The sequence below is a fragment of the Pseudoalteromonas sp. SG43-6 genome, from assembly GCF_014164365.1.
Classification (GTDB): Bacteria; Pseudomonadota; Gammaproteobacteria; order Enterobacterales; family Alteromonadaceae; genus Pseudoalteromonas; species Pseudoalteromonas rhizosphaerae.
Window position 1 is genome coordinate 1 of the sequence record NZ_JACJEZ010000016.1, and the last position, 57,671, is coordinate 57,671.

A 57,671-nucleotide genomic window follows, 5' to 3' on the forward strand; every position below is an offset into this window, starting at 1 on the left:
CTATCAGCTATCAGCTATCAGCCAAAAATAACTTATAGCTTAAATTTTTCAATTAGTTTTAATTCAAATTTTTTATAGCTATACTTTTATCAAACGCGTCAGCTAAAGCAAATTTAAATAATTTATCTAGGCTATTTTCTCCTACTCGCCCATGGGCAGATTATAGAATTTGATATCACGACAACAAAATGACTACGCCTTGGGGTATAGTAAAACCATCTCATTTACAGTTAGTACACCGATATAAATGTTCTGCTAAGAAATCAGAGCAAATGTACCAAAACCTCAAAAGACAGACATCTACACAAGATAAGTATTTATTTGAATTACAGAACCAATTACTAGATATTGTTGGTGATATTTCAGAAAAGACAGGAAGTTAATTTTGCTAGAATCTAAAAAATTAGTACCCAAAAAAAATCATCATTTTGTTTGGCGGCGTTATCTAGAAAATTGGCAGGTTGATAATAAATTAGCTTACTTTGCTACTAAAAAACATATTGCAGCAACTGAAACCGCGCTTGGAGTAGCTAAGCAAGATTTTTTTTATAAATTGGAACATATTGAAAATTATGAAGATCTATATATTAAGATCATTCTTAAGTTTATATCTGATTCTAATTACGAGATAAACCTTCATTACTACAATTCGTTTAAAGCTGCTTTAAAACAATCCGATAGTGTTAATAACTGGAAAATTAACCTTTTAGAGAATTATCATTCTAAAATAGAGGGTAAAATGCTTAAAGTTTTGCCTCAACTAAGTAATGGTGATTTTAACATCCTTGAAAACTCAGATTACTTTAAAGATTTTATGAATTTTCTTGGTCATCAGGCAACTAGGACTAAGGATTTAAAAGATAGTAGTTTTTCTAAGTTAAATTTGTGGCCTAGATTTTCTTTAAATGAGAATTTTAGAGATGAAAAAGATATTGACATTCTATTGAGTGTATTTAGAAAACACTGGTGGTTTTTTAGTTTTGTCTTTGGGCAAAATTACGCTCTTAATCTCTTAACAAATTGTAATATCGATATTCATATCCCATTAATTAACTCTTCAGACATTTCATTTATTACTTCTGATTCACCAGTAGTAAGTCTTAAAAGTATTACTGGTAATGGTAAAGATCTCTATTTTCCAATCTCACCAAAGTTTGGGTATGTAATCTTACGTGATATAAACACTAAATTTTTTAATGAGTTATGTACAACAGAAGATGTAAAATTATTTAACTCATTAATTGTTCAAAATTCACATCAAACTTATTTTGCAGATTCAGAATCTTCTATAAATGAATACAAAAAGTTATTTATGAAAACTCACTAGTGTCATTATATCTTATTGCTAACATTGTAAATAATTGATAAAAAGGGCTTTCGCCCTTTCCTTTAATATTACGTACGATAATTTATGGATTATTAACTACGACTCATAAAACTACATTACTTGATAGATTAGATCATTCAATTATTTTCAGCTCAATATTTTCGCTATTGAGTTTTTTATCAAAATCATCGGCTAGTTTTTCAGTCTCGCTAAATACTGTTCGCCAATATTTTATACGTGTATCCGCATCGAGATCTGTAAAGTCGTTTCTGTCGGGGATTTTTCCGTAAGGTAAGCTGGCGATGAATTTTTTAGAGGGTGTGATCATAACCACGTTATCGTAATTTTCAGCGGCGACTTTACGTTTTAAGCTTTTATCAAACCACCCTGCTTTTGGATCTGAATTGAAATGTGGATATAGAATAAGTCCAGGATTGTTAATTTTAAAATCAAAGTGGTAATCAACAATACCACCATCGCGATACATACCAGGCGGCGATCCAGCTATATTTTTAATGCCTTGCATAACAAGTGGTATTGAGCCCGATGCGAGTAACGCATCCTTTAAGTTATCCGTTGTTAAGTCTAGTTGGGTGGTTTTAAATTTATAATTATCTTCAAGTTGAAAGTTACTGTTTGGAGCTTGATATATAAACCGCTCATATTGCTTTGTCAAAAATCGACGGTTAACTCGATTACTTAAATAGCTTTTTGTCAGCCCAAGCAGTTGCAACGCTTTTTGCTCACTGGCTACTAAGCCATTTGATTTAGCAACAATAAAATGTGATTTGAAAACTGGATTATTAATTATTTCAGCAACACCATTGTCGCCAAATACATCTTCTAGTAACGCACGGGCTTTAGTGGTTATTTCTTGCGGTGTTGGTTTATTACTCGAGTAACGAGTTTCACTGTATGATTTTGCTAACCGCGTAATGGCGGCAACGGGATCATTTTGTGAAAAACACGCAGCGCGAAAAGCGCCAGCCGATGATCCAATTAAATTGAGTTGCGATGATCGGTTTTTAAAAAACTCACCAAAAATATACTTATCTAAACCAAATAAAGTAAACCATTTAGGGCCACCGGATGCACCTAAAAAGGCATTAAAAAGGTCGGGCTTAAAACCTTGTTCTGTAATTATTTTTGCCGCAGTTTTACCTGCATATATATCAATCATAAAAATACTTAATCATTTTCAACAACCAGCAAGGTGAATACTTATGCAAAAAACCTCGCGACAATAGTCATGTTTAGTGCCAAATACCCTGCTCGGTTTTACCTTGAATGAGCACATTTTTTGCATTAAATTCAGGCTCAATACCTTCAGCTCGTTGCCTATTATAATCGTCTGTGACATTTAAAATAGTCGGGGTGAGCAGTATTATGGCAATTACATTGACAACTGTCATCAAGCCAAGAGCAATATCGGCTAAATCCCATACTTCTTTTAATGTGGCAGACGCCCCCCACATCATCATTGATAGATATAAAAATGTGTAAATGCCGCGCCCTACTTTATTATCGAGCTTAAATAAATGTAGGTTACTTTCGGCGTAAGCGTAATTAGCCACTACCGAGGTAAAGGCAAATAAAGTAATGGCTGCTGCTACAAAGTACACGCCCCCTTGTGCTAAATGTGCGGTCATTGCCGCTTGTGTTAAGCGAATGCCTGCCATCTCACCACTGATATCAATATCAGCCAATAAGATAATCACAGCGGTACAACTACACAACACTATAGTATCAAAAAACACCCCGAGCATTTGAATATACCCTTGCGTTACTGGGTGATTTGGAATAGGCGACGCACTTGCTGATGCATGCGGCACACTACCTGCACCGGCCTCATTAGAATATAAACCACGTTGAATACCGTTTTTGATTGCCGCGCCCATTGCGCCTGCACCGGCTTCTTGCAGCCCAAAAGCAGATAAGAATATATCCTTCAACATAGCAGGTACTTGGGTGAAGTTAATCAAGGTAATAATCACAGCTGCCAGTACAAATACAATGCCCATCACCGGCACTACTCGCTCAGCAAAGCGGGCAATAGCTTTAAAGCCACCGAGTATAATAGAGCCTGCAAGTAGGGTTATGACTATGCCTGAATATAAGGTTGGAATTTCAAAAGCGAAATTAAGCGCATCAGTAATGGTGTTGGTTTGCATCGCGCTAAAAGTAAAGCCATAACCTAAGAACAAACACAACGCAAACGCGATAGCGAGACTACGACTGCCTATTCCTTGTTGAATATAATAAGCGGGGCCACCTCTAAATTCGCCTTGACTATCGCGTACTTTATACACTTGGCCAAGTACGCTTTCTGCAAAACCGGTCGCCATGCCCAGTATGGCAATCACCCACATCCAAAATATGGCGCCACTGCCACCTAATGATATCGCAACAGCAACACCGGCTAAATTGCCAGTTCCAACCCGCGCACTTAATCCGGTGCACAGTGCTTGAAACGAACTAATGTCGTTTTTATTGCATTTGCTACTGCCTTTGAGAAGGCTGAACATGTGTTTAAATTTTAAAATTTGAATCAGTTTTAAGCGTACTGAAAACCAAATACCTGTAAACAGTAAAATGTAGATCAGTATTTGTCCTTCACCCCAAAGCAGGTTATTTATACTGCCTACGATTAAATCAAACATGTTTGCCCTTGTTATTATTTCTCAACCTGCAATAGAATACATATGCTGAATTTAAGAATATTTAGTTGGCAATACTTTATCTTGCTGATATAAATTAGCAAGTATTGAGTGTATTAAAATAACAAAAAGTTATTTACAACACCCTACAATTCCCTTCATGATTGTTTGTCATAGCAATTATTAAATTTAATAGATGAATAGCTTATCGATTCGATACTACACACGAAAAATCCACAGCCACCAGCACCACTATCACCAACTTGTTTTACCACTTTGTGGCTATATAGAACTTGAAATGAATAATTTCTCGGCGCCTGTTGGTGTTGGTCAATGTGTTGTGATCCCTAAAAATACTCTACATGCGTTTAAATCAGATGAAAATGCACGTTTTATAGTGGCCGATTTATTAGAGCTCCCAAATAACTTAACGACGATGAATGCCCCCTGTTTCAGTATTGACGATAAATTAATGAGCTATCTAAGTTTTACCCAAAAGCAGTTGCAAGGTGTAACTAACATAGATGAAGCAGCGTTATGTTTTAATTTATTTTTGGTGTTACTCAGGCAACAAACTACCAATGCGACTATTGATCCGCGGATAAATAACGTTTTGTTATTAATAAAAAAAGATTTATCGATAGACTATACATTGAATGATATGGCTGCGGTTGCATGTTTAAGTGTTACTCAATTCAAAGCGGTTTTTAAGCAATGTATGCACACCAGCCCGGTTAAACATCACACGCAATTAAGAATGGAACATGCACGTTCCTTACTTTGTTACTCTGATTTACCTATAGCAGTAATTGGTGAACAGGTTGGTTATAACGACCCATCAGCTTTTAGTCGCGCCTTCACTTGCTACTTCAAACAATCCCCCACGAGACTTAAAAAAGCAGCTTTAACGTCAACAATATCGTCTTTTAAGCACAGTGTTAGATAGTAAAATTGATAAACTACCTTTATCAATTAATTTTTAATTAAATGTTTGCTATGTCTACAATTTTCGGCGTATTAGCTATTTTTTTATGGGGTGCATTAGCACTGTTGGGTAATTTAACTAAAGCATTACCGGCTTTTCAATTACTATTTATGTGCTTCTTTGTGTCGTTCTTATTGCTGTTTATTAAACGGCTTGTTACCAAGCAGCCTTTGTTAACTCTGCCTACACTTGGTAAGGCGCAAACAATTATTGGTATAGTTGGCTTATTTGGTTTTCATTTTTGTTATTTTATGGCACTTAAATATGCACCATTGATTGAAGTTAGCCTGATTGTATATTTATGGCCATTGTTATTGGGTGTTTTTGTCGCACGGTCTGAAAACAAAATAAATGCGATTATAGGCGGGCTGGTTGGTTTTATAGGGATCGTGTTTTTAATTAGTGATGGCAGTGGTTTTACTATCAATAGCCAGTACTTTTTAGGCTACCTATTTGCTGCGAGTTGTGCGCTATTATGGTCGAGTTATTCATTGTTCATGACTCGCTTTGATAATCACGTTGATGATATTGGTTGGCTTTCTCTTTATGTAGCTATTTTGGCCTTATTGGCACATATATATTTTGAACAAACAGTCACGCGTTTTTCATTAACGCAGACTGTAGGTATTTTTTTGTTAGGGTTAGGACCTGTCGGTGGCGCATTTTACTTATGGGACATCGCTTTAAAAAGAGGTAATAAAACGTTACTTGCCTCTTTGAGTTTTTTAACACCGTTACTTTCTACCGTGTTACTGGTTATGGCTCAACAAATACATTTTTCATGGGCAATTTTAATTGCATTGGCATTTGTTTTAATTGGCGCAGCGATCAGTAATTATAAATGCAGGCCTCGGAGCGTTAATGCGAGCCATTTATGACTCGCTTATTAATTACAAACTAACAACACCGGATACTTATCCAACTCACACGCAACTGATCGGAATAAATTTATCAATACTAATTAGTTAGCTACAGCAACAGGATGGGTATTGTTTGCTGGGTATTGCTCAGTAAAATAGTTATTACCTGCCAATAAACCTAATTTATAATCACGACGTAGATCATTGGTTGAACTACCAAGTAATTTGCTCGAAAGCTTTTGGTTTGCAAAAATTTGTATTATTTCTACATCTTTAGGAGGATTGGCAATAAATGCTAACTCATCCTCATACGCTTGTTCGTGTTGTAATAAGTAATCTAAGGTTTTTGGGCAATATCCTGATGCACAAACAAACGCTTTTAACTTGTTTACCCATGCCGACTGCGCTTGAAAGTCTTGATCAACTGTGCGGATCACCACAATTTTACGTGCACCACGATTGTAGGCCTCGCGCACTGGTAGTGGCGCAGCAAGGCCACCATCTAGGTAAAAGTCTGACTCAGCGTGTACGTCGGTTTTATCTATTTCATTAGCAGCTAATGCATTTAACCATGGCGTGAGTTTTACACCTTGTTTATATAAAAATGGCAGTGCACTTGACGCTTTTAATAGATCTCGCCATTGCTGGCCTTCACCGGTTGGTGATAAAAAATAAGGTTTTCGATCACGGGCATTAGTGGCGGTAATAAGTAACTCCCGTTCACCCAAACTGGCTTTTGCAGTTTTAAAATCAAGTGCTCTGTTAACTTCGGTAGTTTTATCAAAGTACCAGTCTAAGTCGACTATATGTTTACCTACTAAACCACGGCCTAATTGAAAAAATCGTTTGTGACGCGAAAGCCCTCTTATTAAGCGTTTGGCATACCCTTTTTGGCGAGCTAAATAGCTAGTAAGATTTTGTGAACCTGCTGAAGTACCAATAAATAAATCGAATGGGTCATATTCATGTTCAAGCCATGCATCGAGTACACCTGCGGTGAAGATCCCTCGTTGCCCACCACCTTCCGCGATCAATGCTGTTTTATCGAAAGTATTTGTGATTTTGGGGTCTTGAGGTTTCAAAATATGCCTTCCTTTGTAATTACTTTACTGGTTTATACCTTCATTTTAATGTGTTTAAATCAAACGTTAAAATTGATTATATAAATCGAATTGATTATAAAAACAGAACGCAAGCTTAAATAAGATTAGTGCTGTGTTTTGCACTTTTAAGTAGAGTTCAGAAACTAGTAAACTTTGTGTATTAGCTCGTTTCTGTATTGTAACGGGAGTTAAGTGTACCTTAGCTTAATTTTCAGTGGTTATGCTTTTATTGACCGTAAAATCTCCAACGCGTGATGACGGTCGCTACTTTGGTAAAGATCATTGGTAAAAATGAATTCATCGACACCAAGCTCTTTGACTATCATATTTAGCTTATGAGCAATGGTCACAGGACTCCCTACCACAGATAATCCTAAAAAGTTTTCAACTTGAGCCTGCTCTTGCTCATTCCATAATCCAGCCATGCTTTTAACGGGAGCTTTTAGCCATAAAGGATCACCACGTAACAGTGCTAAGATACGCTGTTTTGACGTGGTTGCTAAAAACTGTGCATGTTCATCGCTATCTGCTGCAACAATCGGTAAGCCAAGCATTACATAAGGTTTGTCTAACACATCAGAAGGTTGAAATTCACGGCGGTATAAAGCGATTGCATCATAAACAAAACGCGGTGCAAAGTGGCCAGCAAACACATAAGGGAGGCCTTTTTTAGCTGCTAGTTGCGCACTATATAAACTGGAACCAAGTAACCAAATAGGTACATTGGTATTCTCGCCAGGAATAGCGCGAACAGGGTGACTACCATCGTATGGGCCTAATAAAGTTTGCAGTTCAGTGACTTCATCGGCAAAGTTTTCAGCGCGTCGTTCATCTCGGCGCAGAGCACGACTGGTTATATGATCGCTACCTGGTGCGCGACCTAAACCTAAATCAATACGCCCAGGGTATAAACTCTCTAACGTGCCGTATTGCTCTGCAACAATCAGTGGCGGGTGATTTGGTAACATAACGCCACCAGCACCTACTCGTATAGTTTTAGTTTGCCCTGCTATGTGGCCAATTAATACAGAGGTTGCCGCGCAGACAATTCCCGGCATATTATGATGTTCAGCCATCCAAAATCGGTTAAAACCGAGTTCATCAGCTTTTTGTGCATAAGCGACACTATTTGCAAGAGTACTTGAGACGGTGGCATCTTCTTTCATTGGGCTAAGCTCAAGTAAAGAAAACGGTATTGCAGATAACCCAGACATGCGTACTCCTCATTGCCTTTAATAAGTGATAAAGATAGTCAAAATAATTTAACCATCATTACATTAATGGGTCTGCTGGGTGGTTAATTCAATCATTGATTTTAACTACTCAATTGATCCTGTCGATTAAGCTAAGTGCAGAGTGATTATTGCATTAAATGCACTTACACTCATTCAATGCAATTACAATACACTAAATAAACTACACACGTTATTAGCTGTATCAAACATAACAATATGATTTATAAATATTATTTTTATTTTAAATGTTTTGGATCAGGTATGCGTAATTGTTTAACGAGTGGGTGATTTATTTTTTTCATTTCTATTAATACTAATTGAGCAACTTCTCGAGCACCAAGTTCATTGAAATGGGTATTGTCTTCTACGCCCATAGGGTAATTTGGATGTAAGTTAGGTGCTATATGCATAAAACGTAGGCGTGAGTTGATCCCACCAAGCTTTTGAAAATACTGTTGGGTCACCCGTTCCATGTCAATAAAATCGACCCCTGTCTGTTTAGCTACATCTCTTACTATATCAGCGTAAATAGGATGGGTGTCCTTGATCTGACCTTTTTCATCAAAATAACGACGCGTTACCGGGGTCATCAGTAATGGCTGTGCCTGCTTTGCTCTTACTTCAGCAATAAAATTAACTAGGTTTTGCTTATATTGCTCTGGTGTAGTGTAGCGGTCTACTTTCTGTTTTGACTGATCGTTATGACCAAATTGAATGATCACAAAATCATCTTTATTAAGTTCATTTATAATGCCCGCCCACAAGCCTTCACTGATAAAGGTGCGTGTACTACGACCATTTTTAGCACGATTTTTAACGTCGATGCTGTCATTAAAAAAGATACTAAAGGGCATTCCCCAACCTGTTTCAGGGTAATCCTTCACTTCTTTAATTGACATGGTTGAATCCCCTGCCATAAAAAGCTGAACTTTAGTAGTTGCTGACATACTTGAAAAACTCACCATGATAAATATTGCTGCTATTAATTTTCCCATTCTACTCGCTCTTTATTGTTTTTAAAAAATCAGTTTAGCTCTTTATAAAATTATCTTTTGTAATTGAGTGAAAAAATAATTTTACTTAATTGTGGTTGTCGTTATAAACATACCATCAACTGCCACCGGTGGCAAATAACAAGTTAAATCATGGTGCTGAATAAAATTAAACCAAGACTTAATGTGCATTTACTGCCAAATAAATGTAAATAAAACATAAAAAATGTAATTTATTAGGTTTGACAATATGCTTTTTTAGATATAGCTTGATTCCTATGCCACCGGTAGCATTTGTATTTAGCTGATATTGCTATCGATTCAAATCATAGTTTTATGACATTTAATCATAGACTTATATTTGACTGGCTAAATAAAGTAATAAAAATAAAAACTCAAATCAACAGCATAAAAAAGGAACACACAATGAAGACTGCAAATAAGTTCGTTCTCAAGCCACTTAACTGCATTGTTAGTGCCTTACTACTGGGCACAACATCGTATGCAATCGCAGCCGATGAACAGCCACAAACAGATACTAAAGCCCAAAATGACATTGAGTTAATTCAAGTAACTGGATTTAGATCATCATTAAATAAATCGTTAGCAACTAAACGTTTTGAAGTAAATACCACTGAATCTATCGCGGCTGAAGATATTGGTAAATTCCCTGATCTGAATATCGCCGAATCATTACAACGTATTCCTGGGGTAGCTATTTCTCGTGAAGGTGGTGAAGGTAGGCAAATTACCTTACGTGGTTTAGGTCCTGCATTTACACGTACTACCTTAAACGGTATGGAAGTACCTGCTAGTACCGATGGCACCGACTCTGGTGGCGGCGTAAATGGTGGCCGTGCATTTGACTTTAATATATTTGCATCCGAACTATTTAATCGTGTTGATATCCAAAAAACGCCCACGGCCGCAACTGAAGAAGGTGGTATAGCGGGCACTGTTGATATGTATTCTGCACGTCCTTTTGACACAACAGGCTTTCATGTTGCAGCGTCTGCGCAAGCCGGTTATAACGACCTCACTGAAGAAGTCGACCCACGGATGGTATTTATGATCAGCAACACATTTGCTGATGATACAATCGGGGCTTTATTCTCTGTCGCAAAATCTGAACGCACCGTGCGCCAAGAAGGCTTTGGTACAGTACGCTGGACCACCCCCGTACTTGATGGTGGCGGTATATACGCAGATACTTCTAATACTGAAGTAATTGGCACACCCAACACCGGTAATTGTGAATTTGAAGGGCAAAGCGTTGATCCAGTAAACTGTTTATATACCCCTCGCCTGCCTCGTCCTGATTTTTTTGGTAATGAACAAGACCGCTTAGGTTTTACCGGATCTTTACAATATGCCCCAAATGATGATCTCGTTCTTACCTTAGATACATTACATTCGACACTCGATAATGACCGTACTATGTACAACTTTTTCGAGATGTTTAGAAACACATTCAGCGAAATTACTCCTGAATCGATTACCATTGCTGACAATGGCAAACAGATCCAAGCAGCGACATTTAACGGCGTTAAATCTCGAGTAGAAAGCCGTCAGCAGATTTCAAAAACAAAATTTCAACAATACGTATTCTCAGCTAAATATCACTTATCTGATTACCTTCGATTAGACGCTATGGTGGGCACTGCTGAATCGGATGCTCGCTCTGAGCAGTATCGTTATAACATGACTAATAACACACCTCATAGAGTATCGATGGATTTTGGCACCAGCAATAATACCGCTGTGATGAATTACGATTACGATACTCTAGATGCCAACTCTTTTGATTTAGCCGATGGGCGCTTACGTGCAACAGATGTACTGCGCGAAAATGACACCGCTAAAATTGATTTATCATACGAGATGGATATGATGAATATCAAAGGCGGTATAGCCTATAACGACAGAACGGTTAGTTACGATGAATCACAAATAAACGGTTTTCCTGATCAAGATTCTGCAGCTGGATTTTCTCAGTTAATGCCCTACGATGATTTTGGCAGCGGTTATGACGGCACGTTATCACCCTTTATAGTGGCTGATTTTGATGCAATAAATTCACAGCTTTTAGTTAAAGAGTGGGTGCCACGCAGTGCACAAAGCTGGAAAGTTGAAGAAGAAACAATGGCTGCCTATGTGGAAACTAATTTTGAATATGAAATTTCCGATATGCTACTACGCACAAATGCAGGTGTTCGCTATGTAAAAACTGAAACCACATCAACAGGTTTTATTCAAACTGATGCGGTATCAATCGACAATAGCTATGACAATGTTTTACCGGTGCTAAATTTAGCCCTTGATGCAACCGATGATGTGATTGTAAGGCTGGGTTTATCTAAAACCATGACCCGCCCGAGTTTGAGTTCACTCAATCCTGGTAATCCATCGTTTTCTTATTTAAACGGCACTGTTAGTGCGGGTAACCCATTCTTAGACCCTTTCACCTCTACCAATACAGACGTTGGTGTTGAATGGTACTTTGCAGAAGAGTCGCTATTAGCAGCAACAGCGTTTTACAAAGACATTGGCTCTTTTATAAAAAGTGATAGTGAAGAAAAACTCGTCGATCCTGCTTATTTACCCTTTATTGATAATGATCCGCAATATGATCCATCAAGTGCGCTCGATCCTAGAACTACCCCTTACACACATTTCGTCCCTGTAAATGGACAAGGTACTGTGATCAAAGGGCTTGAACTTATTTATCAGCAACCTTTTTCATTCCTACCTGGGTTGTTAAAAAATATGGGGTTAGTGTCTAACTATACGTATGTCTCTGCAGGTGAAATTACCGGCCTTTCTAAAAATTCTTATAACTTTACCCTGTATTATGAAGAAGAAAACTATGGCGCTCGTGCCTCAGTAAATAAACGCGACAATTACATCACAGATTACACGGGTAACAATGGTAATGCCGAAGAAGCGACATCTGGTCCAACACATTTTGACCTATCTGCTTTTTATAATATTAATGAAAATGTCACTGTAACATTTGAAGCTATTAACCTTACCGATGAGTATGAACGCCTATATACAACAGGTGATGGCAGTTTAGATTTACCGCGTGAATATAATCATACCGGCCGACAGTTCTTTTTAGGAATACGCTACAACTTGTAAAACAGTATTTAAATTTTAAACTCCCCTAAGGAAAACAGCTTAATTAACATTTTAATTAAGCTGTTTTTTTACGCACAATACCAACAACTCAATGTTAATTGCCTTTCTTAATTGATAATCAAAAATTACTCACATACTAACAAAAATATTCTTATATTGTTTTTATACGACTAAAGTAGCGCATCCATTATTTATAATTAAAATACAATGCCACCGGTGGCAAATAATCAGTTAAATCATAGTACTTATAGATAATGTTGCACTTGAATGGTATTCGTATGCTGTTCTAAATGTAAATTAATGATGAATAATGTTATGTTTTTCATTTGACTTCGCATCAATAACGCTATATTTTTCATTTTGTGCCACCGGTAGCAAGCCATTTCATCAAACACTTTGCTACTTGCTTTCTCGTTGTTTTTCCCATTATGGATTATGAGGTTAGGTGCAATAAAAATCAGAACAAGGACATGACAAACACTCTCTTTTAAGTCATGTTAACTTAATAACAATAAGTAGAACGTGGAACCACTATGACAACCAGCACACACAATTTTAAACTTAGTAAGTTAATGACCAATTTAATACTCAGTGGCGCATTGACCAGTGGCTTAGCATATGCAGCCCCTCAAGATGAAGCTGTTGCTGATGATCAACTTGAAGTGATCGAAGTAAAAGGTTTTCGCGGTAGTATCAATGCCGCTTTAATGTCTAAGCGTGAAGCCGTAGGCACCCGTGAAACCATCATTGCAGAAGATATTGGTAAATTTCCTGACTTAAATGTGGCAGATTCTCTTTCACGCGTACCTGGTATCTCTATTGAGGAGGATGCGGGTGAAGGTCGTCAAATTACCATTCGCGGTTTAGGTTCTCGTTACGTTAAAACCACAATTAATGGCATGGAATCAGCATCTGCTGGTGCTGCTACTGATGCGGCTGGTGGTTCTAATACCTCTCGTGCTTTTGATTTTAACGTATTCGCATCTGAACTGTTTACCCAAATAGATATTAATAAAACCGTTTCTGCTGAACTTGAAGACGGTGGCATCTCAGGCAATGTTAACTTACAAACGGCGCGTCCATTTCAATATGATGGCTTTAAAGGCGCTTACAATGTCAATGCTCGTTATAGTGATGTTGATGAGGATGTATCGCCTCGTGCTTCTTTTATGCTCAGTAATAACTGGGATAATAAGTTTGGTGTACTTGCCTCTATTGCATACTCTGATGGCACAGTACAAAGTGAAGGCTCTTCAACTGGACGTTGGACTGTAAACAATCCAAGCTTTGTCGAAGATGGTTTACCTGTTGGTCAAGGCGGCTCAAATTATCTTACCGTAGCACCGAAAACATTACTAATGCCAAACGGGAATTACACCAATGAAAATTTAGATGGATTATATTTACCGCGTATTCCTCGCTATTCATTGTATTCAAAACAACAAAAACGTCTTGGTGCAACAATTGCTTTTCAATATGCGCCTACTGATGATCTCTCATTCAACTTAGATGTGTTGCATGCAAGCTTGGATAATGATTCTGAAGAATATCACTACGAAGTATTATTACGAGATCAAAAAGATATCGTCCCTGAAAACATTTATGTCGATGCCAACAACACCATAGTCGCAGGTGCATATTCAAACGCCATTATCCGTTCAGAAACACGCAAAGATACATCTGAATCAACTTTTGATCAAGTTAGCTTTACTGGAAATTGGTTTATTAACGATCGTTTTAAAATGAACTTCCTAATAGGCCAAGGTAAATCAGATTTAGACATTCCGAATATGACCACCTTTGCCCTAGATAGTAATCAATCTACCGTGGCCTATAGTTTTGATAGTAATATAGACCCATTATCATTAATTAATAACCCGGGCGGACAAGCGATTGGTAGCGGTGAGTTAAACACTAATATGCCATCATTTGCATTTGCCGCAGGTCAGGCACCTGGCGGGAATTATAGTAAAGATGAAATAGCGTCGGTGATGACAGATCCAACTAATTACACCGCTGGTTTAGTACGTAATCGCTCGCAAACAATTGAAAGTGAAAACAAAACTATTAGAGTTGATTTTACATACGAGATTAACGATGAATATACGGTTAAGTTTGGTGTTGGTCAGCGTAGTTTTGAAACAGAACAACAATATAATTTAAATAACTGGAAAGACATCAATAGAGAAACAAACAAAACATCAGGCGCAATAGCAGAAGAGCGTGTTATATCGCTAGATGCAGCCCAAATTGATGGCAGCTTGTTTAATACCACTTTAGATAAACAAGGTGTAAGTTTTGGTAACAACGCTTCAATTCCTGGTTCATCAACGCTTAACAGTAGTACTTGGTTAGCACCTGATTATAATGCCATGTACAACGCCTTTGCTGGGGCAGACTTTTTTCAAGCCAAAGAAGATTTTAGACGCACTTATTATATTAAAGAAGAAGTTGCTACAGCATTTGTCCAGTTAGATTTCAGAAACTACATATTTGATAAAGAGCTACGTGGTAATGTTGGTGTGCGTTATGTTGATAACAAAAACACCAGTCGTATCGTAAATTTAGATCATATTTACAAAGATGGTTTCACTGCGGGACGTGGCGACGGTGCAAACTATGCTGCAGGTTATGGTTGGCGTGAGTCTGTGAGTGAAGGAGATGAATGGCTGCCATCATTAAACCTTGCTTACGATATCACTGAGGACTTAGTCGGTCGCTTTAGTTATTCACACGCAATTACTCGCCCAAAATTATCTGATTTACGTTCTTCAATCAGTATTAATACGCCGAGTATTGATGATCCATCAGCGACAATTAAGATGGGTGCAGGCCCGTCACTCAAGCCTTATAAAGCGAAACAATATGATGTTGGTTTAGAGTGGTACTTTGCTGAAGAATCGCTGCTTGCAACATCACTGTTTTATAAAAATATTTCGGGTTTAACAAAAGCAAGTTCTGAGCAAGTTTTATCACAAGCCGATCTTGATAGACTTGGTATCGACCTTGGCGACACAGATCCTAGCACTGTGACTTGGCAAGTATCGCAACTTGTCAATACCGATGCTGAAGGCATGTGGGGCGCAGAATTTATTTATCAACAGCCTTTTACCTTCTTGCCTGAACCATTTAATGCCTTAGGTTTACAAACTAACTACACCTATATTGATTATACACGTGATATAGAAGACCCATTTTATGGCACGCAACTTAACTTAGTAGAAGAAGAAACATCAAAGAACACATACAACATAACCTTGTACTATCAAGTAGACGATTGGTCGGCTCGTTTTTCTTATAACTACCGAAGTGGCTATAACAAACAATATTTAGACGAATATAAAGATGAATCAACCTTTGTGCGTGGTTATGATGCAAAGGCGAAGCTTAATTTCTCTGCCCGCTACAAGTTAACAGAGAAAATGAGTGTTTCATTTGAAGCCGTTAATTTAACAGATGAAAAACAAGATATGTGGAATGATATTTACACGCCACGCCCTTACGAAAACCTTTCATCAGGTCGCCAGTTTTTAGTGGGTGTAAGGGGCACTTTCTAAACTTAATCAACACATAGCCTCGTTAACTGAGGCTATGTCTGCAATATAATACTCTCCCCCGTGCATAATCGATGATTTTTACTATCGATTATTTTATTAGTCACTAATTTTAAATAACTTTTTCAAAAACAATAAGTCTTTGAAAATTTAAACTTTGTAGTAAAATCACATTGCCACCGGTGGCAATAACTGCTAATGTTAACCTATTATAATAATTCCAATTACAGCAGCAGGATACAAGATGAATAATCAACGACGCTATTTTCTTAAAGCATTAGCTTCTAGCACTTTGGTAACAGCAACTTTAATGGGCTGTCAGTCAGCGCCTTTGCTCAATGTTTTTGAAGCGCCTATTAGCGCAGACGATTGGCAAATGGCTGAACATATAAAAGCTAAGATAGTCGTCCCAACCTTCCCTGCTAAGCAATTTAATATTAAAGACTTTGGTGCAAAAGAAAATGGTCAACATGATTGTACACAGGCCATTAAAAACGCCATTGAAGCCTGCCACGCACAAGGAGGTGGTCAGGTCTACATTCCAAATGGCACCTACTTGACCGGTGCCATTCATTTACTTTCTAACGTAAATTTACACTTGGCTGATAAGGCAATATTAAGTTTCAGCACTGATCCTAATCATTACTTACCAGAGGTATTTACTCGCTGGGAAGGCTTAGAAATGATGGGCTACTCACCACTGATTTATGCTTATGAACAAGAAAACATTGCCATCACAGGTAAAGGAACACTGCAAGGAAATGGTGATAACCAAACATGGTGGCCTTGGAAGGGACCACACAAGGAAGGTCATTGGGATTTAATTAAAGATAGCCAAGGTAAAGTATTGCACCAGCGTGAAGCACGTGATCAGTTAATGGTTGATGCCGAAGCTGGTGTGCCTGTCAGCCAACGTATATACAGTACTGGTGCCTATTTACGCCCTCCTTTTATTCAACCGTATAAATGTAAAAATATTTTAATCGAAGGCGTAACAATTAAAAACTCACCTTTTTGGTTAGTGAACCCGGTTTTATGCCAAAGTGTTACGGTTGATAACGTCAATTTTTCAAGCCATGGTCCTAATTCAGACGGCTGTGATCCAGAAAGTTGTGACCACGTGCACATTAAAAACTGTGTCTTTGATACCGGTGATGATTGTATCGCGATCAAATCGGGCCGAAATGCTGATGGTCGCCGTGTTGGGTTAGCATCGCAAAACATTGTTATTGAAAACTGCCATATGAAAGAAGGCCATGGTGGTGTTGTGATCGGCAGTGAGATATCTGGCGGTGTAAATAATGTCTTTGTGCAAAACTGCACCATGGACAGCCCCCACCTAGAGCGCGCTATTCGTATCAAAACTAACTCAGTACGTGGCGGTTTGATCGAGCATATTCGCATACGTAACATCGAAGTTGGCACGGTTAAAAATGCTGTTGTGATCAACTTTTTTTATGAAGAAGGCGATGCGGGACAGTTCGACCCAACAGTTCGTGATATTCAAATTGAAAACCTACATTGTAAAAATGTGTTGAGTAAGGCTTTTTACCTCAATGGCTTTGCACGCGCACCAATGAACGATATCCATTTTATCGACTGTCATTTTGACCAAGTGGGTGATGATTCTATTGTTGCTAATGTGAATAACATGAGCTTAACCAATGTCACTTTAAACAAACAGCCGTTAACTATGGCTCAATTACAAAAATAATAAGTATTAATAGGAAAATTGTATGACCGTGTTTTCAACATTATTAGGCAACCAACCTATATTGCCTATCATCCAAGCAAACAGTAGTGAAGAAGGTGTGGCTATTGCCACTGCAATGCACAAGGCTGGCATTCATTTAGTGGAAGTAGTGCTGCGAACGCCAGCTTCCCTTGACGCATTAATCGCGATTAAAAAAGCACTACCCGATTTATGCGTTGGTGCCGGCACGATTACTGATCAAGCATTACTTGCAAAAAGTCTTGCCGCCGGCAGTGATTTTATTGTTACTCCTGCGGTATCACCACGATTACTCGATGCCCTTAGTCAATCTTCTGTGCCCGTTGTGCCGGGTGTTTCAAACACCGCCGATATTTTACTTGCTAAAGAATATGGCTTTACTGAGCAAAAATTATTTCCTGCCTCTTTGTGTGGTGGCGAGCAGTTTTTAAAAGCAGTCAGCAGCGTATTTGCTGATATTCGCTTTTGCCCAACAGGTGGCATTAATGAACAAAACTTTAAAGACTATTTAGCACTTAATAATGTGATGGCTGTGGGTGGAACCTGGGTTGCACAACCACAATGGGTACAAAGTAAAGACTATGACAAAATCACGCAAGCCTGCCTTCAGGTACTAAACAACAACTAATTAACATATTGACTGCCATACGTTGTCAGTGTAATTTACCTTTACATGCCACCGGTGGCAATAAACAAGCAGAACAGTTAAGGAATCTTCAATGCCGAGCAATATCGAACCTTTAGAATTGCACCCAGATCGTTTATTTTCAAGCGATCCTAGCGTCGTTGCTATCGCTAGAAAGTTATATGAATCAATTAAAGACTTACCGATAGTTAGTCCGCACGGTCACACTGATCCACGTTGGTTTAATGAAAATGAAAACTTTGGCAATGCTACTGAGCTATTTATAAAACCCGATCACTACGTGTTTAGAATGCTCTACAGTCAAGGTATCCCAATGACTGATTTAGGAGTACCTGAGCATGGGCTGCAAGGCGATATGGCTCGTTCAAAAGCAGCTGATCCTGAAAAAGTATGGCAAATCTTTGCTGATAACTATCACCTGTATGCCGGAACGCCAAGTGGCTATTGGTTAGATGCGGTATTTAGTGATGTGTTTGGGTTTACTGAAAAACTTTGCTCGGAAAATGGTCAGCACTATTATCAAAAAATTACAGCTGCGTTAGCAACACCCGAGTTCAAGCCTCATGCACTGATGGACCGCTTTAATATTGAACTAATTGCCACAACAGAAGGTGCACTTGATCAGCTCCCGCACCACCGCGCAATTGCAGGCTCTGCAATGGCAAAACGTGTGATCACCACCTTTAGACCTGATGATGTGGTTGATGCTAGCCGTGAAGATTTTATCGACAACGTAATTAAACTTGGTGAGATAACCGACCAAGATACAACGACTTGGCAAGGTTATTTAGCGGCAATTCAAATACGTCGTGATTACTTTCGTATTGAAGGACGTGCAACAGCAACCGATCATGGCCACCCTACTGCATTAACTGCTGACTTACCTACCGCAGAATGTGAAGCATTATTTGAAAAATGTCGAACAGGCCATTCAACGGAGCAAGAGCAAGAATTATTCCGTGGCCAAATGCTCACTGAGCTTGCCGGTATGAGCATTAAAGATGGTTTAGTGATGCAAATTCACCCTGGCGCGCATCGTAATCATAACCAAGCGGTATTTGATCAATTTGGCCGTGATAAAGGCTGTGATATTCCAAGCCAAACTGAATACGTTAATGCACTCAAACCACTATTGAGTAAATACGGAAATCACCCTGATCTTAAAATCATCCTATTTACATTAGATGAAACGACCTATAGTCGAGAACTTGCGCCACTAGCGGGTCACTACCCTAGCCTCAAGTTAGGTCCTGCTTGGTGGTTCCATGACAGCCCCGCCGGTATGCTTCGTTTTAGACAGCAAACAACTGAAACAGCTGGTTTTTATAACACGGTTGGCTTTAATGATGACACCCGCGCATTTTTATCAATTCCAGCTCGTCATGATGTTGCACGCCGCGTTGATTGTCGCTATTTAGCAGAGCTTGTAGCAAATCATCAAATTAGCGAAAGTACTGCCCAGACTCTGGCTTATCAACTAACCTATGGGCTAGTGAAAAAAGCATACAATCTCGATAAATAACAATAATAGAGCCACTTAATTTAAGTGGCTCAACCATTGAGGACACACAATGACTTTAAAAACATCACTGTTATCAAAGCGCATTTTGATGGGAACAGCTCTAAGCTCTAGCCTATTATTGATTGCATGCCAAGACCATGCAGATCTTAAAACACCACTGCAAGCGAGCGAAACTAACTCCCTTGGAAGCGCATTAGTTGCTAAAGTGGACATTGTTAATCCATCTTCGTTTAAACGCCCTGACGAGCCTATCTATCTTAGCTATTACGATTTAGGTCTTAGCCAAACTGCTGCTTTAACTGTAAAAACAGCGCAGCAAGTATTACCAAGCCAAGCAGTAGATATTGATTCAGACGGTGAACTTGATGGTGTGTATTTTATTGTCGATTTAAATGATAAACCGATTGAAGTCACCATTACACAGCAAAGTAGCCCATCAATCACAGCACAAACAAAACGTGTTCAAGCTGATCTTGCCCATAAACAAGGTGGTCAATGGCAGCCTCATTCTCGTCCGCCAAAACACCAAGTTGGCACAGGTAAAAAAGAGTATGTAGGCGGTGAATTTAAAAATGTTAATGAGTTAACACCACCAGATTATTACACCGATCATTCAAATTGGATCCGTTATGAAGGCCCAGGTATTGAGTCGGATAAAGTCGGTTACCGTTTTTATCTAGATTGGCGTAATGGTTTTGATATTTTCGGCAAATTAACAACACAACCTGTGCTACATACTGTCGGCCTTGATGGTTATTCTTCGTATCATGACAAACAAGACTGGGGCATGGATATCCTTAAAGTGGGTAAGTCTTTAGGTGCTGGCGGATTTGGTTTGATGGGTAGTAATGATGAGCTGGAACATGTATCTGATGTTAGCAAACGTACAGCACGGATTATTGAAAATGGCGATTTACGCGCCAGTATACAAATTGAGTATCAAGGCTGGCAAAACAGCTATCAACAGCAAGATTTAATAGCCAATATTAGTATGCACGGCGGCTCACGTTTGGCACATGTAGAACTGAACACTGATAAAGATTTGCCTAATTTAGTGGCCGGTGTGGTCAAACACCCAGATACTGAGTTTATTCAAGGTGATCTGGATGCAATGAGTAATTATGGCTATATTGCCAGTTGGGGCAATCAGAGTTTAGATAAATCAGCTTTAGGTATGGCGGTATTTTTTAAAAAAGGTGATGTTATTGATGTACGCCAAGACAAAAATAACTACCTTGCAGTGCTTAAACCTAAAGGGCAAAATACACTGCATGCTGATTACTATTTTGCCTCTGTTTGGCAACCTGAAAGTGGTATCAACGATAAAGAAAGCTTTATTGAGTACCTTGATCAACAAGCTGAAAGATTGACAATTAAACCACGCATTACTTTGCATACCACAGTTACAGCAAAAAAAACGACGCAACCGCTTAATGATAAATTAGCCCTTGAATGGGCCCGCGCCCTTGCCGATTCAGAGCTGAAAAGAAAAACACTAGGCTATCATGCCAATGGCTGGGATGTGAACCGTAAGCGCAGCCCAAAGTTTGAATACGATATTATTGGCTTACAACCGTATGCTTACTACCAATTAGGGATGGCAACTGATGAGCAAACTTATAAGAATGTGATTGCCCAAGTTACTGGTAGCTTTATTGATCAACAAGGCAAAATCACCGCCTATAAACAAAGCAATTTTAACATTGATAACATTCCGCCTGGGCGTAATCTTATCCAGCTATACCAAGATACCCAGCAGCAACAATATTTATCTGCCGCAAAAGCTTTACGTGCACAATTACAGTTACAGCCACGTACATCACAAGGCGCATTTTGGCACAAAAACAAATATCAACATCAAGTGTGGCTAGATGGCGTTTATATGGGTATGCCGTTTTTAGCCCAGTACGGTAGCTTATTTGAAACGGGCCATCAGCAACAAGAAACCTTCGCCGAGGTTGTAAACGAATTTAAGCTCACTCGTGAAGCACTACGCGATCCAAAAACAGGGTTGTACTATCACGGTTGGGATGAATCTAAACAGCAAACATGGGCGAATAAACAAACCGGTGTTTCTGCAGAATTTTGGGGCCGTGGTATGGGTTGGCTCGCTATGGCGGTGGTTGATGTACTCGATTACATCCCAGCAAAAAACACAGAGCAACGCGATACCTTACTCGCTATGGTAAAAGAGTTGGCCACTGATATTGCCAAAGTTCAAGATACTGATACTGGCACATGGTGGCAAGTTTTAGACAAACCAACGGCTTTAGGTAACTACCAAGAATCAACTGCAACAGCCATGTTTGCTTACTTTTATGCAAAAGCACTTAATAATGGCTATATCGATGCTGATTATCAAGACACTGCCCTTGCAGCGTATCAAGGTTTACTTAACCAATTTACATTAGTACATAGCGATGGCACGGTAAGTATGACAAACCAATGCTATGTTGCAGGCCTTGGCTTTGGTCGTGATGGTAGTTATCACTATTATATGAGCGAGCCGGTCAGCAAAAATGATCCTAAAGGAAATGGTCCCTTCATTCTAGCAAGCCTTGAAGTAGCAAAGCTTCTAGCTGGTAACAACTAACCAGCCATAGATTATTCAGCCGGAAAGCAAAGTCCATCGCATTTTGCTTACCGGCCAAAACTCACTTCCCTTCAACAACATCAGCACACTAAGCTCATAAGGATTTATGATGCGTATAATCAAAATCAATAAAAACAGCGTAAATAAAAATATTTTTTCATTTTTGCTCTGCTGCTTATTCTGCTCAATAATGAATGTGTCTGCGCAAAATAATAACAACTCTCTGAGCTATGCCGTGCAAATGGCTAACTCTGAGATGATCCGTAATCCACAGGCCTACACCATTGATTGGCGCACTGAACCGCGCTGGGATTACACCCATGGCTTAGTGTTACTGTCATTTGCCAAGCTCTATCAGCATCAACCAGAACAACGCTATTTCAATTACATTAAAGAATATGTAGACGCGTTAGTAATGGAAGATGGCAGTATTAAAACCTACGTAATGAGCAAATATAATCTCGATATGCTCAATGCCGGCAAGTTACTGTTTTTTATGTTTGATGAAACAAAAGATCGTAATTATCGTCTTGCCCTCGATACTTTATATGCACAGTTCAAATTACAACCTCGCACAATTGATGGTGGCTTTTGGCATAAAAAACGCTATACCTCGCAAATGTGGCTTGATGGTTTATATATGGCAGCGCCCTTTTATGCCGAATATATCCGCCGCTTTGGGACAGTCGATCAGTATGATGATGTTATAAAACAGTTTGAATTAATTGAACAACATACTTATCGCAGTGACACCTCTCTACCTGTACATGGCTGGGATGAATCTAAACAACAGCGTTGGGCTGATAAAAAAACCGGACAATCACCTAATCATTGGTCGCGCTCTATCGGTTGGTACGCCATGGCAATGGTTGATGTATTAGATCAACTACCGAATGATCACCCTAAAAAAGCGTGGCTATCACAGCGCTTTAATACATTGATAGATAACATGTTAAAGCTGCGTTCTGACTCCGCTGTATGGTATCAAGTTACAGATAAAGGTGAATTAGACGGTAATTATTTAGAATCCTCTGGCAGTGCTATGCTCAGCTATGCGATTGCAAGAGCTGTTAATCAAGGTTACTTGTCTGATAGCTACCAAGTGATTGCAAAAAATACCTTTAATGCTGTAGTTAGCAACTTTATCAAACGTGAAGCAGATAACACCTTATCAATCCAACAAGTATGTGAAGTAGCAGGACTTGGCGGTAAACCATATCGAGATGGCAGCTTTGCTTATTACATCAGTGAAAATGTACGCGCGAACGATCCTAAAGCAGTCGGCCCTTTTATTCTTGCTAGTTTAGAAATGGAGAAATAACCGATGCTAAGCAACAAATACTATTTCTATTTAGCACTTTTTCTCGTTTGCTTAAGTAGCAGCCTAGGTTATGCAAAAGAGTCGCAATTACTATCGTCAACACACACTCAAAGCCCGTGGCAAGCAGATCTAGGTAATGGCGAATATAAAAACCCAATCTTGCATGCCGATTATTCCGACCCGGATGTAGTAGCTGTTAATGGCGATTATTACATGACAGCATCTAGCTTCAACTCTGCACCTGGCTTGCCTATTTTACACTCTACCGATTTAGTCAATTGGCAGTTAATAAATTATGCGCTGCCAATACAGCTGCCACAAGAGCACTTTGCAAAAGTACAACATGGCAACGGCGTATGGGCACCAACAATCCGTTTTCATGATAATAAATTTTGGATTTTTTACCCTGATCCTGATTTTGGTATTTATGTAACCACAACAGATGATCCTGCTGGAACTTGGTCAACCCCACAGCTTATTTTAGCGGGTAAAGGATTAATCGACCCGGCACCTTTATGGGACGACAATGGTAAAACCTACTTAATACATGCATGGGCAAAAAGTCGTGCTGGCTTTAATAATGTACTAACGCTGCGTGAAATGAAAGATGACGCAAGTTGGGTCAGTGATAAATTTACACACATTGTCGATGGTAAAAATCACCCTGGATATCGCACCATTGAAGGTCCTAAATTTTATAAACGTAACGGTTACTACTATATTTTTGCGCCTGCAGGTGGGGTAGATTTAGGTTGGCAATCGGTATTTAGAGCAAAAAAAATTACCGGTCCCTATGAAGCCAAAGTAGTAATGGCGCAAGGTAATTCAGTGATCAACGGTCCTCATCAAGGTGCGTGGGTTCACACCCAATTTGATGAGGACTGGTTTATTCACTTTCAAAGCAAACAAGCGTATGGTCGAATCACCCATTTACAACCTATGCGCTGGGACAATGATTGGCCAATCATAGGCATAGATAAAAATGGTAATGGAACTGGGCAACCGGTTTTACAGCACACTAAACCTAGAAGCAAAATTAACCCACAACCCGCCAGCATAGTGAACAATGATGAATTCAACAGCGCTGAGCTAAGCTTATTATGGCAATGGAATGCAAATCCAAGTAACAGCTGGTATTCACTGACAGACAACCCCGGCTTTTTACGCTTACACTCGCAGCAAATTACAGCACAAAACAATACTAATTTATGGTCAACGCCTTCATTGTTACTACAAAAAATTCCCGCAGAGCAATTTGCTTTTACGACCACATTGCAGGTCAACAAAACAAGCTCAGCGAGTTCCTCAGGACTAATTTTATTTGGTGAAGACTATGCATGGATTGGTATCAAAACATCTTCTACTGGCGAACAACAGCTAGTCTATGTGCACTGTTTTAATGCGAGAAAAGGCTGTAAAGAAAGTATCGTAGAGCAACAACCACTGACACAACCCTATCTTGAACTAAAAGTCGTTCTACAACCAGGCGCCACAGCCATTTTTAGTTATAGAACCGCTGCAAGTGCTGAGTTTCAAATTATTGGTGAACACTTCCAAGCTAAAAAAGGCCGCTGGGTAGGTGCTAAGTTAGGCTTATTTAGCCTGTCGCAAACTCCCGGCGCTAGCAGCTATGCCGATTTTGACTATGCCCGTTACGACACTTTGGATTAAATGAATATGCTAAAACATCAAACGTTGAACTTTTTTGCCGTATTATTGCTCTGTGTTCAGCCATGCATAGCAGCTGATTACACCGTTGAAAATACTTATAAAAAACTAATCAAACACTATCCACACATGCAGGTGCCCGCAACGACACTTCCTGACTCTGTAATCGCTCATAAAGCACTGGTTTACAAACAAACTAAAACCAGTGCACAGACTTTAGATATTTATCAGCAAACACAGCAAACACAAACGGCGCCTTTGATTATGTTGATCCACGGTGGTGGCTGGCAATCAGGTACCCCCGCATTAATGACAGCACTTGCAATTGCGCTGGTAGAACGTGGTTATGTTGTTGCCGCGCCCAGTTACCGTCTCAGCAAGGAAGCGCCTTATCCTGCAGCAGTTGAGGATTTAGTTGATGCGTTTCATTGGCTTAAAAATAATGCTGCTCAGTATAATATAGACAGCACTAAGATTGCTTTATCGGGCGGCTCTGCAGGTGGCCAATTAGCCGCGCTGTTAGCCTACAGCGGCGGAATTGTTGATAGCAGCGACACTAACTCCAAGCGATTTAAGGTCCAAGCGCTGATCAATATAGATGGCTTAAGTGACTTCACGTCCCCTGAAGCACTGCCTTTTGAAAACAACCCAGCCAAGGCCGTCACATCAGCCAGCAAGTGGTTGGGGGGTAGGTATGAAACTATCCCACAGCGTTGGCACGACGCATCGCCTATTTTCTATATTGATAAAAACGCGCCTGCAACACTTTTCATTAATAGCTCAGTGCCGCGCTTTCGTGCAGGTAGAGACAGCGCAATACAAAAGTTGCAACAGTTGCATATACCCAGTGAAGTTTACCAGTTTGATGATGCGCCGCATTCATTTTGGTTATTCCAGCCGTGGTTAACGCCTACGACCAGTGTTATTGATGACTTTTTAACAGCACAATTAGCTAAAACTCGTTGATCATTATTGTTTTAAAATTAAAGCCTTGATGAGTTAATGGTTATTTTAAGTCATCAAGGCTTTCTTTGTTAGTCGCTAAGCGAATTTAAGTACTGCTGCAAAACCTGCGCTGTAGTTGCATTTTTTAATTGCACCTGATGCTGTTTGAACCAATCATCCGCAACACCATCTTCATTAGCATCAACGATTGCAGGAACCCCTGTAAATTCCTGTTTATATGCATCCCAATTACCAATTAGCTCAAACTCATGATCAATCAAACCATTTTTCTTTATCGCGACACTATCAGCGAGCTGTTGATAAACAAGCGTATCAATACTGTCATGGAAATAGCCATGTGCATTACGACTTGCTCCTATATGTTGCCCTTTAATGGCATCACTAAATGCTTGCTTTGCACTAACATAAACCATGGTTGTTTGCATGGGTGATGTAATGATTGGTTTATCACTTAACCACTGGCTATTTTCATCACTGATAGTGCGTTTTGCTTTGACTGCTTTGCGATAATTTACACCTAAATAATTATGCTCAGTCAGTTGTGGGTTATTCTCAAGTACATTTCCCATAATATATGCCTGATTTTCTTTGATCTCTGGGGAATACCAAATATCAGCAAACTGCATGATCTTACTTGCTTTACCTGGTTTATAATAATTGTTGATCAAGTTAAAACGACCATTTTCTGATCCATAAACATTATTATGTCCCCAGTTAAAAATAATATTATTGATAAGCTCAACAAACTCTTCATCTTGTGCATACGGTGATTTAAGTCTATGACCATTGAGCCTAGGCGTTCTACTGGCATGATTGGCAATTATATTATTAATAAAGCTCGCATTTGCCCCGCCCCAAATGCCACCATAGCCATGATCGCCTTTAGGGTGAATTGAATGGCTTAAACTATGTGAAATAATGGAATTTTGTAATGTAAAGTTACGGTTATTATAGAAACTCGCAGTTTCATCCACTGACCAACTCAATGAACAATGATCAATAATGACATTCTCACTGTTACGTACCGTTAATGAATCATCAGCATAACCAAACGTACCTAAGCGAAAGCGCATATAGCGGATAATCACATTATCTGCGGATGAGACCGTCACAGGTGCACCAACAATGGCAATCCCACCTGGCGAACTTTGCCCCGCGATGGTGATATTACCATGTGAGATTTTAAGTTCCCCTGCCAATTTGATCACACCCGATACCGCAAATACGACAGTGCGAGGATGTTTTTGCACAATTGCATAGCGAAGGCTGCCTGGTTGGGGCTTATCTAAATTATCTTCCAATGTAGTCACTCTATAAAGCGTGCCATTAACTCCCCCTGTTGCGTATTTACCAAATCCTTTTGCCGTTGGAAAAGCCAATGTTGTATTGACTTGTGCAGCGTATAAATTAGTCGAAACAAAAACCGTCAACACAGTAATGATGCTTAGTATTACGATATTGAGATAGTTTAAATTATTATTCTTCAGAACTTGCATAATGTTCCTTGGCTATTTCGTTTTTAATGCTGGTTAAAATAAAAAATTGTCAATATGTAAATTGACAGTTTCATTAATACAGTGTTAACTTCATGTTATTCCATTTTGCCACCGGTGGCAAGTTGGGATTTGAATCAACGGGAATCGCATATCTTGCACACACAATTATAAGCCTGAAAAAGGAACAAAGATGAAGAGCATGAGATTAAGCACGATCGCAGCAGCATTAATGGTAGCTATGCCACTTTATGCGCAAACAACTGATCCTGCACAGCCAAAGGTAGAGAATGACAAACCAACAACAAGCGCCGAGAAAACAGCAGCTAAAAAAACCGTAGAAGCTGAAGATGATATTGAAATCATTGCTGTAACAGGCGTTTATCAAGCAGATTTAAAAGCACGTGCCATGGAGCGCGATGCTAAAGCGTTTAGCTCAGTGATTGCCACGGATGACATGGGAAACTTTGTTGATCAAAATGTCGCAGAGTCATTACGCCGTATTCCTGGTGTCACTTTAGAGCGCAGTGAAGGTGAAGGAAAATACATTGCAGTACGGGGGTTAGGTCCTAAATTCGTATCGGTGAGCATGAATGGTGCAGAACTATCTGGTGCGGGTGATGAACGTAAAATTGGCCTTGATGGTATCACTAGTGATTCATTAGGAGCCATTGAAGTATTTAAAACCCTTACCCCTGATATGAATCTAAATTCGATAGGTGGCGCAGTAAACGTCAAAGCTATCTCAGCATATGACCGTGGTAAAAACACCCTAAAAATGAAGCTGCAAGATTCATACAGTGAACTCAGAGAAGAACACTCGCCGAAGTTTAGCCTTGATGGCACACAGCTATTCTTAGACGAAAAAATAGGCGTTGGTTTTGCACTTTCTTATGAAGATAGGAAAACTCAAGTAGATGAGGTACGCCATCATAGCACTCGAGAATTAAACTTTTTACAAGGTGGCATTGGCCTCAGTGAAGAGCAATTAGGTGTTGCACCAGAAATATTGATCCCCGCGCAACTCGAAAACCGCCGTGAAATTGCTGATCGAACACGTACCACCGCAACTTTAAATGTTGAGTTTAAGCCAACCGCAGACAGTTTTTATTACATACGAGGGAACTACTCTAATTACACTGATGATGACGTTGCACAAAGAGAGTTTTATAACTTTTATAATGGCGACCAAGCCGATGAAATTATTTATGTAAATGCTGATACAAAAGAGTTTGCCCTGTCTGATATCGATATTTATAACCAATTTTTCATTCAGGAAGGTGAAACGACTACAACCAATTACAGTATCGGTGGTGAAAACTATATTACCGACACTTTACGCGTAGATTATGAATATGCGTATTCAAAAACAGATGATAAATCAGTGGGGGATCGCCGAGTTCAGTTTCGTGAGCGTGAGAATATCGTTTACGGTCAAGCAACTAAAAACAATATTGTTGCACAGGTGCTAACTCCTGAAGAAGCTGCTGCCCTAGGTGGTTTTGCGTTAGATCCAGATAATGATGTTTTTGCCGGTGAAGCCGATGGTGATATCAGCGATTTATCAAATATGGAATACGACAACTTATTTATGGAAGACAGTGTCCGCACTGATGAAGTCACTAGTATCAAGTTAAACTTACAAAAAGACTTTGATTTTGAGTACCTTAATTTCATTAAAATTGGTGGCACTTATAACGAACGCGAACACTTCCGTGATAAAGATCGCTGGAGCTATGCAATAAACCCTATCGATTGTGGAACGGATGAAACCTGTATTACAGTCGCCAACTCAAATGTTACTGATTATAACTTTGCGGTTCCTGAGAGTGGCTTATTTACCTATCCTTTTGTTAGCAACGAAGACCTTGAGTACATAGTTGACTCAACTAAAATTACGCGCGACAGTGCCACCGGTGGCGAGGTGTCAATTGACAGCACCAAAGAAGACTATACCTTATACGAAGATACCTACGCAGCTTATATTATGACTGAGCTGCAGCTATCAGAGCAGGTCAGTGTTATTACCGGTGTACGCTATGCACATACCGAATTTTCATCAACCGGTTATATGTCATTATCAAATGATGATTGGAATTTTGGCGGTGATCACACCTTAGATATTTCGGTACCTTTACCTGAGGCATCCATTACCTACAGTGAATTTTTCCCAAGTATGCATATACGCTACGAACCAAATCCTGAAATGTTGGTTCGTACATCACTGTGGACTAGTTATACCCGCCCTTCGTTTAAGCAAGCGCGTGGTTATGCGCGTTTTGATAGTGATATTAGTTTATGTGATCCAACGACTAATGAATGCTACAACTCACCAGATGGACAAAGCGCAATTGATTTACAAGGCTATATTTTAGGGCCAGACAATGCGTTACAAGTAGGTAACCCAAATTTGGTGGCAATGACTTCGGATAACTTTGACGCTTCGTTTGGCTGGTATCCATCAAAAGAGTTATTTATGGAAGCTGCAGTATTTTACAAAAATATTGATAACTTCATCGTCGATGTCACCGGTATTCAAATGAGCATAGATGAGCTCCCGCTTACTTTACCTGTAAACCAAGTATCTGATTTTGCAATTCCTCAAGATCTTGCTCTAAATCAGGTTGATATCACCCTCAATGGTGATAAAGCCACAGTCTACGGGATTGAGCTTAGTTACAATCAGTTCTTCGAAAATGGCTTATTTTGGCAAAGTAATATGACCTTTGTAAAAAGTGAAGCCGAACTCGACGCCACTATTCGTCAAGACAAAATGCAGCTACCAGGCCAAGCAGATATCACCGGTAACATTGCTGTTGGTTGGGAAGATGAGACTTTCTCGTTACGCCTAATTAGTAATTACCGCTCAGATATCCTTGAAGAGGTTGGCTCTTGTCCAGTATCAGCTTCTGTATCAGACCCACATACCTGTAAGTCATGGGCTGATATATACCAAGATGATATCTTAACCTTTGATATGAAGGTGAAATATGATTTTACGAAAAGCCTCAGCGTGTATTTTGACGCGATTAACTTAACCGATGAAGCAGATTTACGTTATTTCAAAGGTAATGATTTATCCGGTGGTGAAATCCTCTATCAACGTGAAGATTATGGTCGTACGTTCCAGTTAGGTATGAATTATAAATTTTATTAACAGCTACTAATAATGAAAAACGTTAATTTCACACACAATTAACGCGTTAATGACGCGCTTTCATCCTTGGAGGGATGCATGAATAATACAATAAAAATACCATCGTGTTTGCTGATCACCGCGATCTTAGCAGGCTGCGGTGAAGATAGTTCTATCAATGTCAAAGAAGCCCCGTTACCACCAATGCAAGGGGTATTTGTTGACAGCCCTGTTGCTGGTTTAACCTACAACAGCCCATCAATAAGCAATGGTGTAACAAACGCAAATGGACAATTCGATTACTTTAGAGGTGAAGCTATCGATTTCTCAATTGGTGCACTTACCTTCCCTACGGTCTCTGCCGCCAATGTATTAACTCCACTTGCTTTATTTTCGACAGATACCGTGTTTCATCCTGCTGTTATTAATAGTTTGCGTTTATTACAGTCACTAGATGTTGATGGTGATCCTAGCAATGGCATCACCATCAGCGAGCAAGCAGCACAAGCAGCCGTTATGACTTTAGCCGAAGGACAAACGATTACGGACTATTTTAGTAGCGATGAGTTTGAGGCAAACGTTAATGCGTGGCTCGCTGATGCAGGCTCAGCTAATAATACCTTAATTCCAGCTGATCAAGCGATTGTGCACTTTGTTGATTTTATTTTTAAGCAATACAACAGCACCCAACCTTTAGCATTTAATACTGCCGATTTTAGCGGAACATTGTATAACCCATTAGTACAAGGCAGTGAGGCAAGTATTGCACAGTTGATATTAACACCCGTTGATGAAGCAAACCTTAGTGGCACATTCAGCCAAGTAGTGGATGGTAGCGAAACAGTAACAGGCAATTATTCGTTTTTATTTGGTAATCGCGTACTTGCACTGACCTCAGGTGAAGGCGAATCAGCTACCACAGAGTATATAATTTCTCGTTCCCATAATACGGTTAATAATACCTATAGTGTTTGTGCCACCATCGATCCAAGTGCATTGGCAACACTGGTGCTTACTTGTGATAGTAATGATGATGCTAAAAACAATATTTTAGTGTTCTCCGAACAACAAGCTCAAGAAGAGTTAATCAAACTCAACGATTTAGCTCAGCAAGCTGGTTTAGCCTTAATTGAAGAGTTTGATACTGACACTGAAACATTTTTCTCATCGAGCTATAAAAGCTTATCGGATGAGCAAGGCAGCGGCCCGTTATATTTTAAAAGTGGCGGTAGTGCAAAAATTGACGATGTAGCAGGCCAACTAATTCTTGAAGGCGACCGTATTACCATCGGTAATACCCTGCCCGGCAAAGAATCAACAGCGACTGATAGCTCAGGTGTGGGGATTTATAATTTAAGCGAAGGGTTTACCATTAGCTTTGATGTTGTTTCTCATAATAGTGCTGGTGGATTATCGCTTTATGTTGATAATAATACTGCCAGTCAAAGTAATTCAGTGCATGGCGGTGCTTCAAAGTTTTATGGTAAAGACATAAACGAAACCAACACCCCTGCAGGTCAACGGTTTTCATATACCTACATTCCAGGCGAAGATGTAAATACTGGCCCTGATCTGACTCATGTCGATGCCCGCGGTATTTTAAATCCTGAGATTAAAAATTCATATTTCCAAATACGCACTGATTCAGCGGCAATGATTGTCATTGATAACTTAACCATTGAAACAGTGGCAACCGACGTACCAGATGTTGAACCACCGGTTGAACCACCGATTGATCCTCCTGTGGAAGGTGAGATCCCAACAGTAGAATTACCAATTACCACTGACTTTACCGCACTTACTGCGGATATTTTCTCTGTTGATCATCAAAAAATTATTGATGCAAACGGCGATGAAATCCCCATGTTTAGCAAAACAGGCGGCTCAGTCACTGTGATTGATACTGGATTAGAACTCAATGGAGGTCGTTTCACATTAGGTAACACCACCCCAGGTATTGAAACAGCAGCAACGGATACCACCACCAGTGGAGCGCTGGATTTGTCTCGTCCTTATCAAGTGGTGATGGATATTGTCAGTATAAGTGACCCTGAAGGTGATAATAAATTCCAAATTTATGTGGATAACAACTCATCAAGCAGTTCTAAATCAATCCATGGTAATGACTCACGTTTTTATAATGAATTGATCAACTCGCTTACTGCTGGTCAAACTTTAACAGTACCCGGAAAGCTTGCGACTAAAAACTCATTTTTACAGTTACGTACCGAAACAGGCGGCACTGTGGTTATCAATAACCTCAGAGTTGAGTATGTTAAAGATCCATCTGTATTTAGCTGCACGGATGCACCTGAACTGTATTTTTGTGATGACTTTGCCAATGGTGATTTAAATAATTGGCAAATTTTAGCCAAGCCAGATAACACTGAAGCCCCAATGGGTGAGTTTGATGTACTTGATATCATGGGTAATAACATGATGCGATACACCGCAGGCGGTGCTGGGGGCGAGCTAATTTTAGCCACTGAAGAAGCTATGGCAAACGTGCCTTCGACAGGTAACTACTTTGTTGAAGCGAAAATTCGCCCGCGCCAGAACTCTACCACGGCCAATAAGCAGATCTTTTTGATGGCACGCTATTTAAATTCCGGTAATTGGTACGCCGGTGGCTTAAATGTGCAAAACTCATCAAGCAGTACGCAAGTGGAGGTTGCCGTTAGTAGCGAAGGGTCGATTGCGCGTCCAGTGCAAACAAAATCACCAATCTTACTCGGTGAAAAAGGCGCTACAGAAGACGGCGTTTGGTACACCACTCGATTTGAGATGATTGATGATCAACTTACCGTATACTTAGATGGTGAGAAAATGGGCTCTGCGACTGATACCAGCTATACAGCGCGTGGCTTAATTGGTGTGTTTACGAATAATCGTTCGTTTGAAATTGATGATGTAAAAGTGGGCGACCCTAGTATCAAGCCAATTCAGTTAACCCTTGATTACAAAGAGCCTAATTGGGACACAAGTACCAGTATGGATCCATTGTTGATCAACGTTACAGCGATTAAAAACGACGGTATCACAGCCGACACCTACACGGTCACTTCAAGCAATGAAGCAGTGGTGAGCGTTACAATCGATGCAAATACGATCACCCTTACACCGATTGCTGCAGGCGATGCAACGATCACATTTGTATCGGATTCAGACCCAAGTATTACCCGTACTATTAAAGTCTCTGTTGCAGAAGGCTTTGTTATGCCAACTGCTGACTATGGTGATTTAACAGCTAAAGTAATGCCAGCGATTGCTAGCGATAACCAATTTGTTGATACCCAATTATCGCTTACTTTTGATAACGCCCCTACCTTTGGTAGTTTAGGTGAAGTTCGTATTTATAAGCAAAACGACAACACCCTAGTTGATACCCTCAAAGTGGGTAAAAATGTCGATGTGATAGGCTACACCGGCCAGGATAAAGTCCGCTCTGTGTACTACTACCCGCTCACAATTGAAGGCAATACCTTAACCATTAAACCGCATAATAATGTGCTTGAATATGGCCATACTTATCGTGTTGTCATTGGTGATGATGTGGTATTAGGCGCACAACTCAACGGTACTGATTTTATTGGCCTCGGTGATAATAGCCAATGGACGTTCACCACTAAAGTGACAACGCCGGCAAGCAATCAACTATTGGTTGATGATGACGGTGTAGCTGACTTTAGAACCGTGCAAGGTGCACTTAACTTTGCAATGGCAAATCTTGCTAAAGATGAGCAAACCACCATTTCAGTCAAAGATGGTGTATATAATGAACTGCTATTCTTACGTAATAAAAATAACGTAACTATACAAGGGCAAAGCCAAGACAATACTATTATTCAGTACGAAAACTTCGAAACACTCAATGGTGGCTCAGGTGGCAGTGCGCCTGTAGGTTCTGGCACACCGGGTGGCGGTCGTGGTGTATTCTTAGTTGAAGGTGCGGATATGTTAGTGATCAACAACCTAACATTGAAAAACACGCATTTGCGTAACAAGGTTGATTCAAACCAAGCTGAAACAATTTACTTTAATAGTAATGGTCGTTTAGTGGCTAATAATGCCAGCTTTATTAGCGAACAAGATACCCTATTACTGAAAGGTTATAGCTGGTTCTACAACAGCTTAGTTGCTGGTAATGTTGACTTTATTTGGGGCTACCCAGTTACCGCATTATTTGAAAGCAGTGAAATACGCACTATAGGTGACTCTAAAGACAATGACCCAACGCAAGACACCTCTGGAGGCTATGTATTACAAGCACGCGTACCTGTGCAAACAGATCCTGGCTTTATCTTTTTAAACAGTAGTTTTACTCATGGCCCAGGACCAATTGGCAATGGTGTGTTAGATAATTCAACCTATATTGCACGCAGTGGTGGCAGTGACACATATTTCGATAACATAACGCTTATCAATAATAAGTTTGATACCCACATTGCAACCTCAGGTTGGGCTGTGCAAGGTGTTAACAGTCAACCTGCACCAAATCCAGAAATTGCAACGGCTACCAGTGGCTGGCGCGAGTATGGCAGCATGGATTTAGCAGGTAATGCCCTTGATTTAAGTGCCCGTGTTGGCGGTTACATTATGCAAGACAGCGACGTGGTTAACTTACTTGAGCGTAATGCTATTTTTGCAAGCTTTAATGATGGCCAAGGTTGGACACCTGAACCACTAGCAATCCCAATCTTGCCAGATGAGCCAATTGCAATTACACCGGTGAATAATAGTCTGGGTTTTGCTGGTTATAATTTTAACCTAACCGCTGGCGAAGGTGGAACAGTCGTGACCGTTGATAATGGCACAGCGCTTAAATCGGCTTTAGCACAAGCAAAATCATCAGGTGTTCCAGTGACTATTTATGTCGACGGTGTCATTACTGATGCAAACAGTGGCGGCGATAATTCTTCTATCGAAATTAAAGATATGGATAATATCTCAATCATTGGTGTGGCAGATCGTGGTGAGCTAAGTGGTATCGGCATTGCTATTCGTCGTGCTAATAACATCATTATCCAAAACTTAAAAATCCATGAAGTACTTACCGGCGGTAAAGATGGTATTTCGATTGAAGGTGATGAAAATAAACCTACCGCGAATATCTGGATTGATCATAACGAACTCTATTCATCGTTAAATGTTGATCAAGATTATTATGATGGTTTAATCGATTCTAAATCGGGTGCTGAAAACATTACCATTTCATATAACTATATTCACGATAGCTGGAAAACGTCACTCCATGGTCACAGTGATGATGACTCGAGCAGCAACAAGAATCGTCATATTACCTTTCACCATAACCGCTTTGAAAACATCATATCGCGTGTTCCGTTGTTTAGATTTGGTCTAGGCCATATATTCAACAACTATTATAACAATATCACCTCTAGCGCGATTAACTCACGAATGGGCGCAGAGCTACATATTGAGAATAACTACTTTGAGCATACTAAAAATCCTGTGGTCTCTTTTTACTCAAAAGTAATTGGTTATTGGAATACCTCTGGTAACTACCTAGGTGAAGGCGTTACTTGGGGTGATGTGGCTGACGGCGATGTGGCAGCAGAGGTTACTGCTACAGGTATGACACCCACCAGCTCATACCAAGCACCTTACGAGTATAAGTTAACTCCAGTAATGGACGTTAAAGCGCATGTTATTGCCCATGCCGGTATTGGTAAAATAGATCAAAGCGATTTAGACATCCCAGACATTGCAGCGCCAAGTGAGCCACCTGTGCAACAGCCGCTTGGTTTACCATTTACTGAAAATTTTGCCGCAGCAAATGCTGACGAATTTTTTAGTAATAGCTACCGCGACCTATCAGGTTTAGCGGGTACGGGGACCCCGCTGTTTCATCGTGTCACTGGCACAATCGATGTATCCGCTGGGCAACTAACCATGACAGGTGCACGTATTAGCATTGCCAATACCACCCCTGCGGTGAATACCACCTCAGCGGATGCAAGCACAACGGGTCTACTTGATTTAAGTAACAACTATCAAGTGAGCTTTAAAGTCGCGGCTGTAGCAGGTAACACCGCAAAAAGCTTCCAAATATATGTAGATAACAATACCTCAGGTAGCGCTAATTCGATCCATGGCGGCTCTTCAAAGTTTTATTCAGTAAAACTTGAAGAGCTCGTCCCTGGTCAAACGTACACCGTCGATGGGTTGGTAGCCACAGCAACCTCATTCATCACTCTCAGAACGGAAAGTGAAGCAACTATCACATTGGATGAGATAACCATTCAGTAGTTGTAATGAGAGCAGCCAAGCGCTGCTTTAAGACAATTTGATAGTTACCAATACCCTTGCCCCGCACAGCAAGGGTATTTTTTTATCCATATCATTCCTTTCTCTTTGCGCAACAAAATCTTCAAGTTAATAATTCACAAAGAGATTAACAGGCGCTGCGGTTAAAGAGCTAGCCTCCATTAAAAATGGGGGGATTACCCTAGGGCATGAAGTTAACGTTATTAAATTGAGTTAGTAATTTTTCAAGTACGACTGCATAGATGCAGGAGGTAGAGCAATGCAGGAGTAATTGCCAAGAACACCCTATCAAAATTTCTGCCTTGGTATCACTGTATTTATCTGTCGCTATAAATGGTCAGTAACTTAATACAATTGATATCAGCCGGGGCTTACAGCGCACAAAATGTTCCAGATATTAAAAACGAGCGCTATGCATTTTATCCTTTAGGCAGCATATCGGCCGTTTCGTTTAACAGCGATATTTCATGCTATTTTATCAAAGGTGCTCCTCAAATTTAATTAACTCATTAATTAAATCAAAAAAGTATATTGGATTACGGATAGAAGTAAGCGCCCTACTGTCAGTTAGGCGCTTTATATGTCTGTAACAAAAAGGTTATTATGGGGGGGTAATCGGTACTATTTAGCGCATCTGTTAGTAGATTCACGCTTCACTAAATAAGGAGTGACTACGTCATCTAATTTAATTTTTTCACTTTGTGTCGATTGGCTTTTATTAATGAGTTTTTGCACCGCTAAACATGCCATATTTTGTACCGGTCTTCGAATAGTCGTTAGCGATGGAATGATCCGTGAAGCCAAAATATTATCATCAAAACCTGCTACTGATAGCTGTTCTGGTACTTTGATATTTAAATTACTGGCAACCCGTAATACCCCAGCCGCCATTTCGTCGTTGTTAGCAACAATGGCCGTTGGTCTTGGTTCAGTGCTTAACAATGTCATAGCGCACTCAATACCACTTTCGTAACTATTTTTGCCTTCAATAATACGATTTCCTGGCAGTTGCACATTACATTGTTGCAGTTCAGCTAAAAATCCAGCTAAGCGTTCGATTGAAGAACGATAAACTTGCGGTCCAGAAATAAAACCAATGTCTTTATGACCAAGTTCAACCAAGTAGCTGGCCATTTCTTTCATTGCTGCGCGTTCGTCTGAGACCACAATATTATCAGCATCATCTAAATCTACCGATGCTAAGCGCACATAAGGACAACCTGCTTCACGAATTGCTGCAGCCAACTCTTTGTTTTCAGATACTGGCGGTAAAATAATCACGCCATCAAGCTTAGAGCGAGAGATAAATGACAGGCAATCGTCAATAAATTCAGCACTTTTAGAGTAACTAGGATGAACAACCAATTCATAGCCAAGTTCAGAGCAGACGCTTAATGCACCTCGTTGCACCTGATCAATATACAATGCATCGGGGTTATCATAAATTAAACCTAATAAGTAAGAACGACTTGATGCCAGCCCCCGAGCTTGTTTGTCAGGAGAAAAACCAACTTCGCTGATAATTTTAAGCACTCGCTCTCGCGTCGCTTCACCCACAGCGGGAGAGCGGTTGATCACACGTGAAACTGTGCGCTTTGAAACACCACACAGCTTAGCTACATCATTAATCGTTACTGACATAAAAGTTCCTATTTAGGATGATTGCAAAGTTTAACACTAACCGTAGATCCATAGAAGTAGTTAGTCAGCTCTTGTTATACATTGACTACTTTGATTTAAAAGAAAAATGGAGCTGTTGAGCTCCATCACAGATTTGTTTGATTAAGTTGGCCTAAACGCTGGCAAATAAATTATCCCAAGTTCAGGTTAGTTACTCGATTAAACCAAATAAACGCGGTAACGTTTCACTGATCGCCGGTACATATGTAACCAACATCAATACCAGAAACATCACAGCATACAGCGGCATCATTGGCTTAATTATTTTATGTAACGATGTTTTCGCCACCGCACAACTGACAAACAGTACACTCCCAACTGGCGGAGACACCAAGCCAATTGATAAGTTTAATACAATCATAATCCCAAATTGAATCGGCGACATACCAAATTGCTCAGCTACCGGTAAAAAGATCGGTGTAAAAATCAATACCGCAGGCGTCATATCAATAAACGCGCCAACCAAAATTAAAATCAGATTGATTAACAACAAGATTAAAATCGGATTATCACTGAGTGTTAAAAAGAACTCACTGACCAGCTGTGGAATATGTGTGTATGACAATAACCACGACATGCCCGAAGACGCGGCAATGATCAGCATTACAATAGCCGTTGTTTCACAAGCTTTTAGTAATATAGCAGGCATTTCAGCTATATTGATTTCTTTGTAGATAAATACCGACAGTATTAAAGCATAAATAACGGCAATAGCGCCGGCTTCAGTTGCGGTAAATACACCGCCAATAATGCCGCCAATAACAATAAAAATAAGCAACAAGCTTGGCAAAGCTGCGAGTATTTTTTTCATCACAATGTTAAATGGCAGTCTTGCTGTTACTGGGTAGTTGTTTTTAATCGAGTAAATAGCGCAAACAATCATCAATGCCAGCCCTACTAAAATACCCGGTAAGTAGCCGGCAATAAATAATGCCGCAATCGACACCCCACCACTGGCGATGGCATAGATAATTAAAATATTACTCGGTGGTATTAACATGCCCGTAGTGGCTGCACTTGCGGTAACCGCCGCAGCAAAACTGGCACTGTAACCATGTTTTTTCATTTCTGGCACCATAAAACTACCAATCGCCGATGTGGCTGCAACGGCAGAGCCTGATATTGCACCAAATAACATGCACGACATTACATTTACGAGTGCCAGGCCGCCGGGTAAAAAGCCTATCATCGCCATAGCACATTCAATCAGCCGTTTAGCAATGCCGCCTTGACCCATTATCAATCCAGACAAGATAAAAAATGGGATTGCCAATAATGCGAAACTATCAATGCCACCGGCCATTTGTTGGGCTATGGTCGTAGTGGCAGGCGTAAAATCAATGTGCATTAATAGCGCTGCTAATGTTGATAGCGCAATACACAAAGAAATAGGTACATTAATAAATAACAATACAAAAAAACAAACGATTAAAACAATTGCTGTTAAGTCCATTACGCTTCCTCCGTGAATTTTTGCTGTGCATAATTGATCAGGTTTTCAATGCAATTAATCACAATCAACACCCCGCTCAGCGGTAAAACGATATACACATAACCCATGTTGATCTCAAGCGCCGCTGAGGTTTGCTTTAATTCAAAGCTCAGCATCATCAATTGGCTGCCGCCATACACTAAAATACTTAATGCTGTGATCAGCACGCAGATTTCGATTACAAATGAACACTTATACCTAAGTGACGGGATCATTTTTTGATAAAACAGATCAAGTCCTAAATGTGCTTTAGTACGATACGCATACGAAGCGCCCAAGACACCAATCCAAATCAGGATAAAACGCGCTAACTCTTCGGTGTATGAGCTCGGTGCACGTAAAATAAATCGTGAAAATACTTGCCAACAAACAACGGTTACAATTGCTATCATGGCCAAAATCAGTAATCGCTCTATGATGCGATTTAAGTGTGTGTTGAGTTGTCGCATTGTTTGCTCCTACATGCTTTTTATTTTTTTAATGTGAGCTGCAACCGCTGTATCAGCGAACGAAGCATGAAAATCAGCCACTTTATCTTGAAACGCTTGTTTGTCAGGGTAGGTCACTTGTACGCCTTCTGCGATAACTGCTTTAAGCGCCTCATCAGATGCGTTTTGCCACAATGAACGTTGGTACTCAACAGAGTCGGCCATCGCTTGGGTTAACCACTGTTGTTGTTCGTTGTTAAGTGAGTTCCAAACTTCTAAGCTTGCTAAAATTACATCTGGAACAAAGGTATGTTCGTCCAGCGAATAATATTTAGCGATTTCGTAATGACGAGATAAGTAATAGCTTGGCGGATTGTTCTCTGCGCCATCAACTACACCTTGTTGCAGTGCGGCATATAATTCGCCCCATGCAATCGGTGCTGCAGCGCCGCCTAAAGCCTGCACTGTTGCTACTGCTGTAGGGCTATTTAACACGCGAATTTTTTTACCTATTAAATCATCTGGGGTATTAATCGCGCCATTGGTGGTGTAAAAGCTGCGGCTGCCTGCATCGTAATAGCCCAAACCTTTAAGCCTTGCAGTGCTCACTTTATTAAGTAGATCGGTGCCTAAGTCACTTTTAAGTACACGCCAAAAATGTTCACTATCGCGAAACAAATACGGAATGCCAAACACTTTCATCTCAGGTACAAAGCCTTCCAGCGGGCTTGCCGATACTTTAGTGATTGATAAACTTCCAATTTGTAACAACTCAATGAGTTCACGTTCAGACCCCAACTGACCACCTGGATAGATAACAATTTCCATTGTGCCATTTGAATAAAATGCCAAACGTTCAGCCATATATTCCATTGCTTGATGCACCACATGGCGGGTGTCTAATGTATGTGCCAAAGTTAATCGCACTGTTTTTTTGTCATCAGTGCAACTAGTTAGCAAAAATAACGACAAAACTAGCATTATCTTTATGAGAAGATTTCTATTCATTATTATTTCTTCTTATCGCTATATGATCATTAAAGAGCTGATTATCTCAGCTCGCTTGGTTGATATTTATCCATATCATCATAATCGAGGTTTTCACCAGCCATGCCCCAAATAAAACTGTAGTTTTGTGTGCCAGCACCTGAGTGAATTGACCATGGTGGCGATACCACTGCTTGCTCGTTATGTACCCAAATATGGCGAGTTTCAGTCGGCTCGCCCATAAAGTGACACACCGCTTGCTGCTCTGGCACTTCAAAATAAAAATACACTTCGTTGCGACGATCATGCTGATGAGCTGGCATGGTATTCCAGACGCTGCCTGGTTTTAATTCCGTTAGCCCCATTTGTAGTTGGCATGTTTGTACTACGGTATTGATCAGCATCTGATTAATATCGCGCTCATTGGAGGTTTCAAGCGCACCTAAATGCAATACATTGGCATCATTACGTGTCACTAACTTATTTGGATATTTGTGGTGAGCTGGTGCAGAATTAAGATAAAATTTTGCCGGATTGCCACTGTCATGACTAGTAAACAGCACCTCATTGGTATCTTTACCTAAATACAAGGCATCTTTATAGCCAAGCTGAAAATCTTCTCCATCAGCAGTCACCGTGCCGCTGCCGCCAACATTGATCACACCAAGCTCTCTACCCGTTAAAAAGTTTGCTGCTTTTAAGTTGTCTACCGTTTCTAACCTAAGCGGTGCGCTGGTTGGCACCGCACTGCCCACCATAAAACGCTCGTAGTGAGTGTATAACCAATAAATGGTGTTCTCTTGCATGAGTTTGTCGACCAAAAACTCATCTCTTAACTGTTGGGTGTCATAGCCTTTAACTTCATTTGGACCAACGGCATAACGTGACTCTATTTGTGTGCTCATAACATGCTACCTAAAATTAAAAATTATCGTGCTAACCAGCCACCATCAACCGCGAGAATATGGCCATTGACATAGTCACTGGCTGTTGATGATAAAAATATGGCTGAACCAATTAAGTCTTCTGCTTCACCCCAACGCCCCGCAGGGATACGCTTTTCAATTTCACTATTACGAGCGGCATCATCTTGTAATGCTTGGGTGTTATCGGTTCTAAAATAACCTGGCGCAATAGCATTAACCTGAATATTGTGTTGCGCCCATTCGTTTGCCAGCGCTTTAGTCAGACCCGCTACCGCATGTTTGCTCGCGGTATATGCTGGGACTGTCATACCGCCGCTGTATGACAGCATTGAGGCAATATTAATTATTTTGCCAAACCCTTGTTTGATCATGTTTGGCGCAACCGCTTGGGCCAATAAAAAACTGGCATCAAGGTTTACTTTCATCACGTTCTGCCATTGCTCATACGGGTAATCCACCGCAGGGCTGCGAAATATTGTGCCGCCAACATTAACCAAAATATCAATACCGCCATGATTAGCTAAGGCTGTAGCTGCTAAGGCATTCACTGAATCCGTATTACTCAAATCAGCTGCATAATCATACGCCTCACCACCGCGCTCTTTGATCATCTGACACGTTGCTTGGCAGCCGTGCTCTTTACTACTACTGCAAATAACCTTGGCGCCAGCAGCTGCTAAACCCAGTGCAATTTGTTGACCCAGTCCGCGGCTTGCACCGGTGACGAGTGCCGTTTTTGAAGTTAGATCAAACAAAGTGGCTGTCATTTTAAATTCCTGTATAAAGTGTTTATTACGTAATTACTAATTCAATGTAAATTGAATTGACTAAACTTGTTAATACCCATTCTTCGCTACCGGTGGCAATTTGTCAAATATTATTTGCCACCGGTGGCAAATATAGCTAAGATGTAAATATCAATCAGCCCATATAACGTTTATAGGTTCATATTATGCAAGCACTGAATAGAAAAAACTTTAATAAAAACAAATACCCAACAAAAATAATGCAATACGGTGAGGGGAATTTCTTGCGTGCATTTATCGATTGGCAAATTGATAAACTCAATGAAACAAGTGATCTAAACGCCGGCGTTGCGGTGATCCGCCCTATTGATTATGACGCAATTCCTTTACTTAATGTTCAAGATGGTTTGTATACCACTATTATTCGTGGCTTAAACGAGCAAGGTGAAACCGTCGCCGATCACCGTATTATTAGTTCAATCAATGAAGAAATTCCTGTCTATAAAGATTTTCCGCGTTATATGGCATTAGCTGAGAATCCGGATCTGAAAATTATTTTTTCAAATACCACTGAAGCTGGTATTGAATATATTGATACTGATAGACTTGATGACGCTCCCGCTAAAGCATTCCCAGCTAAATTAACGCAGTGGTTGTTCCATCGCTTTAATCACTTTAACGGCTCAGCTGACTGCGGCATGGTGATCATCCCTTGTGAGTTAATTGACTACAACGGCGAGAAACTCAAAGAAATCGTGTTTCAATACTGCCAACTTTGGCAACTACCTGAGGCGTTTTCAAGCTGGTTGAATGAAGCTAACCACTTTTGCTCAAGCTTAGTTGACCGTATTGTCACTGGCTTCCCCCGTGATGAGCATCAACAACTACAAGAATCGTTAGGTTATTTAGATAACTTTATGGTGACCGCTGAGTACTTTCACTTGTTTGTTATTCAAGGACCGCAGCATCTAGCTGAATTATTATGCTTGCAAGACAGTGATCTAAATATAAAAATTGTTGATGATATTTCACCTTACAAACAACAAAAAGTCGGTATTTTAAATGGTGCTCATACGGCTTTAGTGCCACTAGCTTACATGGCGAACATTGATTCTGTGGGCGATGCGCTGGCCGACCCTCTGTTTGAAAAATACTTAACCCAGTTAATCTTTGCTGAAATTATTCCCACTCTTGATTTACCTGAAGATGAATTAAAGCGCTTTGCCAATGATGTACTGAACCGCTTCAGAAATCCGTATATTTGCCATTTATTACTGGCTATTTCACTCAACAGTATGACTAAATTTAAGACCCGTATTTTGCCGCAGTTGCACACCTATGTGAAAACAAATAACGCCGTACCGAATATGATGGCATTGGCTATTGCAGGGCAAATTTTGATGTATAAAGGCCTACGTAATGAGCAGCAAATTGAATTGAGCGATGCCCCACAATGGTTAGAACTATTTAATACCCTGTGGCATGACTTTGATAACAACACCCTATCCTTAAACACGCTTGTTGAACAAGTACTAGGGGCACAATGGCATTGGGAAAGTGATTTAAATGGACTTCCTGAATTAACTGCCACCGTTACAGCTCACCTACGTAATATGCTCACTGAAGGTGTAGCAACTACGCTTACTAACCAGTTAGGCCAATAATATGAAACCATTAATTAAACTACACCCAACTGATGATGTTGCCATTGCAATGCGTAATATCACCGCTGGTGAAATATTGCCCGTTGATGGCGAAGAGATCTTAGTCAATGAGAACATTGATAAAGGCCATAAAGTGGCGCTGCGCGATATTAATAAACAAGAGAATGTTATTAAATACGGTGCCCCCATTGGCTTTGCCCTAGAGAATATTCAAAAAGGCGGTTGGGTGCATACCCATTGCGTTAAAACCACCCTCAATGATGAACTGGATTATCAGTATGTTCCTGAGTTTATTGAACAAAGTGAAGCGACCCCTTCGCCTGAAGTAAATATTTATCGTAGACAAAACGGTGAAATTGGCATTCGTAATGAAATCTGGCTGATCCCTACGGTAGGCTGCGTCAATGGCATGATCAACCAAATGATCAAAGAGTTTAAACTGCGTCATCCACAATTAGAAATTGATGGCATTTATGCGTTTCCTCACCAGTTTGGCTGCTCTCAGCTCGGTGATGATTTAGATACAACACGGATACTGCTACAAAACATGGCACTGCATCCAAATGCGGGTGGCGCTTTAGTCGTTGGCTTAGGCTGTGAAAATAATCAATTACCGGCATTTCGTGATGGCTTAGGGGATTACGATGAAGGCCGCATTAAGTTTTTAATCACCCAACAAGCCGATGACGAAATTGAAGAAGGCGTTGCGCTACTTGAACAAATTTATGCCCAAGTAAAACAAGATAAACGTCAACCAGGTACTTTATCTGAAGTAAAGTTTGGCCTTGAATGTGGTGGCAGCGATGGTTTGTCTGGTATCACGGCGAATCCGATGCTGGGTTATTTTTCAGATTATTTAATTGCTCAAGGTGGCACAACGGTATTAACCGAAGTACCTGAAATGTTTGGCGCTGAAACTTTATTAATGTCGCGCTGTAAAGACGAGGAAACCTTTAACAAGCTCGTTAACATGGTTAATAACTTTAAAGGTTATTACAAAGCTCATAATCAACCGATTTATGAAAATCCGTCGCCAGGTAATAAAAAAGGCGGGATCACTACCTTAGAAGATAAATCGTTAGGGTGTACGCAAAAAGCCGGCACCAGCAAAGTACAAGCGGTTTTGCACTATGGTGAGCGCCTGCAAATACCTGGATTAAATCTATTGGATGCACCAGGTAACGACCCTATTGCCACCAGCGCACTTGGTGCTGCAGGTTGTCATATGGTGTTATTTACCACTGGTCGCGGTACGCCTTATGGTGGATTTGTGCCAACGTTAAAAATTGCTACTAATTCAGAACTTGCCAATAAGAAAAAACGCTGGATAGATTTTGACGCTGGCGTTTTAATTAACGATGTCTCAATGGAGCAAGTCCACGGGGAGTTTGTTGAACTGCTAGTCAACATCGTAAACGGCCAGCCAACTTGCAATGAAATAAACGACATTCGTGAAGTCGCTATTTGGAAAAAAGGAGTGACGTTATAAATGACAGCTAAGTCCATCGCAATTATTGGCGAATGTATGGTTGAGCTTAGCGGCCAACCATTTACTGCCATGCAACAAAATTATGGCGGCGATAGCATGAATACCGCCATTTACTTAAAAAAACTCGCAGGCAATGAAGTAAACGTCAATTACGTCAGTGCCATGGGCACTGATCCACTAAGTCGTGCACTGATTGAAAAATGGCAAGCTCACCATATTAATACTGACAATGTGCTGCTCAGTCATAACAAACAACCGGGTTTGTATATGATTCAAAACGATGTGTCAGGGGAGCGTACTTTTCAGTATTGGCGTAGCGACTCAGCCGCTAAATATTTATTGCAACATGCTGATTTTAAAAAAGTACTAACCAGTCTTGCCGAAGTTGATGCTATTTATTTATCGGGGATCTCGCTGGCAATTTTAGCAGAGCAAGATTGCCATACTTTACTCAGCCATTTAGCGTTACTAAAACAGCAAGGGATAAAAATTATTTATGATAGCAACTATCGCCCTGCATTATGGTCAAGCAAGATGCACTGCCACCTTGCCAATAATAAAGCATACGCACTAGCCGATTTAGCATTAGTGACTTTTGACGATGAAGCACAATTATGGGGAGATAGTAATGTTGCGCAATGTACCGAGCGTTTGCACCAACAAGGCGCTCACGAGGTCGTTGTAAAACTCGGCGCAGATGGCTGCCAATACAGTAAAAAACACCTTGACAATTCAATTTCAGTCGAGCTGTTTAATACTGTCGCTGTAGAAAAAGTGATCGACACTACCGCCGCAGGTGACTCATTTAACGCCGGCTTTTTAGCGCAGTGGCTCACAGAGCAACCTATAAAACAATGTGCACAAGCGGGTAATTTACTGGCCGCCCAAGTGATCCAAAAGCGTGGAGCAATTGTCGAGATAGACATTGCGACAATCAAACACACAATAAAGGCTTAGCTATTTTTTCTTGCTCTACATCAAAAACTACTAATACAGTGAGCGCTTTATTTAGCCCGCTAGAATGGTTAAATATTTAAATCGATTGGCTAACACTCTTTAACGTCTCGACACCGAACCTGAGTGCATACCTAAGTTTACTTATTCTAAAGTAAGTGCTGTGAGACGCTTATTTTGTTTAAGTAAACTTCCTCTCATGGGTATGCACTCTAATTCCCTTACTTGCTGCTAATAATGTGATTAAACCGTTAGCTTGCCATCTGCATCAACACCTTGCTTCCAATACGCTGAGCAGACAATCTTCTCACGCGGTATTGCATATTTATCAATCGCTAAATCTTTAATGGTGCGCACAATAGCAGCTTCTAGCGCCATGAAAATCAATGGTTTTTGCGTATATTGATTCAATAGCACTGAAGCCTGATCAACCACATCTATTTGCGGCTGCATTGTAATTAACCAATTTATAGTGTGCTTGCTGTGTGCTTTGATTGTATCGAGCTCGATAACATCCTGCGAGTCAGTAACATGAATGATCACATCAACATCTGCTGTTTCAGGTAGTTGCTGTAAATACCCGTTAATAGCATTAACTGAGGTTAAATCAGCAATCATCAAATACTGCGAGTGACTAAAATCATCTAGCTTTTTAGGGCCAGGGCCTGCAATTGCGAGTTTATCACCAGGCTTTGCTTGTTTAGCCCAATCAGTTGCGATACCACGATGCTGATTGACGACAAAATCAAGCGTAATTGTATGGTTAATAGTATCTATAGCTCTGATTGTATATGAGCGCTTAGGTGCAGGGTTAGCGGCTTTGAGGTCAATTTCAACCTCATCTTGTCCAGCATGTGGTAATAGTACTTTTACGTACGCACCTTGTTGATCCGCAGGAAAATCATGAAACTCATCTGAGCCAACAACCAGACGCTTTAAATGCGGAGCTATCGCTGTTGTGCTTATTACGGTTGCACGACGTACTTTTCTACTCATTTTGATCTCCTCAGAAGATTTATTTACGTGTTTAATTGCACAACGCCCCATTGGTTGATAAAATCAACTATAGCAATTTAATTGACATTGTCAACCATTATGGATTTATTATGAACTCTTCATTGGCCAATACATTATTTGCTTTAATGCAAAATTATCGCGTTACCATACGCGAAGCCATTAATGCAGGTGAGCTTGGGTTAAACGCAATGCATGTGCGTTGTCTACATATTATTGCAGCGACAACTCACTGCACTGCTAACGATATTGTGAATCAAACCCAGCGCGATAAAGCGCAAATTGCACGCTTAGTTAAAGAATTAATTACATTAAATCTGATTGACAAAGATGCCAGTGAGCACGATAAGCGTTGCTTTATCTTATCGTTTACCTCTGAAGGTCATGCTCTTTATGACAAACTATTAAACGCCGAACAGCATGTTAATGAGCAAATGTGCAAAAACTTAAACTCTCAACAAATCAATGACTTTTTAGATACTGCTCAAAAAATGATTAAAAATATGCAGTGATCGCAACTTCATTACTTGGCATAAGTTAACTAAAACACATATACTGTACACTTATACAGTGCATGTGTTTGGTTAATTATTTATGTTTGTTATTCCTATTTATATCGAAGCGGGCGTATGCGGGTTTGAATCACCTGCTGCTCAGTATAAAGAACTTGGTTTATCACTGGATCAGCTATTGATCAAACACCCCGATGCGACGTTTATTGGTGTGGCATCCGGCTGCTCAATGCAAGAGGTCGGTATTTTTGACGGCGATTTATTATTGGTTGATCGCGCCGAAGAAGCTAAAAATGGTGATGTCATTGTAGCTAACTTAAATGGTTTATTTGTTTGTAAATTATTAGATAAAACTAATGCACGGCTACTCTCTGCATCGGACTTATATCCCCCAGTGCAACTGACTGATAGTGATGAATTTCAATTAGAAGGTGTGGTTACTCGTTCGATTCGATTACATCGCTCTAGTGCTGAGCTGCGCCAATGTATTGCTTAGTGGATGCAGTGGCGTTTTACGCCAGCGCTGAAAAAGTATTTGATCCAGCGATCCGTTCAAAACCTGTTGTAGTATTAACCAATAACGATGGCTGCATTTGTGCGATATGTCCTATCGCACGGCGCTTAAATATCCCTAAGTTTCAGCCCTACTTTAAAGTTAAACATTTACTGGCCAAACATAAGGTGGTTATTCGCTCATCTAATTATGAGTTGTACGCGGATCTAAGCGATAAAATGATGAATGTGATCAGCCGTTTTTGCGACACCCAACACGTATATTCGATTGATGAAGCATTTTTGCAGTTTAACGGCTTTACCCCACTCATTAATGACTGGCATCAGTATGGCCAGTTAATTCGTCGCACAGTTTGGCGCGAAACAAAACTCCCTGTTGGAGTTGGCTTTGGCCCTACACCAACATTGGCAAAAGCCGCAAATCATGCTGCTAAAAAGCTCAACGGTTTTAATGGAATTGCAGTGATTGATAGCGAACAAGCACGACAACATATTTTAGCCGCGATGGATGTAGCTGATGTATGGGGCGTTGGCAGACGTTTAGCTAAAAAACTCAAACTACTTAACATTAACAGCGCGCTTGATTTAGCCAAACAAACACCACAACGTATGAAACGTTTATTTAGCGTCGTGCTTGAGCGTACAGTTAATGAGCTAAATGGCATTGTGTGTTTAAATTGGGATGATGTACGCCAAGATAAGCGTGAAATTTTTTCGACCCGTAGTTTTGGTGAACGTTTAACTGATCCGGTTGCATTAAAAACAGCGTTGATCAATCACAGTATTATTGTCGCTCGCAAACTACGTCAGCAACGCTCCTTAACTAAACGCCTGTTACTATTTGTGGCAAGCTCGCCCCATGAGTCACATTACTATAAAAAATCATTAGTGTATGAGTTACCCGTATCTAGCGCAGATAGCCGTGTATTTGCTAAAGCAATTAGCGAAATATTTACGCAGCTATATCAACACAACGTCCGTTTTTATAAATGTGGTGTGGGTGCACTCGAGCTTAGTTCACAACAGTTTCAACAACCCGACCTATTTGCTCCTAGCCAAGACAATATAAAACTAATGGAGTGTTTAGATTCAATTAATAAGCGATACGGCTGCGATACGCTAACTCTGGCAAGTCAACAACAAAGCCAAGCATGGCATATGAAGCGTGCATTTTTATCGCCTCAGTACACAACGCGTTGGCAGCATTTACCGAAAATAAGTTGTGATTTATAAAAAACTCACATTATCGTTAAATTTAAAGTTGTAGTTCAAACTGACAACGAACATTACTGCTCTCTACACTGTACGCAAGCGTTGTAGGCGAAATAAAACGCAGCGTTTGGCTCGTGTCTAAATTATCTATCTCGTTTTCACAGCGAGTATGGCGTAGTGACATGGTAATGCTTTGCGTGGTGTATTTATACTTAGTAGTGACCAAACAAAAGTTAGCGACTTTATTCGTTTGTGTGCCATGGTGTAAGTTATTAAAAATAATTTCATCACCGAGCTTAAAGCCAAGATCAGGCTCATTTGCATCAAGCCATGCTAACTGTCCACCAGCACACATTTTAGCCTCACCTGATACCAATTGATAACTACCAACCTTAGTATTGAATAAATTAATAAACTGACTCTTATTACTTGGCAGCTCAGTTTTAGCACTGACAACTGTACTTAAAAAAGCCGACACTAAACACAGTAATACTTTACGATAGCGCATTAAATACCTGACATTTATTGATTTATATACTCAGCATAGCATAGCTACGGTGATTAAAATAAAAACCAGCCAGTATACTGAGTCATGGTTGGTTTTTAATATTATGTTACTGCCAATATTTAGCAAATAGTTGCGGATATGCCAACTTTAAAAATTTAGGCTTATCTTTAAAGCGCTTACCTTTGGGTTGATCAAGGCCTGAAGGAGCAAAGGGTAATTCGTCTTCATTACGCTGTTCATATAATAAACCAGCGATCAAGTCATACTCATCTAAGTAAGGATAAGGCTGCTCGTTTAAATGATAAACAGGTGTGCAATCAGCCAAAGAATCAGCATTTTCAAGCGCAGCATTAAAAGCTGCTTCACCACGAGAAATTAACCAACAACGAAATTCTGAGAAACCGTATTCATCATTGCAACCGGCCATTACAAACGCAGCACCGAATAGCTCCCAAGTATAACTTTGGCGCATACAAATGCTAAATTGCTTATCAAATTCAATGAGCTGTGCATCGCTTAAATCTGTAAGTAAACCTTTTAAACGTTCACTGACTGATTCTGGCTCTGCGGTTCTATCTGCAACGGTAACTAATTGCCAGAATTCGCTTAAAGTAAGTGCACTCATGACAAAATCTCTTTCACTCGCCCTACTTGACCATCCTCTAAGCGCACTTTAATACCATGCGGATGATTGGGTGATTTAGTCAAAAGGCGCTCAACAACACCTTGCGTTAATGTGCCGCTACGCTGATCTTGTTTTAAAACGATATTAACTTCGGTGCCAGGGGTGATTTGTGAACGAGTAGGAACTGCCATAATGGATCTCTTTTACTATTTTGTTGGATTATAGCTGTATGTCATCTTGATACCAAACTAAAGCACCGTAATCATCATTTTTTCAGGTTTAGTTGCACTGATAATAACCGCAAAATCATGCTGGTAAATTTATAGGTATCACTTAAGCCTAAGTTCATCTAAGCAGTTCAAGCACCTGTTCAAATTTAACTGGTTTACTAAATAAATAACCTTGATAGCTATCAACTTCTAAACCTTTTAATAAAGCTAACTGATCGTTACGCTCCACACCTTCCGCTATCACTTTACAACCAATCATATGCGACATTTTAGTCACTGCTGAAACAATACTTTTATCTTTTGAGTGCTCACAAATATTATCAACATAAGATTTATCTATCTTTATATAATCAACAGAAAGTTCTTTTAAAACAGAAATCGAGGAAAACCCAGTGCCAAAGTCATCAATAGAAATACGTACGCCAATGCTTTTTAATTGTGTGATAACTTTAGATAAATAGACTAAATTTTTAATCATTATAGTTTCTGTAATTTCTAAATGTATGTTATTTGTGTTAACACAATACCGATTTAATAAATTCTTTAAAAATATAATAAAATCATGACTTTCAAGTTGCAGTACAGATACGTTGATTGATAGTGCAGTCGTATTGTCGAGTTTGTTTAACTTACTCAAACTTGCAATCGCTTGCTCTAAAACAAACTCCCCTAAAAAGTTAATTTGGCCATAGCGTTCTGCTATGTCGATAAATTCTGAAGGGGGAATAAATTCATCATTTAAATGCCAACGTAACAGCACTTCGAAAGTAATTATTTTATTATCGATTATATCAACAATAGGCTGATAACAAAGATGAAAGCCTCCTTGTTCAACACTCTCTTTAATTGATCTACGTAACATCTCTTCTCTATTAAGAGCTTGCATCATACGTTCATCAAATATTGAAATTTCATTGCGATTTTTTTTACCTTCGTACATTGCAACATCAGCATATTTGATAGCTTGAGTAAGGTCAAAGTTTGTGCGAGTGTAAAACAAGCCCACTTTAAAGGAGGGTCTAATATTCAGGTTATCTTTAACGACAGGCTGGGTTAAATTATCAACAAGCTTTGTCGTGTTACTTATCAGCTCAGCTTTACTCGCGTGACACGAATAAAGAATAAATTCGTCCCCTCCCCACCTACAAGCAATCATTTCCCGTTTTTTTTCTATCGATAATAAACGTTTTCCAGTTTCAGCAAGAACAAAATCTCCAAACTCATGACCATATTTATCATTAAGTATTTTAAAGTCATCCATATCTAAAAATAGAACAGCTTTAATGTTATTGATATTTTGAGCTAAATCGAGATCGACATTAGAGAAAAAGCTCCCCCGGTTAAATAATTGAGTTAAATTATCACGTTGCTCTAAATTAATTATTTTCTCAGTACGAACTTGCACTTCTTTTTCTAGATTATGGATAAATAAATCGAGCTTAATTTCATTATTAATTGAGGTTTTTACATCTTTAGCTGCGCGTATTGCACTGACAAAACACAAAATAAACCACAATACAATTCCCAATATGCCTAAAACATTTTCATTATCGTCTGGTTGAAATAAAAGCAATATACTAAATGGGATAAGCAAAAAAGTAATATAGCTGAAGGCTGAGCGAATATCGGAGGACAGAACATTGACAGCTCCCCCTGCTAATGAGCTAAAAACAACCAGCGTGACAAATTTCTCTGACATCTGCATATCTTCAAAAAATAATATTGGGAACACAGCCCAAGTCAAACCAGTTAAAAATACACCAATAAAGTAACAATGGTACTTTATATTATTGTCATTACTTAAAAAAACATGATTTAAAATGCGCAGTGAAAATACGAAAATAAGAATACAAAACCAATACAACTTTCCTACAGAGTCACTTTGATTAATGCCACTAAAAATAACAAAAACAGCAACTATAAGATTTATAATAATAGCTGAATTGAAATAGGAACTAACGAAACTAAGTCGTTTAGCTATAAAATTTTTTGAATAAGTAGCCATTACACTAAATCACATACCCTGTCTAAACTGAGCATTCTACTTAAAATAACCAATCAATACAGTATTAATAAATCAATCGAGAGCGAAAAATACGCGCTGAGTTATTGTCTTTTTTGCAACTATTGACATGTCATTTCACATCATCGCTTAGCTCTTAAGTGAACTCTGTTAATGATCAAATAGTTACACAAATGAAAAGCCTGAATTTCAAGTGCGTCATCGCTACTATCGGTTATTTCTTAACGCAAAGCAGTGTTTAAAAAACTTATTTTACCTTAAAAACGAAACTATGATGAAAAATTAATTGCTTGTGGCTTGATGTTTATAAGCGCAAGCTGCTGCTTAATTTGCGCTTCAATTAAAGGCAATTGTTGCTCATTGTTTGCCTCTAATAGTGCTAATTCATCAATAAAAAAACAACTTATATGCAAGCTATTACTTGGTTTTTTTAAATTGACTGTATGCGTTAAGTAACTAAAACCAGCGTGCTTGTCTTTTATATTTTCACAAGCGATGGTTAGAGTATTACGAAGTGCTTTATCTAACAATTTTTCTGTTCTAGTCATTTTTACTGGTGTGCTCTTGGCTTGAGTCGTTTTCTGGAACTATGTCTTGCTGCTTTTTAAATTTTTTGTAACCGTCTTCTTGGCGCTTTATACATTCATGATATTCTTTATCTGCCATGTAGCTGCATTCACCTAAACGGGCAGCTTGAATTTCGTGATAGCGTGCATCTGAACTACAGCCGGTTAAAAACAGTACCGCTGAGGCACTTACAACCCATTTTAGCCTATTGAAAAGCATTAAAAATTCCTTACATTTTAAGCTGGAAAAGTAATTCATCCATGACGATTTTGCTGTATATTGCAAACGTTTTATATCTATAACCGTTAAGGGCTAATTATGATGTTGTCGCAGTTACAAAAGCTGTTCCAGCGTATCGATAAAAGTAAAATATTTCAATCATTTGTTATCGCCGTTATTGTTGTATCAGCGCTCACCGTTGGTGCACACACCTATTCGTTACACCCCACTGTTGAATTTGCTTTACATTGGATGGACGTGGGCATCACGGTGTTTTTCTTAATAGAACTAATTATCCGCTATGTTGCAAGTAAAGGCTTAAAAGACTTTTTTAGCAAAGGCTGGAATATCTTTGACTTTATAATCGTCATTGGCAGTTTATATCCTGCTGCAGGTTCGACCATTTTTATAGCCCGTTTACTACGAATATTCCGCGTACTACGTTTAGTCTCTATGGTGCCAGAACTACGTTTGTTGGTTAATTCACTATTAAAAGCCATACCGCAAATGGGCTATATTGCGCTGTTAATGTTTGTTATTTTCTATATTTATGCCGCAACTGGCAGCATGTTATTTTCTGAGATAAATCCATTTCTGTGGGGAGATGTATCAATCTCAATGTTGACTCTGTTCAGAATAGCAACCTTTGAAGATTGGACCGACGTCATGTACGAAACTATGGCTGTCTATAAACTAAGTTGGATTTACTACCTTACTTTTATATTCTTAACTGCTTTCGTATTTTTAAACATGATGGTAGGCGCTATTCTAGAAGTTATGTCACAGGAGCATCGCAATGCCCGTGAAGAGCAAGCCGATGTAGATTCCTTGCCGGCAACCCAAGGACAAATCAATGAGCTGAAGGCACAAATAGCAGAACTAAAAACACTATTAAAGCCCAAAAACTAAGTATTGATAAACTAGCACCTAAGAATATAAAAGCTTAGGTGCTAGTGCAATTATAACTAAGTTCATCTGTAGTCAGCCGATAAACCAAGCATTTATTCCTAGTGTAAAATCTAAAACTAATAAATTATTGCTTTTAGCTATTTATCAATGGTCTAATAAAAATATGATAAATTTACACCAATTATAATGCATTACTTCAGAAGATACTTTTTATTATCAGATCACGTTAATTCAAATGTTAGAATACCTAACTGGCGTATCAGTGCATTACGCATTATTTTAGCAGCTGGTGTTATTCTATGTTTTGCAGTGCTTTGCGATACTTTAAACGCCGCAATTGAGTTCAACTTAATCCATGTAATTGTGCTTTGCGCGAGCTTTTTTGTCACAATGGCTATCTTACTTCTAGCTAGCCGTAAATGCTTTACTTTATGTGCCCATGCGCTGCTACTCAGTATTGTTGCTGCAACAATCTCAATTAATCTCTTTTTAACAGATATCAACCTTGCAAAAATAGGCTCTATGTATATGTATGCCTGTCCTATCATTGCGTTGATGCTACCCGAATTCATTATGCAAGTGCACCACTGACCATAACCCACCAATAAATATGACATTCTGAAGTATTTGCTAATGTAGTAAGTGCGACCAAACTCATTATCGAGGGAATTCAGAATGTCTTACGAACATCTTAACAGTTTCGAACGAAAAGCTATCTACTATCGATTCAACAGTGGCGAAAGCTGCCGATCCATTGGTAAACTATTAAATCGACACCATACAACTATCATGCGTGAAGTTAAGCGAAATAAGCCACCCTACTATGATTATTTCGATGAGGCAGCGCACGAAAAAGCGATGGCAAGAAGGAAGGTCGCTAGGCATGCAAGAAAAAGAAACAATAAGGCACTGTACGGGCTTGTGCTGAGTAAGATAGCAATGGGATGGTCTCCAGATGCTATAGCAGGTCGGCTTAAGAAGGATAACCCGTCAGATGAATTAATGCATGTCAGCCATGAAACAATCTATCAATGGGTGATTAAGGATTTTAAAGCAGGTGGAGAGCTATACAAAGACTTAGCGAAGAGGCATAAAAAAAGACGTAAACAACGTAAATATGGCGATTTACGTGGGCAAATTAAGAATAGAGTAAGTATTAGCGAACGACCAAAAATAGTCGAAGACAGAAGCCGAATAGGTGACTGGGAAGGTGATTTAATTGAAGGCAAAAAGGGCTCTGGTTTTTTTGTGACCCATGTTGACCGTAGCTCTCGATATTTAATCGCGCAAAAAATAGAGACTAAGCAAGCTGAGTCATTCAATACGGCTACAGTAGAGATGTTTAAAGAGATTCCAGAGCATAAACAGTTAACTCTGACCTTGGATAATGGAAAAGAATTTTCGAAATTTAAAGCCTTGGAAGAAGAACTAGATTTTATTATTTACTTTGCTGATCCTTATTGTTCGTGGCAACGAGGAACAAATGAACATACAAACGGTCTGATCAGGCGTTATTTCCCAAAGAAAACAGATTTCTCAACTATAACTAATGAACAACTCCAAGAGGTTGTAATGAAAATTAATACTCGCCCAAGGAAAATACTAAATTATCAGACAGCTGAAGAAGTCTTTATTAATTAGTGGTTTAAGGTTTGGTGCACTTGGAACCTGAGTTCGGGCTATTAGGTGTGAGAACCGCGCTAAGTTATGCGATTCTAAATATCGTGCCTTTTTATTTTATAATATACAACATT

At 39.6% G+C, this 57,671-nt stretch carries 43 protein-coding genes (1 of these 43 running past the window's edge); 23 read left to right on the forward strand and 20 right to left on the reverse strand.

All coding sequences use genetic code 11. The features are described 5' to 3' along the window. The first annotated feature begins 385 nt into the window (after positions 1-385). Positions 386-1,327, forward strand: a complete 942-nt coding sequence (locus H5201_RS08610) for a DUF4238 domain-containing protein (protein ID WP_182784253.1) — start codon at positions 386-388, stop codon at positions 1,325-1,327. 133 nt (positions 1,328-1,460) lie between these two features. Here H5201_RS08610 and H5201_RS08615 read toward each other — a convergent pair whose 3' ends face one another. Both H5201_RS08615 and H5201_RS08620 read right to left on the reverse strand, forming a co-directional pair. Beyond that, positions 1,461-2,507, reverse strand: coding sequence for a patatin-like phospholipase family protein (locus H5201_RS08615; RefSeq protein ID WP_182761022.1), 1,047 nt, complete (start codon positions 2,505-2,507; stop codon positions 1,461-1,463). 73 nt (positions 2,508-2,580) lie between these two features. After that, complete coding sequence (locus H5201_RS08620; RefSeq protein ID WP_182717275.1) at positions 2,581-3,987, reverse strand: sodium:alanine symporter family protein; 1,407 nt, start codon at positions 3,985-3,987, stop codon at positions 2,581-2,583. Positions 3,988-4,282: 295 nt separating this feature from the next. Between H5201_RS08620 and H5201_RS08625 the strand changes: the two genes are divergently transcribed. Together H5201_RS08625 and H5201_RS08630 are read left to right on the forward strand one after the other, a co-directional pair. Next, positions 4,283-4,930, forward strand: coding sequence for an AraC family transcriptional regulator (locus H5201_RS08625; protein WP_259399671.1), 648 nt, complete (start codon positions 4,283-4,285; stop codon positions 4,928-4,930). Positions 4,931-4,980: 50 nt separating this feature from the next. Next, the gene (locus tag H5201_RS08630; RefSeq protein WP_182717273.1) at positions 4,981-5,847 is read left to right on the forward strand and encodes a DMT family transporter; all 867 of its coding nucleotides are present in this window, start codon (positions 4,981-4,983) and stop codon (positions 5,845-5,847) included. A gap of 83 nt (positions 5,848-5,930) precedes the next feature. Here H5201_RS08630 and H5201_RS08635 read toward each other — a convergent pair whose 3' ends face one another. The 3 genes from H5201_RS08635 to H5201_RS08645 form a co-directional block, all read right to left on the reverse strand. After that, positions 5,931-6,911, reverse strand: a complete 981-nt coding sequence (locus H5201_RS08635) for a patatin family protein (RefSeq protein ID WP_145239058.1) — start codon at positions 6,909-6,911, stop codon at positions 5,931-5,933. A gap of 239 nt (positions 6,912-7,150) precedes the next feature. After that, positions 7,151-8,146: an LLM class flavin-dependent oxidoreductase gene (locus H5201_RS08640; RefSeq protein ID WP_182759763.1), complete on the reverse strand. Its 996-nt coding sequence runs from the start codon at positions 8,144-8,146 to the stop codon at positions 7,151-7,153. Positions 8,147-8,403: 257 nt separating this feature from the next. Next, entirely contained in the window at positions 8,404-9,162 is a 759-nt protein-coding gene (locus tag H5201_RS08645; RefSeq protein ID WP_182761024.1) for a rhamnogalacturonan acetylesterase, read from the reverse strand. A 423-nt stretch (positions 9,163-9,585) separates the two neighbouring features. Here H5201_RS08645 and H5201_RS08650 point away from each other — a divergent pair, with 423 nt between their 5' ends. The 9 genes from H5201_RS08650 to H5201_RS08690 all read left to right on the forward strand — a co-directional run bounded on the left by H5201_RS08650 (position 9,586) and on the right by H5201_RS08690 (position 26,302). Continuing rightward, positions 9,586-12,300 (forward strand): TonB-dependent receptor, encoded by a 2,715-nt coding sequence (locus tag H5201_RS08650; RefSeq protein ID WP_182761025.1) that lies wholly within the window; start codon positions 9,586-9,588, stop codon positions 12,298-12,300. Between the two features lie 533 nt (positions 12,301-12,833). Then, positions 12,834-15,857 carry a TonB-dependent receptor gene (locus H5201_RS08655; protein ID WP_182784257.1) on the forward strand — a complete coding sequence of 1,008 codons (3,024 nt, stop codon included), beginning with the start codon at positions 12,834-12,836 and terminating at the stop codon, positions 15,855-15,857. A 241-nt stretch (positions 15,858-16,098) separates the two neighbouring features. Further along, positions 16,099-17,568 (forward strand): glycoside hydrolase family 28 protein, encoded by a 1,470-nt coding sequence (locus H5201_RS08660; protein WP_182784259.1) that lies wholly within the window; start codon positions 16,099-16,101, stop codon positions 17,566-17,568. A gap of 22 nt (positions 17,569-17,590) precedes the next feature. Continuing rightward, positions 17,591-18,214 (forward strand): bifunctional 4-hydroxy-2-oxoglutarate aldolase/2-dehydro-3-deoxy-phosphogluconate aldolase, encoded by a 624-nt coding sequence (eda, locus tag H5201_RS08665; protein ID WP_145239081.1) that lies wholly within the window; start codon positions 17,591-17,593, stop codon positions 18,212-18,214. Positions 18,215-18,305: 91 nt separating this feature from the next. Next, a complete protein-coding gene (gene uxaC, locus H5201_RS08670) occupies positions 18,306-19,754 on the forward strand; it encodes a glucuronate isomerase (RefSeq protein WP_182739305.1) in 1,449 nt (482 codons plus the stop codon). Between the two features lie 49 nt (positions 19,755-19,803). Continuing rightward, complete coding sequence (locus H5201_RS08675; protein WP_182784261.1) at positions 19,804-22,347, forward strand: glycoside hydrolase family 88 protein; 2,544 nt, start codon at positions 19,804-19,806, stop codon at positions 22,345-22,347. Positions 22,348-22,453: 106 nt separating this feature from the next. Beyond that, complete coding sequence (locus tag H5201_RS08680; protein ID WP_259399672.1) at positions 22,454-23,668, forward strand: glycoside hydrolase family 105 protein; 1,215 nt, start codon at positions 22,454-22,456, stop codon at positions 23,666-23,668. 3 nt (positions 23,669-23,671) lie between these two features. Continuing rightward, the gene (locus H5201_RS08685; protein WP_182784263.1) at positions 23,672-25,339 is read left to right on the forward strand and encodes a glycoside hydrolase 43 family protein; all 1,668 of its coding nucleotides are present in this window, start codon (positions 23,672-23,674) and stop codon (positions 25,337-25,339) included. Between the two features lie 6 nt (positions 25,340-25,345). After that, entirely contained in the window at positions 25,346-26,302 is a 957-nt protein-coding gene (locus H5201_RS08690) for an alpha/beta hydrolase (RefSeq protein WP_182784265.1), read from the forward strand. Positions 26,303-26,370: 68 nt separating this feature from the next. Here H5201_RS08690 and H5201_RS08695 read toward each other — a convergent pair whose 3' ends face one another. Continuing rightward, a complete protein-coding gene (locus H5201_RS08695) occupies positions 26,371-27,798 on the reverse strand; it encodes a polysaccharide lyase family 1 protein (RefSeq protein WP_182784267.1) in 1,428 nt (475 codons plus the stop codon). A gap of 190 nt (positions 27,799-27,988) precedes the next feature. Here H5201_RS08695 and H5201_RS08700 point away from each other — a divergent pair, with 190 nt between their 5' ends. Beyond that, the gene (locus H5201_RS08700; protein WP_182784269.1) at positions 27,989-30,952 is read left to right on the forward strand and encodes a TonB-dependent receptor; all 2,964 of its coding nucleotides are present in this window, start codon (positions 27,989-27,991) and stop codon (positions 30,950-30,952) included. Between the two features lie 78 nt (positions 30,953-31,030). Continuing rightward, positions 31,031-37,201, forward strand: coding sequence for a pectinesterase family protein (locus tag H5201_RS08705; RefSeq protein WP_182784270.1), 6,171 nt, complete (start codon positions 31,031-31,033; stop codon positions 37,199-37,201). A gap of 639 nt (positions 37,202-37,840) precedes the next feature. Here the strand turns inward: H5201_RS08705 and H5201_RS08710 are convergent. The 6 genes from H5201_RS08710 to H5201_RS08735 form a co-directional block, all read right to left on the reverse strand. Further along, entirely contained in the window at positions 37,841-38,860 is a 1,020-nt protein-coding gene (locus tag H5201_RS08710) for a LacI family DNA-binding transcriptional regulator (RefSeq protein ID WP_145239108.1), read from the reverse strand. A 190-nt stretch (positions 38,861-39,050) separates the two neighbouring features. Further along, positions 39,051-40,352, reverse strand: a complete 1,302-nt coding sequence (locus tag H5201_RS08715) for a TRAP transporter large permease (protein ID WP_145239111.1) — start codon at positions 40,350-40,352, stop codon at positions 39,051-39,053. Next, positions 40,352-40,840: a TRAP transporter small permease gene (locus H5201_RS08720; RefSeq protein WP_145239113.1), complete on the reverse strand. Its 489-nt coding sequence runs from the start codon at positions 40,838-40,840 to the stop codon at positions 40,352-40,354. The genes H5201_RS08715 and H5201_RS08720 overlap by 1 nt, the downstream gene beginning before the upstream one ends. 9 nt (positions 40,841-40,849) lie before the next feature. After that, complete coding sequence (locus H5201_RS08725; protein WP_259397119.1) at positions 40,850-41,827, reverse strand: TRAP transporter substrate-binding protein; 978 nt, start codon at positions 41,825-41,827, stop codon at positions 40,850-40,852. Between the two features lie 41 nt (positions 41,828-41,868). Further along, entirely contained in the window at positions 41,869-42,711 is an 843-nt protein-coding gene (kduI, locus tag H5201_RS08730) for a 5-dehydro-4-deoxy-D-glucuronate isomerase (protein WP_145239116.1), read from the reverse strand. 23 nt (positions 42,712-42,734) lie between these two features. Beyond that, positions 42,735-43,499, reverse strand: a complete 765-nt coding sequence (locus H5201_RS08735) for an SDR family oxidoreductase (protein ID WP_145239119.1) — start codon at positions 43,497-43,499, stop codon at positions 42,735-42,737. 185 nt (positions 43,500-43,684) lie between these two features. Between H5201_RS08735 and H5201_RS08740 the strand changes: the two genes are divergently transcribed. Genes H5201_RS08740 through H5201_RS08750 form a run of 3 tightly spaced genes read left to right on the forward strand, consistent with a single transcriptional unit; the run spans position 43,685 to position 47,588 of the window. Then, on the forward strand, positions 43,685-45,142 hold the full coding sequence (locus H5201_RS08740; RefSeq protein ID WP_182784272.1) for a tagaturonate reductase: 1,458 nt from the start codon (positions 43,685-43,687) through the stop codon (positions 45,140-45,142). A gap of 1 nt (position 45,143) precedes the next feature. Beyond that, a complete protein-coding gene (locus H5201_RS08745; protein ID WP_182717259.1) occupies positions 45,144-46,631 on the forward strand; it encodes a UxaA family hydrolase in 1,488 nt (495 codons plus the stop codon). After that, positions 46,632-47,588: a sugar kinase gene (locus tag H5201_RS08750; protein ID WP_182757742.1), complete on the forward strand. Its 957-nt coding sequence runs from the start codon at positions 46,632-46,634 to the stop codon at positions 47,586-47,588. 240 nt (positions 47,589-47,828) lie between these two features. On the opposite strand, the gene H5201_RS08755 is transcribed toward H5201_RS08750, so the two are convergent. After that, positions 47,829-48,581, reverse strand: coding sequence for a siderophore-interacting protein (locus H5201_RS08755; RefSeq protein ID WP_182761038.1), 753 nt, complete (start codon positions 48,579-48,581; stop codon positions 47,829-47,831). Between the two features lie 110 nt (positions 48,582-48,691). Here H5201_RS08755 and H5201_RS08760 point away from each other — a divergent pair, with 110 nt between their 5' ends. The 3 genes from H5201_RS08760 to H5201_RS08770 all read left to right on the forward strand — a co-directional run bounded on the left by H5201_RS08760 (position 48,692) and on the right by H5201_RS08770 (position 50,857). Next, on the forward strand, positions 48,692-49,111 hold the full coding sequence (locus H5201_RS08760; protein ID WP_182717256.1) for a MarR family winged helix-turn-helix transcriptional regulator: 420 nt from the start codon (positions 48,692-48,694) through the stop codon (positions 49,109-49,111). Positions 49,112-49,193: 82 nt separating this feature from the next. Continuing rightward, the gene (locus tag H5201_RS08765; protein ID WP_145239137.1) at positions 49,194-49,607 is read left to right on the forward strand and encodes a LexA family transcriptional regulator; all 414 of its coding nucleotides are present in this window, start codon (positions 49,194-49,196) and stop codon (positions 49,605-49,607) included. Then, on the forward strand, positions 49,595-50,857 hold the full coding sequence (locus H5201_RS08770; RefSeq protein WP_182717255.1) for a Y-family DNA polymerase: 1,263 nt from the start codon (positions 49,595-49,597) through the stop codon (positions 50,855-50,857). Before H5201_RS08765 ends, H5201_RS08770 begins: the two co-directional genes overlap by 13 nt. Positions 50,858-50,879: 22 nt before the next feature. On the opposite strand, the gene H5201_RS08775 is transcribed toward H5201_RS08770, so the two are convergent. The 6 genes from H5201_RS08775 to H5201_RS08800 all read right to left on the reverse strand — a co-directional run bounded on the left by H5201_RS08775 (position 50,880) and on the right by H5201_RS08800 (position 55,008). Beyond that, positions 50,880-51,344: a hypothetical protein gene (locus H5201_RS08775; protein WP_182784274.1), complete on the reverse strand. Its 465-nt coding sequence runs from the start codon at positions 51,342-51,344 to the stop codon at positions 50,880-50,882. A gap of 106 nt (positions 51,345-51,450) precedes the next feature. Further along, positions 51,451-51,969, reverse strand: coding sequence for a DUF4240 domain-containing protein (locus H5201_RS08780; RefSeq protein WP_145239146.1), 519 nt, complete (start codon positions 51,967-51,969; stop codon positions 51,451-51,453). Then, positions 51,966-52,160, reverse strand: coding sequence for a YwbE family protein (locus H5201_RS08785; protein WP_145239148.1), 195 nt, complete (start codon positions 52,158-52,160; stop codon positions 51,966-51,968). The genes H5201_RS08780 and H5201_RS08785 overlap by 4 nt, the downstream gene beginning before the upstream one ends. A gap of 154 nt (positions 52,161-52,314) precedes the next feature. Beyond that, on the reverse strand, positions 52,315-54,204 hold the full coding sequence (locus H5201_RS08790) for a bifunctional diguanylate cyclase/phosphodiesterase (RefSeq protein ID WP_182784276.1): 1,890 nt from the start codon (positions 54,202-54,204) through the stop codon (positions 52,315-52,317). A gap of 287 nt (positions 54,205-54,491) precedes the next feature. Beyond that, positions 54,492-54,770, reverse strand: a complete 279-nt coding sequence (locus tag H5201_RS08795) for a hypothetical protein (RefSeq protein WP_182767346.1) — start codon at positions 54,768-54,770, stop codon at positions 54,492-54,494. Beyond that, positions 54,763-55,008, reverse strand: a complete 246-nt coding sequence (locus H5201_RS08800) for a hypothetical protein (protein WP_182717251.1) — start codon at positions 55,006-55,008, stop codon at positions 54,763-54,765. Before H5201_RS08800 ends, H5201_RS08795 begins: the two co-directional genes overlap by 8 nt. A gap of 102 nt (positions 55,009-55,110) precedes the next feature. Here H5201_RS08800 and H5201_RS08805 point away from each other — a divergent pair, with 102 nt between their 5' ends. Then, positions 55,111-55,917 carry an ion transporter gene (locus tag H5201_RS08805; protein ID WP_182717347.1) on the forward strand — a complete coding sequence of 269 codons (807 nt, stop codon included), beginning with the start codon at positions 55,111-55,113 and terminating at the stop codon, positions 55,915-55,917. A gap of 221 nt (positions 55,918-56,138) precedes the next feature. Here the strand turns inward: H5201_RS08805 and H5201_RS08810 are convergent, their stop codons facing one another. After that, positions 56,139-56,489 carry a hypothetical protein gene (locus H5201_RS08810; RefSeq protein ID WP_182784278.1) on the reverse strand — a complete coding sequence of 117 codons (351 nt, stop codon included), beginning with the start codon at positions 56,487-56,489 and terminating at the stop codon, positions 56,139-56,141. Positions 56,490-56,592: 103 nt separating this feature from the next. Between H5201_RS08810 and H5201_RS08815 the strand changes: the two genes are divergently transcribed. Beyond that, on the forward strand, positions 56,593-57,558 hold the full coding sequence (locus H5201_RS08815) for an IS30 family transposase (protein WP_182784280.1): 966 nt from the start codon (positions 56,593-56,595) through the stop codon (positions 57,556-57,558). Between the two features lie 20 nt (positions 57,559-57,578). Next, a protein-coding gene (locus tag H5201_RS08820; protein WP_259399673.1) for a bifunctional diguanylate cyclase/phosphodiesterase crosses the window boundary here: on the forward strand, positions 57,579-57,671 show its start. 1,818 nt of this gene lie beyond the right edge of the window; 93 of the gene's 1,911 nt are visible here — the first part of the coding sequence; the start codon lies at positions 57,579-57,581; its stop codon lies off the right edge, out of view.

Coding starts and splice junctions, on each gene's coding strand:
- H5201_RS08615 (WP_182761022.1), bottom strand. CDS start 2,507: ATGATTGATATATATGCAGGTAAAACTGCGGCAAAAATAATTACAGAA.
- H5201_RS08620 (WP_182717275.1), bottom strand. CDS start 3,987: ATGTTTGATTTAATCGTAGGCAGTATAAATAACCTGCTTTGGGGTGAA.
- H5201_RS08625 (WP_259399671.1), top strand. CDS start 4,283: ATGAATAATTTCTCGGCGCCTGTTGGTGTTGGTCAATGTGTTGTGATC.
- H5201_RS08630 (WP_182717273.1), top strand. CDS start 4,981: ATGTCTACAATTTTCGGCGTATTAGCTATTTTTTTATGGGGTGCATTA.
- H5201_RS08640 (WP_182759763.1), bottom strand. CDS start 8,146: ATGTCTGGGTTATCTGCAATACCGTTTTCTTTACTTGAGCTTAGCCCA.
- H5201_RS08645 (WP_182761024.1), bottom strand. CDS start 9,162: ATGGGAAAATTAATAGCAGCAATATTTATCATGGTGAGTTTTTCAAGT.
- H5201_RS08650 (WP_182761025.1), top strand. CDS start 9,586: ATGAAGACTGCAAATAAGTTCGTTCTCAAGCCACTTAACTGCATTGTT.
- H5201_RS08655 (WP_182784257.1), top strand. CDS start 12,834: ATGACAACCAGCACACACAATTTTAAACTTAGTAAGTTAATGACCAAT.
- H5201_RS08660 (WP_182784259.1), top strand. CDS start 16,099: ATGAATAATCAACGACGCTATTTTCTTAAAGCATTAGCTTCTAGCACT.
- eda (WP_145239081.1), top strand. CDS start 17,591: ATGACCGTGTTTTCAACATTATTAGGCAACCAACCTATATTGCCTATC.
- uxaC (WP_182739305.1), top strand. CDS start 18,306: ATGCCGAGCAATATCGAACCTTTAGAATTGCACCCAGATCGTTTATTT.
- H5201_RS08675 (WP_182784261.1), top strand. CDS start 19,804: ATGACTTTAAAAACATCACTGTTATCAAAGCGCATTTTGATGGGAACA.
- H5201_RS08680 (WP_259399672.1), top strand. CDS start 22,454: ATGATGCGTATAATCAAAATCAATAAAAACAGCGTAAATAAAAATATT.
- H5201_RS08685 (WP_182784263.1), top strand. CDS start 23,672: ATGCTAAGCAACAAATACTATTTCTATTTAGCACTTTTTCTCGTTTGC.
- H5201_RS08690 (WP_182784265.1), top strand. CDS start 25,346: ATGCTAAAACATCAAACGTTGAACTTTTTTGCCGTATTATTGCTCTGT.
- H5201_RS08695 (WP_182784267.1), bottom strand. CDS start 27,798: ATGCAAGTTCTGAAGAATAATAATTTAAACTATCTCAATATCGTAATA.
- H5201_RS08700 (WP_182784269.1), top strand. CDS start 27,989: ATGAAGAGCATGAGATTAAGCACGATCGCAGCAGCATTAATGGTAGCT.
- H5201_RS08705 (WP_182784270.1), top strand. CDS start 31,031: ATGAATAATACAATAAAAATACCATCGTGTTTGCTGATCACCGCGATC.
- H5201_RS08710 (WP_145239108.1), bottom strand. CDS start 38,860: ATGTCAGTAACGATTAATGATGTAGCTAAGCTGTGTGGTGTTTCAAAG.
- H5201_RS08715 (WP_145239111.1), bottom strand. CDS start 40,352: ATGGACTTAACAGCAATTGTTTTAATCGTTTGTTTTTTTGTATTGTTA.
- H5201_RS08720 (WP_145239113.1), bottom strand. CDS start 40,840: ATGCGACAACTCAACACACACTTAAATCGCATCATAGAGCGATTACTG.
- H5201_RS08725 (WP_259397119.1), bottom strand. CDS start 41,827: ATGAATAGAAATCTTCTCATAAAGATAATGCTAGTTTTGTCGTTATTT.
- kduI (WP_145239116.1), bottom strand. CDS start 42,711: ATGAGCACACAAATAGAGTCACGTTATGCCGTTGGTCCAAATGAAGTT.
- H5201_RS08735 (WP_145239119.1), bottom strand. CDS start 43,499: ATGACAGCCACTTTGTTTGATCTAACTTCAAAAACGGCACTCGTCACC.
- H5201_RS08740 (WP_182784272.1), top strand. CDS start 43,685: ATGCAAGCACTGAATAGAAAAAACTTTAATAAAAACAAATACCCAACA.
- H5201_RS08745 (WP_182717259.1), top strand. CDS start 45,144: ATGAAACCATTAATTAAACTACACCCAACTGATGATGTTGCCATTGCA.
- H5201_RS08750 (WP_182757742.1), top strand. CDS start 46,632: ATGACAGCTAAGTCCATCGCAATTATTGGCGAATGTATGGTTGAGCTT.
- H5201_RS08755 (WP_182761038.1), bottom strand. CDS start 48,581: ATGAGTAGAAAAGTACGTCGTGCAACCGTAATAAGCACAACAGCGATA.
- H5201_RS08760 (WP_182717256.1), top strand. CDS start 48,692: ATGAACTCTTCATTGGCCAATACATTATTTGCTTTAATGCAAAATTAT.
- H5201_RS08765 (WP_145239137.1), top strand. CDS start 49,194: ATGTTTGTTATTCCTATTTATATCGAAGCGGGCGTATGCGGGTTTGAA.
- H5201_RS08770 (WP_182717255.1), top strand. CDS start 49,595: ATGTATTGCTTAGTGGATGCAGTGGCGTTTTACGCCAGCGCTGAAAAA.
- H5201_RS08775 (WP_182784274.1), bottom strand. CDS start 51,344: ATGCGCTATCGTAAAGTATTACTGTGTTTAGTGTCGGCTTTTTTAAGT.
- H5201_RS08780 (WP_145239146.1), bottom strand. CDS start 51,969: ATGAGTGCACTTACTTTAAGCGAATTCTGGCAATTAGTTACCGTTGCA.
- H5201_RS08785 (WP_145239148.1), bottom strand. CDS start 52,160: ATGGCAGTTCCTACTCGTTCACAAATCACCCCTGGCACCGAAGTTAAT.
- H5201_RS08790 (WP_182784276.1), bottom strand. CDS start 54,204: ATGGCTACTTATTCAAAAAATTTTATAGCTAAACGACTTAGTTTCGTT.
- H5201_RS08795 (WP_182767346.1), bottom strand. CDS start 54,770: ATGACTAGAACAGAAAAATTGTTAGATAAAGCACTTCGTAATACTCTA.
- H5201_RS08800 (WP_182717251.1), bottom strand. CDS start 55,008: ATGCTTTTCAATAGGCTAAAATGGGTTGTAAGTGCCTCAGCGGTACTG.
- H5201_RS08805 (WP_182717347.1), top strand. CDS start 55,111: ATGTTGTCGCAGTTACAAAAGCTGTTCCAGCGTATCGATAAAAGTAAA.
- H5201_RS08810 (WP_182784278.1), bottom strand. CDS start 56,489: ATGAATTCGGGTAGCATCAACGCAATGATAGGACAGGCATACATATAC.
- H5201_RS08815 (WP_182784280.1), top strand. CDS start 56,593: ATGTCTTACGAACATCTTAACAGTTTCGAACGAAAAGCTATCTACTAT.